The sequence below is a fragment of the Klebsiella sp. KE9456 genome, assembly GCF_043832615.1.
GTDB classification, from domain to species: domain Bacteria; phylum Pseudomonadota; class Gammaproteobacteria; order Enterobacterales; family Enterobacteriaceae; genus Klebsiella; species Klebsiella indica.
In genome coordinates this window covers 57672-115342 of sequence record NZ_JBDYQK010000005.1, presented here as the reverse complement: position 1 = coordinate 115342, position 57671 = coordinate 57672, and the positions used below count along the sequence as shown (strand labels likewise).

The window sequence follows — 57671 nt, the reverse complement described above, 5'->3', positions numbered from 1 at the left end:
AATGCCATCGATATGCGTTTCCATGATATTCCATTATGGGATAAGGCAACCTTAGGCGTTTATGGTCGGTATAATATGCCAAATAAAGATCACATATCTAAATCTGACAACTATTTTGACATGAAAGATGCATGGCTGATCACCGGGCTTGTGCGACAGAATTTTGACAATGGTGGGTTTAACGAATTTGTCATCCAGGCGGCTAACAACGCCATTGCCAGCGGATTTATGCATATTTCAGATTCAAACCCTGATTATGGATATAACGGATATTATTATGGCGATCATACAAACGGAACCGGCCTGCGTTTGATCTCGCAAGGAGAGACTTATCTTCGTCCGGATGTGATTATGGCGAATGCCTTAGTTTATGGCCGTGGCAATGATCTCTATAGCTATGAAACCGGCGCGCATACTGATTTTGAAACATTCAGGGCCGTGGTTCGTCCTGCGTATATCTGGAATGATTACAACCAGACTGGCGTTGAATTGGCCTATTTCAACCAAACCAACGAGGCAAACAATCAGAAATACCACGAATCAGGATATAAAACCACGTTGTATCATGCCTTTAAAGTTGGTACCAGCATGTTGAGGTCTCGTCCAGAAATACGTTTTTATGGTACCTATATTAAATCACTGGAAAACGACATCTCTGAAGTTTCTTTTGAAGATGACAAAAATGATCAATTTAGCGTGGGCGTACAGGCCGAAGTATGGTGGTAAAGTCGGGTACGACCACGGGTAACAGTTGAACCCACCGGTCGTCAGGTTACAGGGCAGGGAAAAGAAACTCAGTGTCCGCCAGCGGCAGGTTTCAGCGCGGTCTGGGGCGATCGGAACGCCCCATGTCTTTTACAGACCAGATATAACGACTATCTTCACATTTGCAGTGAGTAAGCCGGGCAGCTAAAAAAATGCACTATCTCGCCATAACGGGCTGACCATATCCCTGGTGAGTACCGTTTAATCGCATAGTATTAACGTTAAAGACGTTTTTCTGCTACCTGCGATAGATAGGATTCAAAAGTGACATGACCTCGGCCTCTTCCGCTAAATTCTCCACGACATTCCTGGCATAATCAGCTATCTTGTTTAGCATATAAAACAAATTTGACCGATTATGGTGTAGATACGCTTTATATCGGTTATTTCGTTAAGCCAGAAAAACGAGACAGCAAGATGAGCGTAATGTTTGACCCGGAAGCGGCAGTCTATCCGTTTCCACCAAAACCCGCCCCGCTAAACGTGGATGAAAAGCAATTCTACCGCGAGAAGATCAAACGTCTCCTGAAAGCGCGTGATGCTGTTATGGTGGCGCATTATTACACTGACCCGGAAATCCAGCACCTGGCTGAAGAAACGGGGGGATGCATAGCCGATTCCCTGGAAATGGCGCGCTTTGGCGCACGGCATGCCGCTTCAACATTGCTGGTTGCCGGGGTGCGTTTTATGGGCGAAACGGCAAAAATCCTCAGCCCGGAAAAAACGATTCTGATGCCCACGCTACACGCGGAATGTTCCCTTGACCTGGGCTGCCCGATAGACGAATTTGGCGCCTTCTGTGATGCGCATCCGGACCGCACCGTGGTGGTTTATGCCAATACGTCGGCGGCGGTGAAGGCTCGCGCTGACTGGGTAGTGACCTCCAGCATTGCGGTGGAACTGATTGAGCATCTTGATAGCATGGGCGAAAAAATCATCTGGGCGCCAGACCGCCATCTGGGCAACTATGTACAAAAACAGACTGCTGCCGATGTGTTGTGCTGGCAGGGAGCCTGTATTGTTCATGATGAATTCAAAACGCAAGCGCTGGTAAGAATGAAGGCGCTTTATCCGCATGCGGCTGTGCTCGTGCACCCGGAATCGCCGCAGGCGATTGTTGATATGGCCGATGCCGTGGGGTCAACCAGCCAGTTAATTAATGCGGCTAAAACCCTGCCGCAGCATCAGCTAATTGTTGCTACCGACCGCGGCATTTTCTACAAAATGCAGCAGGCGGTACCGGGAAAAGAGCTGCTGGAAGCGCCTACGGCTGGCGAAGGGGCAACCTGTCGGAGCTGCGCGCACTGCCCCTGGATGGCCATGAATGGCCTGCGGACGATTGCTGAAGGGCTGGAGCAGGGGGGCAGCGAACATGAAATTCATGTTGATGAGCAGTTGCGCGCTGCTGCGCTGGTGCCGCTGAACAGAATGCTCGATTTTGCGGCTACACTTCGGAGATAACGCATTATCGCGTCACTGTACGCTCTGGGGATAAGATGGATTTTTTTAGTACGCAGAACATATTAGTGCACATACCCATTGGTGCCGGTGGATATGACCTGTCGTGGATTGAAGCCATTGGCACCCTCGCTGGCCTGTTGTGCATCTGGCTGGCGAGTCTGGAGAAGATCGGTAACTATGCCTTTGGGCTGATCAACGTCACTCTGTTTGCCATTATCTTCTTCCAGATCCAGCTTTATGCCAGCCTTCTGTTACAGGTTTTTTTCTTCGCGGCCAACGTCTATGGCTGGTACGCCTGGTCGCGACAGACCCGCGATAATCAGGCTGAACTGCAAATCCGCTGGCTGCCGCTGACAAAGGCGCTGGGCTGGCTGGCGGCCTGCGTGGTGGCGATTGGTCTGATGACGGCGTTTATTAACCCGGTTTTTGCCTTCCTGACGCGCATTGCCGTTGTGCTGATGCAAACCCTGGGGTTGCAGGTAGCAATGCCGACACTGCAGCCGGATGCATTCCCGTTCTGGGACGCCTGCATGATGGTGCTGTCTATTGTGGCGATGATTCTGATGACGCGCAAATATGTCGAAAACTGGCTGCTATGGGTGATTATTAACATAATTAGCATGGTTATTTTTGCGCGTCAGGGGGTCTACGCGATGTCGCTGGAATACCTGCTTCTGACGTTTATCGCCCTTAACGGTAGCCGGATGTGGATTAACAGCGCGCGTGAGCGCGGGTCTCACGCTTTTGCCCGTTAATGATTGTGTCCATGTCCGGAGGGCGACATATTCAGATGGCATTCCGGGACACGACAGGGCTGATACTCCATCTGCACCGTAATGTCCGCAATCTGATACTTGTGCTGCAAGAAAAGGTGGATACGTTCCAGCAGGCCGTCGTGATCGTGCGGCGGCACCACCTGCACATGCAGCGTCATCACCGTTTTCTCTCCTACCAGCCAGGCATGAACATGGTGTACATCGCGCACTTCCGGCACTGAACGGCGCAAATCGCGCTTTAATGCGTCAACATCAAGGGAGCGCGGGGCGCCTTCCAGGAGTTCGTTGATACTCTCCTGCAACAAACGCCAGGCGCTACGCAGAACCAGGCACGAAACCAACACTGACAGAATGGGATCGATAGGCGTCCAGCCCGTGGCGAGGATAATGATGGCGGCTATTATCGCCCCGACCGAACCAAGTAGATCCCCCAGTACATGCAGAGCCGCAGCCCGTACATTGAGATTATGACCTTCATTGCCATGACGCAGGATCCAGAATGCCAGAATATTCGCCAGTAATCCCGCTATGGCGATGATGATCATGGTTTTACCGGCAACCGGTTGAGGATGATTAAAGCGTTGAATGGCTTCCCAGACGATCAGAATCGTAATGATGACCAGCGCAATGGCATTAAGGAACGCGGCCAGGGTGGTCAGACGTAACCAGCCAAAGGTATGACGGGTATTTGGTGGGCGGCGGGAGAAGCGAACCGCCAGCAAGGCGAACAGGAGCGCTGCTGTATCAGTGAGCATATGGCCCGCATCGGCCAGCAGCGCCAGAGAACCTGAAAGCAACCCGCCTGCGATTTCAACCAGCATAAATCCGGCAGTGACGCAAAACGCCAGCAGTAGTCGCCGGGCATTATGATCGTCCGTTTGCCGCACAGGAGTATGTGAATGTGAGTGCCCCATGATTTCTCTCTAACATTATTATTCTGATTATTACTTTATGACATGATTGGGCTTTCAGGTGAACAAAATGAAAAAGGAGTACCCCGCATAGTATGTGAGTACCGCTGCTGGCGGCCCAATAGCCCTGCGTGAAGGGGCTCTATCCTCTGCGTTATCAGGGTTGATGCCCAGTTGTGGACACAACGAGAACATTACTCCCCCTCTCCGGACTGCGCGTAATGTAAAATCATATTTACACTTTTTAGCTGAAGAGATAGATTGTGGAGATTGCATTTAACTGGATAAGTATGGCAACGCTGGAACTAAAATGAATTATCAGAACGACGACTTACGCATTAAAGAGATCAACGAATTACTGCCTCCCGTTGCCCTCCTTGAAAAATTCCCCGCTACCGAGAATGCCGCTAATACCGTTGCGCATGCACGTAAAGCGATCCATCAGATCCTCAAAGGCAATGACGATCGCTTGCTGGTGGTCATCGGCCCGTGTTCCATTCATGATCCTGTTGCGGCGAAAGAGTATGCCGATCGGCTGCTCAAGTTGCGCAAATCGCTAAAAGGTGAGCTGGAAATTGTGATGCGCGTCTATTTTGAGAAGCCGCGCACCACCGTGGGATGGAAAGGGCTGATCAACGATCCGCATATGGATAACAGCTTCCGCATCAATGATGGTCTGCGTATCGCGCGCAAGCTGTTGCTGGATATTAATGACAGCGGGCTGCCGGCGGCCGGAGAATTCCTCGATATGATCACGCCGCAGTATCTTGCCGATCTGATGAGCTGGGGAGCGATTGGCGCGCGAACCACCGAATCTCAGGTGCATCGCGAGCTCTCTTCCGGACTCTCTTGCCCGGTGGGTTTCAAAAACGGCACCGATGGGACCATAAAAGTCGCGATTGATGCTATCAACGCCGCGGGGGCACCGCACTGTTTCCTGTCGGTAACCAAATGGGGTCATTCAGCGATCGTCAACACCAGCGGCAACAGTGATTGTCATATCATCCTGCGCGGCGGTAAAGAGCCGAACTACAGTGCGAAGCACGTTGCCGACGTGAAGGTTGGCCTGGCGAAAGCGGGTCTGCCCGCGAAGATTATGATCGATTTTAGCCATGCTAATTCCAGCAAGCAGTTTAAAAAGCAGATGGATGTGGGCGCAGATGTTTGTCAGCAGGTTGCTGGCGGTGAGCAATCAATCATGGGCGTGATGATTGAAAGCCATCTGGTGGAAGGCAATCAGAGTCTTGAAAGCGGTGTGCCGCTGACCTACGGCAAGAGCATTACCGATGCCTGCATCGGCTGGGAAGATACCGATATGCTTTTGCATCAACTGGCGGATGCGGTAAAAGCGCGTCGCGGCTAGCTGAAGCGTTTTCCATGCTAAAAAATAAAAAAACCGGCTTTGTTAGCCGGTTTTTTATATTTAATTACTTCGCTTTACCCTGGTTCGCAACGGCAGCCGCTTTCGCGGCGATCTCGTCGGCGTTACCCAGATAGTAGTGTTTAACCGGCTTGAAGTTTTCATCGAACTCATACACCAGCGGTACGCCGGTCGGGATGTTCAGTTCGAGGATCTCGTCTTCACCCATATTGTCGAGGTATTTCACCAGCGCGCGCAGGGAGTTACCGTGAGCGGCGATAATCACGCGCTCACCGCTTTTCAGACGTGGCAGAATGGTGTCGTTCCAGTACGGTACAACGCGCTCAATGGTCAGCGCCAGGCTTTCGGTTACCGGCAGCTCTTTATCCGTCAGTTTCGCGTAGCGCGGATCGTGGCCCGGATAACGCTCGTCGTCTTTTGTCAGCTCCGGCGGAGTCACCGCGAAGCCACGACGCCACTGTTTAACCTGCTCATCACCATATTTCTCAGCGGTTTCCGCTTTGTTCAGACCCTGCAGCGCACCGTAATGGCGCTCATTCAGTTTCCAGGATTTCTCAACCGGCAGCCAGGCCTGATCCAGTTCGTCCAGCACGTTCCACAGAGTGTGGATGGCACGTTTCAGCACAGAGGTATAAGCAAAGTCGAAGCTGAAGCCTTCTTCTTTCAGCAGCTTGCCGGCTGCTTTTGCTTCACCCACGCCTTTCTCAGACAGGTCAACGTCATACCAACCGGTGAAACGGTTTTCGTTGTTCCATTGGCTTTCGCCGTGACGAACGAGTACCAGCTTAGTTACAGCCATACACTTACTCCTCAATACACGTCATCTTTCACGTCACCTCATCGCTGGCTACTTTCACTCACCCCGGTCGCATCGTTCACTATGTTCCTGGGATTCGCTCATTTGCCGCTTTGAGGCGACTCGAAATTGGTAGTGTATATATTTATTGATTGATAACTATTCTCATTATATTGCCACGATTTACCTCACGGCAATGCTTATCCCTAACCATAGCGAAAATAGTGGCCCAGTGTAAGATACTTGTAAAACAGAGGTTGTGTTTTTGTCTGTAAGTGACGAATTTTTCAGCGAAAGGGGAAAAAAGCCCTCCACCTGGCGTGGAGGGTGAGGCATTATCTGGCGATAAACTGATATTCCGTCAGGCTGACGTACTCTTCGCCGGGAAGCAGAACGCAATCCGGCTGCGGCCACTCCGGGTGGTTCGGCGAATCCGGCAGGAACTCGCTCTCCAGCGCCAGGCCTTGCCAGTCAGCGTAGGGTTGCGCGCTGCGCGACGGCGTGCCGCCCAGGTAGTTGCCGGAGTAGAATTGCAGGGCCGGAGCGGAGGTATACACCGTCATCTGCAGCTTTTCATCCTGGGACCAGACGTGAGCTGCCGGAACCTGGGCATCTCCCTGCGCCTGGAGCAGAAAGGCGTGGTCGTAACCTTTCACTTTCTGCTGGTCTTCATCACGCAGGAAATCGTCCGCCAGCATCTTCGGCGTACGAAAATCAAAGCCGGTCAGAGCAACGCTTTGCAGGTTTCCCCCCGGAATACCGTCGCTTTCTACGGGGAGGTAAGCCTCGGCAAAAATTTGCAGCTTATGGTTACGCACGTCGCTCTGTATGCCATCCAGGTTGAAATAGACGTGGTTAGTCAGGTTCACCGGGCAGGGCTGGTCAACGGTGGCGCGATACTCAATAGAGATCCGATTATCGTCAGTCAGGCGGTAGTGCGCGGTTGCCGTTAAATTGCCGGGGTATCCCTGATCGCCATCGGCGGATGAGAGTGAGAATAGCGCGTGATGATCATCGGCGCTGACAATTTGCCAGCGGCGCTTATCGAAACCGTCAGGCCCGCCGTGTAACTGATGTCCAGCCTCGTTGGAAGGCGTCAGATTGACGGTTCGACCATCAAGGAGGAAGCGGCTGTTGGCGATACGGTTGGCGTAACGGCCAACGGACGCGCCGAGAAAAGCGGCCTGATGCGTATAGTCGCTCGGCGTCGCGCAGCCGAGCAGCGCTTCGCGTACGCTGCCGTCAGCCAGGGCGACCTGCGCCGAAAGCAGCGTCGCGCCCCAATCCATTACGGTGACCGTCATCCCCGCGTCATTACGCAGGGTGAGGATATTCCACGGCAGGCCGTCCGGCGCCAGCCCGGTTGTTTGGTTTAGCATTGTCCGGCTCCCTGAGAGGGTTTGCACACATAGAACGTTTCTCTAATCCCGGTTTTCGCTTCATATGCCTGGGCAACGGCCTGCTGTACACCTTCGACCAGATCCTCCGGCATCAGCGCGACAATACAGCCGCCGAAACCGCCGCCGGTCATGCGGACGCCGCCTTTGTCGCCGATGGCCGCTTTGACGATATCCACTAGCGTATCAATCTGCGGTACGGTGATTTCAAAATCGTCGCGCATGGAGGCATGAGATTCCGCCATCAGTTCACCCATTCGTTGCAGGTCGCCTTTTTCCAGCGCCGTAGCGGCCTCTACGGTACGGGCGTTTTCGGTCAGTACGTGGCGAACGCGTCTGGCGACCACCGGGTCAAGCTCGTGGGCGACGGCGTTGAACTCGTCGAGGGTCACATCGCGCAGGGCGGGCTGCTGGAAGAAGCGGGCGCCGGTTTCGCACTGTTCACGACGGGTGTTGTATTCGCTGCCCACCAGAGTGCGTTTAAAATTACTGTTGATAATCACCACCGCGACGCCTTTCGGCATTGAAACCGCCTTAGTGCCTAATGATCGGCAGTCGATCAGCAGCGCGTGATCTTTTTTACCGAGCGCGGAGATTAACTGATCCATGATGCCGCAGTTGCAGCCGACGAACTGGTTTTCCGCTTCCTGGCCGTTGAGCGCGATTTGCGCGCCGTCGAGCGGCAGGTGATACAACTGCTGAAATACGGTGCCGACGGCGACTTCCAGTGAAGCTGAGGAGCTTAATCCCGCACCCTGTGGCACGTTACCGCTAATGACCAGGTCCGCTCCGCCGAAGTGGTTGTTGCGCTGCTGAAGATGCTTTACCACGCCGCGAACATAGTTCGACCACTGCTGGGTGTCGTGGCGGGTAATCTGCGAATCGAGGGAGAATTCATCGCTCTGACTGTCGTAATCGGCGGCAATCACCCGCACGGTACGATCGTTGCGCGGTGAGCAACTGATCACCGTCTGATAATCAATCGCGCAGGGCAGCACGAATCCATCGTTATAGTCGGTGTGTTCGCCAATCAGGTTAACCCGGCCAGGCGCCTGGATAACATGGCTGGCGGGATAGCCGAACTTTTCAGCAAACAGGGCTTGGGTTTTCTCTTTCAGACTCATGGTTATACTCCGGATTCGCGGAAATGGACGTCGCTCACAGCGCGCAGACGTTCAGCAGCTTGCTCGGCCGTCAGGTCACGCTGAGTTTCGGCCAGCATTTCATAGCCGACCATAAATTTGCGCACCGTGGCGGAACGCAGCAGCGGCGGATAAAAATGAGCGTGCAGCTGCCAGTGATCATTGTTTTCATCGTTAAACGGCGCGCCGTGCCAGCCCATAGAGTAGGGGAACGAGCACTGGAACAGGTTGTCGTAACGGCTGGTCAGCTTTTTCAGCGCCAGCGCAAGGTCGCTGCGCCGGTCGTCGGTTAAATCAGTCAGGCGCCGGACGTGTGTTTTCGGCAGCAGCAGCGTCTCGAATGGCCATGCCGCCCAGTAAGGGACAACGGCGAGCCAGTGTGCGGTCTCGACGACCGTGCGGCTACCGTCGGCGAATTCGCGCTGCGCGTAATCCACCAGCATCGGCGCGCCGTGCTCGGTGAAGTACGCTTTTTGCAGACGATCTTCACGTTCCGCTTCGTTAGGCAGGAAGCTGTTTGCCCACACCTGACCGTGAGGATGCGGGTTGGAGCAGCCCATCGCTGCGCCTTTGTTTTCAAAAACCTGGACCCAGGGATAGCTTTTCCCGAGGTCCGCGGTCTGTTCCTGCCACGTTTTAACCACGCCTTCCAGCGCCTCCACGCTCAACTCCGGCAGCGTTTTGCTGTGGTCTGGCGAAAAGCAGATGACCCGGCTGGTGCCACGGGCACTCTGACAACGCATCAGCGGGTCGTCGCTTTCCGGAGCGTCAGGGGTATCGCTCATCAACGCCGCAAAGTCATTGGTAAAAACAAAGGTGCCGGTGTAGTTCGGGTTTTTGTCACCGGTCACGCGGGTATTACCCGGGCACAGGAAACAGTCCGGGTCGTGCGCGGGCAACGTCTGTTTTGCTGGTGTCTCCTGCGCACCCTGCCAGGGGCGCTTTGCGCGATGCGGAGAAACCAGAATCCACTGCCCGGTTAACGGGTTATAACGACGATGCGGATGGTCGACGGGGTTAAATACGCTCATGAAGGTTCCTTAGTCTGGATAACCTTGCGGATGACGGGACTGCCAGTGCCAGGTGTCCTGCGCCATTTCGTCAAGGTTGCGGGTCACTCGCCAGTTCAGATCGCGATCGGCCTTTTCAGCGTCCGCCCAGTAGGCCGGGAGGTCGCCATCGCGGCGTGGCGCGAAGTGGTAGTTAATCGGTTTGCCACAGGCTTTGCTGAAGGCATTGACGACGTCGAGCACGCTGTTGCCGATGCCGGCGCCAAGGTTGTAGATATGCACGCCAGCTTTACCGGCCAGTTTTTCCATCGCCACGACGTGACCATCGGCCAGATCCATCACGTGAATATAGTCACGCACGCCGGTGCCATCTTTGGTCGGATAGTCGTTACCAAACACCGCCAGCGATTCGCGACGGCCAACGGCGACTTGTGCGATGTACGGCATCAGGTTGTTGGGGATACCCTGAGGGTCTTCACCCATGTCGCCCGACGGATGCGCGCCGACCGGGTTGAAATAACGCAGCAGGGCGATGCTCCACTCCGGCTGAGCTTTTTGCAGATCGGTGAGGATCTGTTCGACCATCAGTTTGCTTTTGCCGTAAGGGCTTTGCGGCGTACCGGTCGGGAAACTTTCGACATAAGGGATTTTGGGCTGGTCGCCGTAGACGGTGGCGGAGGAGCTGAAAATAAAGTTTTTCACGCCCGCGGCGCGCATGGCGGAAACTAATTTCAGTGTACCGGTTACGTTATTGTCATAATATTCCAGCGGCTTAGCGACGGACTCCCCGACGGCCTTCAGGCCGGCGAAATGGATCACGGCTTCAATCGCATGATCGTGGAGGATTTCCGTCATCAGCGCTTCATTACGAATGTCGCCTTCAACAAAGGTGGCGCTTTTCCCGCCGAGACGCTCAATCACCGGCAATACGCTGCGCTTACTGTTGCAGAGATTGTCGAGAATAATCACCTCGTGTCCCTGCTGTAGCAGTTGAACGCAGGTATGACTTCCAATGTAACCGCTACCACCTGTAACCAGTACTTTCATGATTCGCTCCAATAGGCTTATCGTGTGAGATGAAGATAGCATATCAAAGAAGTGAAAAGTGTGACACAGGGCAAATTGGTGGAATCGTTTACACTCAAAGGCGGCGTTGCGAAATTCTCTTTTTTGTCTTTTAAAAACAAATTGATACTCTATTGTGTGGATATTATTCCGAAAAAACCAGGGATCTGCAGACCCCTGTACAGGCTTAATTTTCCAGTGGACCGACCTGGTAAGTGTAACCGTCTCCACTGCTGATAAACGCCAGACGGTGAGTAATACAATCCGGGGCGTCTTCGGCGTGGTGGGATACAAACAGCAGTTGCGTCGCCCCTTCGCTAATTAACACATCGACAAAGCGGCGCACCAGTTGGCGGTTGAGCGGATCCAGCCCCTGTAGCGGCTCATCGAGAATCAGCAGGGTAGGGTGCTTGACCAGCGCGCGGACGATCAGCGCCAGCCGCTGCTGCCCCCATGAGAGACTGTGGAACGGGGCATCGGCGGTGCGTTTGTCGATACCCAGAATATCCAGCCATTTTTGCGCCAGCTTATGCTGCTTGTCGGAAACGGCCTGGTAGATGCCAATGGAGTCGAAGTAACCGGAGAGAATAACGTTGCGCACGTTGGTGCTGACGCGATACTCCAGGTGCAGGCTGCTGCTGACGTAACCAATATGCTTTTTGATATCCCAGATAGTTTCTCCGCTGCCGCGACGGCGGCCAAACAGCGTCAGGTCGTTACTGTATCCCTGTGGATGATCGCCGGTGACCAGGCTGAGCAGCGTTGATTTCCCGGCGCCGTTGGGGCCGACTATCTGCCAGTGTTCGCCAGGATTTACCGTCCAGTTCAGGTGGTTAATGATCGGACGATCGTTATAAGAGACCCTACCCTCTTTGAGTACGATGAGCGGCGCGCTGGCGTCCAGCGTATGCCGCGCGGCCGGGGCATCCGGTTCAGGTAACGCCATGCCGTCAAGCTTCTCGCTATGCGCCAGTTGAGCAATCAGCGCCTGTTGCAGCAGGGCCTGCTTTTCACCGGTTTCGCTAAGGACACAATCCGCCAGCACGCCAGCATACTGTACGAACGTCGGGATCTCGTCGAAACGATTGAGAACCAGTACAAGGGTGATACCTTCGTTGTTCAGGGTTGCCAGCAGCGCCGCCAGTTGCTGGCGGGAGGCGACATCAAGGCCGTCGAACGGCTCATCAAGGATCAGCAGATCAGGGTTGCCCATCAGCGCCTGGCACAGCAGGGTTTTGCGCGTTTCACCGGTGGAGAGATATTTAAAGCGGCGCGGTAACAGGCCGGTGATGCCAAACTGTTCCGCGAGCCGGGCGCAGCGGGAAGCGTCCTTAACCTCATCCTGGATGATTTCCGCTGTTGTTCGCCCGGTATCATCTTCGCCGGGGCTCAGCATATCGGTGTTGTTACGTTGCCACTCATCGCTGACCAGTTTCTGCAACTGCTCAAAGGAGAGGCGGGTGATGCGGGAAAAGTTACACTGCCGCTGCCCGCCAGGCAGCGTCAGTTCGCCGGACAGCGCCCGGGCGAGGGCCGATTTCCCACTGCCGTTGCTGCCGACGAAAGCCCAGCTTTCGCCCGCATGCACGCTGAGGTGCTCAATATTTAACGTTTTTGTGTCGCTCAGGCGAAACGTGCCTTGCGAAATTTGCAACAATGACATTTTATATCCCACTTTTTGCAGCGATGAGCTTCAGGGATACGTCTTCACAAGCACAATGTCAATGCCGTTAGCACAAGGTGGCGAGAATGATACGATCGGCGTTGAAATAGGCGATTGCTTCTACACCTTCCGCCAGCTCGCGCGTTTGTTCCACCGGAAGGGTAGCACAAAGATTCTGACCATCCGGGAGCGCCATCAGCACTTCGCACTGTTCTGGCCCATGTTCAATATGGCTGATACGCCCGGTTAGTTGATTATCCGCCTGTTGAGCTCGCGCAGGATCCCGGGTCATGCCAACCCACGGCGCTTTCAGCAGCACTAAGACTTCCTGGCCTTCATTAAGGCCCAGACGATCGGCGCTTTGTGCGGTAATGGCGACTTTAAAACGGGTTTGCCCGTCGGCCAGCAGCACTTCAACATGCTGCTGCACCTGCTGGTGGTCGCGACCGGTAATGGTACCAAACCACTGATTGCGGGCGCTGGTTTGCAGAGAAAAACGCGAAATAGCCGCCAGCAGACTATCGAGAGGCAGGGCATCATCATCGCTCAGCACATCGAACGCTTTCTGCTGAATCTGTGCCAGCAGGTCGTAAAGCTGAATCAGTCGTCGCCCGTAGCGGGTGAGAACCGCGCCACCGCCGCCTTTACCGCCAGTGGCGCGATCGACCAGAGTCTGTTCGCTCAGTTGATTCATTTCATTAATTGCATCCCAGGCGCTTTTATAGCTGATACCCGCGTTTTTTGCCCCCTGGCTAATGGAACCGGTCTGGTCAATCTGTTTCAGCAGGGCGATACGGCGAGGATCGGCGAACAGGCGCTGCTGTAACTTGAGGGTAAGAAGAATTTCAGCCTGCATAATCATATCCTGATGAAAAAGGGTATTGTGACCGATAGCGGCTATCTTGCAAGATGCATCTGTCGCGCTACTCAGTGAGGCGCCGCACAAATGGGGCGTGTTTTTCCTGCCGAATTGGTTACAATGCGCTATTCCTACTTTCTGGAGCCAACCATGTTAGAGCTATTGAAAAGTCTGGTTTTTGCTGTCGTCATGGTGCCGGTGGTGATGGCCGTCATCCTGGGGTTAATTTACGGGCTGGGTGAAGTCTTTAACTTCCTTTCCGGCGCGGGCCGCAAAGACAGCAGGCCGCAAAACCACTGATTTCTCCCCCGCGCCCGCTTTTGTCGGGCGTTTTTATTTCTCTCAACAATTGATCTGTTTCTGGTTATCCCTAATTTTACTCTGGGAAAATCCTGTACTTGTCGTTATATTATCTCCTACATAACGAGCCCACAGGAGTTTCAGATGACAGGTCAATGGTTACGTTTTTTTGCCGGAGCGGCGTTAACGCTCTCTGTTGCTGGTCACGCGCTGGCGGACGAAGGTAAAATCACGGTGTTTGCCGCGGCATCGCTCACTAACGCGATGCAGGATATTGCGAAAGAGTATAAGAAAGAGAAAAACGTAGACGTGGTCTCTTCCTTTGCCTCTTCATCTACACTGGCGCGACAAATTGAAGCGGGAGCGCCTGCGGATTTGTTCATCTCCGCGGACCAAAAATGGATGGATTACGCGGTCGGGAAAAAAACGATCGATACCGCTTCACGCACCACGTTACTGGGCAATAGCCTGGTTGTCGTTGCGCCGAAAGCCAGCCCCCAGGAAGCTTTCACCATTAATGATAAAACCGACTGGACCCATTTGTTGAAAGGTGGCCGTCTGGCTGTCGGCGACCCGGAGCACGTGCCTGCTGGCATTTACGCTAAAGAAGCGTTACAAAAACTGGGGGCCTGGGAAACCTTGTCGCCTAAACTGGCGCCGGCGGAAGACGTTCGCGGCGCGCTGGCGCTGGTTGAGCGTAACGAAGCCCCGCTGGGCATTGTTTATGGCTCTGATGCCGTTGCCAGCAAAGGCGTAAAAGTTGTCGGAACCTTCCCTGAAGATTCTCATAAGAAAGTAGAATATCCGCTGGCTATAGTCGACGGGCATAAAAATGCGACGGTAAGCGCCTTTTATGATTATCTGAAAGGGCCACAAGCTTCTGCAATCTTTAAACGTTACGGGTTTACTACTCACTAATGTTCTTAAGCGATCCCGAATGGCAGGCGGTACTGCTGAGCCTGAAAGTCTCATCCCTGGCGGTGGTGTTTAGCTTACCTTTTGGGATCTTCTTTTCCTGGCTGCTGGTGCGACGGAATTTCCCGGGTAAGGCGCTGCTCGATAGCGTTATCCATTTGCCGCTGGTGTTACCGCCGGTGGTCGTGGGTTATCTGTTGCTGGTTGCGATGGGGCGACGCGGGTTTATCGGTAGCTGGCTTTATGACTGGTTTGGTCTGAGTTTCGCGTTTAGCTGGCGCGGCGCGGTACTGGCGGCGTCGGTGATGTCTTTTCCCCTGATGGTACGGGCCATTCGTCTGGCGCTGGAAGGGGTCGATGTCAGGCTTGAACAGGCGGCACGCACCCTGGGGGCAGGCCGCTGGCGCGTATTTTTCACCATTACATTACCGTTGACGCTGCCCGGTATTATCGTCGGCACCGTACTCGCTTTCGCCCGCTCGCTGGGCGAATTTGGCGCAACCATCACTTTTGTTTCCAATATTCCCGGCGAAACACGGACGATCCCTTCGGCGATGTATACCCTGATTCAGACCCCCGGCGGTGAAGGGGCGGCGGCGCGGTTATGTTTGATTTCGATTGTTCTGGCGCTGATATCGCTGATGATTTCTGAATGGCTGGCCCGTCTCAGCCGTAAGCGGACGGGGAAATAAGCATGCTCGAACTCGATTTTACCCAGACGCTGGGCACCCACTGTCTGCAGATCCGCGAGACACTTCCCGCCAGCGGTATTACCGCGATTTTTGGCGTGTCTGGTGCGGGAAAAACATCACTGATTAACGCCATTAGCGGCCTGACGCGTCCTCAGCAGGGGCGTATTGTGCTTAACGGTAGAGTGCTTAATGATGTTGAAAACCGCATCTGTCTGGCTCCTGAAAAACGCCGCATTGGCTACGTCTTTCAGGATGCCCGCCTGTTTCCGCACTACAAGGTACGGGGCAATCTGAAATACGGCATGGCGAAGAATATGACCGATCAGTTCGATAAGCTGGTGGAGCTGCTCGGTATTGCTCCGCTGCTGGACCGCTTGCCGGGCGATCTCTCCGGTGGCGAAAAGCAGCGAGTCGCCATTGGCCGGGCATTGCTCACTGCACCGGAATTGCTGCTGCTGGATGAACCGCTGGCATCGCTGGATATTCCGCGTAAGCGCGAGCTGTTGCCCTATCTGCAACGTCTGGCGCGCGAAATTCATATCCCGATGCTGTACGTCAGCCACTCGCTGGATGAAATCCAGCATCTGGCGGATAAAGTACTGGTACTGGAAGAGGGGAAAGTAAAAGCGTTGGGCGATCTGGAAGAGGTGTGGAGCAGCAGCGTGATGCATCCCTGGTTACCGCAGGAGCAACAAAGCACCATCCTGAATGTCACCGTTGTCGAGCAGCATCAGCAATATGCGATGACCGCGCTGGCGCTCGGCGACCAACGGCTTTGGGTCAATCAGCTTGACCGGCCGCAAGGAGAAACGGTACGCATCCGTATTCAGGCCTCCGATGTCTCTCTGGTACTGCAACCCGGGCAACAAACCAGTATCCGCAATATTTTGCCCGCACGGGTGGTGCAGTGCATTGAAAGCAGTGGGCAGGTCGAGGTCAGGCTGGAAATTAGCGGCCGTACGTTGTGGGCGCGTATCAGCCCCTGGGCCCGCGATGACCTGCAAATTACCCCCGGGCAGCCGCTGTATGCGCAAATTAAAAGCGTGTCGATAGCCGCCTGATTACAACAAATAGCGGTTGATGTAGTCGGCGATACTGGGGGTTTCGTTTTCACCAATCACCACGTTGGCCCGGGCTTTGACTTCATCCACCGCGTTGCCCATCGCTACGCCGGTACCGGCCGCTTCCAGCATGCTGAGGTCGTTGTAGTTGTCGCCGAAGGCCACCACGTCCTGCATTGACAGCCCCTGCGCCGCGATCCACCTGGCCAGGCGTTGGCCTTTACTGTTTCCCGCGCGGGCGATATCAACCTGATCGTGCCACGACCATTCGCATTCCAGCCCCAGCGTCTGAGCGACGTGCCGGGCGAAATGCTGCAGTTTCGCGGTATCTTCGTCGGTGAGGGCGAATTTCCATACGGCATTAACCTGGCGCGCGGCCTGCGCCAGCGAGTCGACCTGAGTAAATACCGGACGCTGCCCGACGGGGAGAGACTGCGCCCAGTTGGTGGTACGGATAACGTGGCCGGTGAGCTGCTCGTATAGCATGGCATCATCGACGTACATCAGGCCGTGGATATCATGCTCGTTGAGCATTTCCGTCAGGCTCAGGGCCTTGTCTACCGGCATCGGATCGGACTCAATAACCTTTTTTGCATGATAATCATACAAATAAGTGCCATTACAGCAAATTGCAGGTGTATCCAGAGCCAGTGCCTGATAAAAAGGGTGGATAGCGACGTGATGTCGACCGGTGACGATGATCACCTGGTACCCGGCGTTTTTAGCGCGATCCAGTGCATCGAGCGACGCGGGGAGGATAGTTTTTTTGCTGGTCAATAGCGTGCCGTCTAAATCCAGGGCAATCACGCGTGAGGTCATGTGTTGTTTCCGGTTGATGATGAAAAGTTTTCTTGCCCTGATGGTACACCGCTGTGCTGTTCGGGGAAACTTTTCAGTATCTACCGCCAAAAGAGCCGATACACGTTAACCTTTGAGCTACCGCGAGGTATCTTGAATGAGAGTGTGTTTGCATAGTGTATTTTTCAGGCAGCTATAGCCGTGAAAGATAAATTTTCCATGCGCAGTGAGGAAAGGAGCATTCATGAAACAAACCGTTTATACCGCCAGCCCGGAAAGCCAACAGATTCATGTCTGGGATCTGGATCCTGAGGGAAAGCTGACCCTGGTGCAGGTTGTTGATGCATTTGGTCAGGTGCAGCCGATGGTGGTGAGCCCGAACAAAGCGTATCTCTACGTTGGCGTGCGTCCGGAGTTTCGCGTACTGGCTTACCGCATTGCGCCTGATAATGGCGCCCTGACCTTTGCTGGTGAGGCGGCATTGCCGGGCAGCCCGACGCATATTTCCACCGATCGTCAGGGGCGCTTTTTATTTAGTGCCTCTTATAATGCGGGCTGCGTCAGCGTCACGCCGCTGGTGGAGGGGCTGCCAGGGGAAACGGTGACCGTGGTTGAAGGGCTGGAGGGCTGCCATTCAGCAAACATCTCCCCGGATAATCGTACGCTGTGGGTGCCAGCGTTGAAGCAGGATCGTATTTGCCTGTTTACCCTGAGCGAGGATGGTTTCCTGAGCGCGCAGGAACCCGCGGAAGTGACCACTGTTGAAGGTGCTGGTCCGCGTCATATGGTGTTCCACCCGAACCAGCAATACGGTTATTGCGTAAATGAGCTGAATAGCTCCGTTGATGTCTGGGCGCTGAAAGATCTGCATGGCAAAATTGAGTGTGTGCAGACTCTGGATATGATGCCGCCTGATTTCAGCGATGTACGCTGGGCTGCGGATATTCACCTGACCCCGGATGGTCGTCATCTCTACGCCTGCGATCGTACCGCCAGCATTATTACCATCTTCAGCGTCTCCGAAGATGGTAGCGTGCTGTCTGTTGAAGGCTATCAGAATACCGAAGCCCAGCCACGTGGCTTCAACCTCGATCACAGCGGAAAATACCTGATTGCCGCCGGTCAGAAATCGCATCATATCGCGGTGTATGAGATTCATGGCGAGCAGGGGCTATTGCAGGAGAAAGGGCGCTATGCCGTCGGCCAGGGCCCGATGTGGGTGGTTGTGAACGCCTACTAAGTGACGAGATGATAAACCTCATTGCAGTACCGGATGCCTCCGGGAATGGGGAAGTGAAAGAGGCAGGAACAATGTTTTGTGATTGACTCACTGTACGCCCTTTCTATGCAATCGTCTCTGTACGTTAGATCATGCGAGTTGCGGGACAAGACGGTTAACCGTTTTGCACAGCGTATGTGCTGGCACCGAAGGCATGAGGCAGAGGCCGGATCATACGGCAAGAGAGTCAATTCCCCGGAGCATAGATAGTGATGTGACAGGGGGGAATGACAGATCTGTCAGGAACGGATTTGAACGTCGTAAAGCGACGGCCCGTAAGGGCAAGTCTCATGGATGAGACGAGTCATTCAGAAGCCACCACGCATGCAACCTGAAGTATGGCGAGTATATAGTTGTTCATCTCTGTAAATCAGCATGTCATCCGCGATGCGGTATCGACCTTCGTTTCACTCAACCCCGCCAAATAATGCCTGACCGGCGCCTTCTTTGAACCAGATCATCGCGTATCCTTTCACCGACGAGTGATGCCAGTGTTGCCGTAAAAGAACCCTGACTTATCGTTTTCGCGCCGATTTATGGATCGCCTTAGCGTCGGACGGCTGTACTTTATACGCTGTTAATACACGGGAGCATTGATGGGAACAGTACTTTCGTCAATTGGGCGATTTACGGGGGGGCATACGGCAAGCGCAATATCTGATGGGCGTCTGTGCATGCGCTCAGGCAGAAAAAGCGGGAAAACAGATGGCGTCTTTCACCATTTACGTTCACTTTCCCAGGATTTTTCTACTATAGATAAATGTCCAGATACTGAATCTACCTGATAAACAGGGTCTTTATGGGATTTTATAATGTGAATGTTGTTTGATGATACGTTTTATAGTCATTCTGGCTGAAATTTATCTGTTTATAAGAAAATAAATCTAACTGATGAAAAATGCAACAAGCAAGTAGCGCCGAATAATTTATCAACGATTAAGAAGAATTAAGATTTTTCTTTCTTAGTGGAGTGTTGTGAATTATAAATTTTTATTTCTATGTATTTTAAAGTATTTTTACTCTTGTGAATAATGTCCCACTTACGATATTTCTACTATTTCTGATGGAAAGGAGAATAAACAGTAAACAAGTACATTAAATGTACTAAAAATGAATTCTTATTGATTATAAAATGTACAAAAACACTTCTAAATTGTTAGGATTTTGTTAATAAATACCCGTATATTTGATCTGGATCAAATAATAAAAATTATAGTGATTTATTTTTTTTTGTAAAAAATGGCAGAGTAAAAAACTATTAAAGTGTGTTTTTTGTATATTACGTATAAATAAATAAGATACCTGGGTTTATCCTAAATAAATTATCAGGATATAAATGTGGTTGAATTTTCCTATTATTGCGTATCAATAAATTGCTGTATATTATTGTTATGAAAATTAGATGATATTGATACTTTCTTATTTCTGAGGAATTAAGGAAGTGCTGTTAGTTATTTCAATATCATTTTTGTGTTGTTGTACATCTTAACCCAAATAGGGAACTATATATGCGTAATTATAAATATGCTATTTCAGCACTGGCTCTGGCATTGTCTTCTGTCGTGGCAACTTCCGCTTCTGCTGTGGATGGAACCATTACTATCAATGGGCAGGTTACCGATACCACATGCACTATCTCTGTAGATGGCGGTGCCGCTGATGCAACGGTAACGTTACCGACAGTTTCAGTTTCCGCTCTGCCTTCACCAGGAGCGACTGCGGGTGCAACACCGTTCAATATTTCACTTTCCGGTTGTACTGGGACGGCTTTAAATACTGCAAGCACCTATTTTGAGCCGGGCACTTATGTTGATAGCGAGACTGGACGTCTGAATATTGATACTACCGCTGGCGATGCTGCGGGCAATGTACAGGTCCAACTGTTGAATGCCAATAGTGAAGCTATTGTTGCTGGTGCGTCAGTAGCGACTGGTCAGAATGATATTCCGGTTGATATCAGCTCTGGCAGCGGTGTTCTGAATTATTATGCGCAATATTATGCAACAGCAGCAGCAACCGCCGGCGCTGTAACCACGCAGGTTGATTACACCATGGTTTACGAGTAATAGATTCACAGGAGTAAAAGCGAATGCTTTTACTCCTGTCAATGATGAGGTTCTTTGATGTTAAAAAAAATTCCCCACTGTTTAATTTTGATTGTATCGTTTTTCATCTCTGCTGAAACGGTGGCCGACGTTGCGATTAACGGAACGCGCATCATTTTCAATGCGAAAGATAAAGAATCGGTTGTACAATTAAAAAATAATGGTAAGAACCCTTATCTATTACAATTATGGATTGATGATGGCAATCCTAAATCCAGACCCGGTGAGGTAACCGTCCCCTTTATTATCACCCCTCCTGTTGTGCGCATCGATCCGAATAAAGGACAGGCAGCGAGGATCATGTTCACTGATGCCTCCCTCCCTCAGGACAGAGAGTCATTGTACTGGTTTAATATGCTGGAGGTGCCGCCAAAACCGACAAAAATGATCGAAGCTGGCACGAATCTTTTGCAACTGGCATTTCGCACGCGAATAAAACTATTCTATCGCCCGGCTGGCCTTGAATACAGCGCGCTGGAATCCTATAAAAAACTCAAATTTAACCGAAAAGGTAACACGTTAAATATTAAAAATGACTCCCCTTATTTTATTACATTAAGCAGTGTTGATGTTCGGAGAACAAAGGAGTCTGCGATAGTTGCTTCCGTTGAGAATTTTCCTCAACGAATGATTGCACCTAAGGGAGAGACGAATCTCCAGTTAGTTACTAAAAAATCAGAAAGACTGGATGGTCTCACTCTGTTTTACAGTGTGATTAATGATTATGGAGGAGAAACAAAAAATGAGCAGGTATTGCAAAGTAAATAAAAAAAATCCCTCTTCGATTGGTTTAACGCTGATAGCACAGTTTGTCATTGTATCAATTTTTGTTTCTCAGGCAGCAGCCGCACCACAAAGTGATGAGGTTATTTTCAATAGTGAGTTTTTACGCTCAGCTATTGATGTCAGTGCTTATTCCCGGGGGAATCCCGTTGCCAGCGGAAATTATACCGTCGATCTTTATGTTAATGATAAATGGAAGGGGCGTGTTGATGTTAAATTCGATAAAGATGATCGTCAAACAACGATAGCAAGACCGTGTTTTAATCTGAAACTGGTTTCACTGTCAGGAATTGATCTGGATAAAATCAAACCAGAGATTATCCAAAGATTAAAAGCCGATAATGCTTGTGTACGTGCTGAAGAGATATATCCGGACCTGGTAGCGAACTTTGATGTAGCGACGCAACGTATTAATATGCAGTCGCCACAGATCTACTTATTACGCCATGCCCGGGGTTATGTTAGCCCTGAACTCTGGGATAACGGGATCCCGGCAGCGACGTTGCAATATGATTATAACACTTACCACTCCAGAATGTCAGGTGCTGACTCTCTTTCCACTCAATATCTTGGACTGAGAGGCGGAATTAACTGGGATGTCTGGCGTCTGCGTTATCGCGGTTCATTTAGCTGGAGCGAAGGGAGAGGTTGGGATTATAACAATGCCAATACCTATCTCGAACGCGCGATTGTCCCATTACGTAGCAAGTTGGTTGTCGGGGAATCGTCTACCGATGGACAAGTTTTCGATAGTATTGGCTTCCGCGGCGTGATGATGTCGTCAGACGATCGTATGTACATGGATTCTCAACGCGGTTACGCGCCGATAATTACCGGAATTGCCAACACCAACGCGCTGGTTCGTGTCAGCCAGAGAGGTATGCGGATCTATGAAACAACCGTACCTCCTGGGGCGTTTGTCATTGATGATCTGTATCCCACCGGTACGGGGGGCGATTTACTGGTAACCATAAAAGAGGCCGATGGCAGCGAGCATAGCTTCACCGTGACCTATGCATCTATTGCCGAACTTTTACGTCCAGGCACCACACGTTACACCCTAATGGGGGGACGTTATCGTAATACGGTAGTTGATGAAGACCCGGATATTATCATGGGAACCCTACGTCATGGCTTTACTAACCTGATTACAGGCTATAGCGGTATATTGGCAGGTGAAAATTACCAGTCAGTCGCCGGTGGTATAGCTTTAAATACCGCAATTGGGGCGATTTCAACGGATATTACTCATGCGCGCAGTACGCTTCGCGATGATATTAAACGTGAAGGGCAAAGTATTCGTTTTTCTTTTGCTAAAATATTGCCGGTTGTCAATACCAACGTCACTCTGGCCAGCTATCGCTATTCCAGTTCAGGTTATTACAGCATTGATGATGCAATGATGTTACGTGATGGTCAACAGCGCAGCAGTAGTTGGTTTAATGATACGGTGAACCGTAAAAATCGCTTACAGATTAGTGCGACGCAAACGATTAATGATACCTGGGGAAGCTTTAATATCAGCGCCAGTACTCAGAATTACTGGAACCGAAGTGGTCAGGATACCGAATATCAGTTTGGGTATACCAATGCCTTTAAGTATTTCAATTTGAATATCAATGCCAGCCGAACTCGCGATTTGGTGAAGGATAAATGGGATAATAAGATTGCCATCGGTATCTCTTTACCGCTTGGGGAAAGCGGTCGTTCGGCTTACCTCAACTCTACCTATATTCAAGAGCGCGATCACCGGGGAATTCAAAACTCCATTGCCGGAACAGCCGGCAATAATCGTCAGTATAACTATAGTGCTTTTGGCAGTGTTGATCGCTACAAGCAATCGGGTACGAAAACGACCGGAGGGGTCAGTGGCAACTGGACATCCCCCTGGAGCAATATCGGGGCCAGCATTTCAGCAGGAAGCGGTTATCAACAATACGGTATGAATTTATCTGGCGGTGTTGTCGCCTGGCAAAGTGGTATCGTACTCACGCCTGTGATGGGGGATACGATAGCGATTATCGAAGCGGATAATGCCGCCGGAGCAAGAATAACCAATAACAGTAGCCTGAGTTTAAATCGCTATGGTAAAGCCGCAGTGCCTTATTTAACGCCGTATCGTCAGAATACTATAGAGCTCGATCCGAAAGGATTATCGAATGATGTTTCGCTGGATGTGACCAGTCAGAATATTGTGCCAACGGCCGGGGCAGTTGTATTGATGAAATATAAGACGGATATTGGTCATTCTCTACTTCTGACGTTAAGCCATCCCTCGGAAGAATTACCGTTCGGTTCTGAGATTATGGATGAAAATAACCACTCTGTCGGTTATGTCACACAAGGTGGACAGGCGTTTGTTAGAGTTAAGAATGAAACAGGGAAACTCCATGTGAAATGGGGAAACCACGGTAGCCAGACATGTTCATTCACTTACGCACTTCCTGCTAAAGCGGCAGGAACAGGTACCGGTTTGCCACAAGCCAATGCGGTTTGCCAATAACAGGAGAAGGGCATAATGATAAAAATAGTACGGAGTTTAGTTTTGTACTTATTTGTCTTCGCTGGAGCGAGTGGTTTTGCCAGGGCTGATGGTACATGGGTCGACTGCCTGAGAACCAATGGTTACTATCAACTTTTTGATTCGACTACAGTGCAGGTGGGTAAAGATGCGGCGGTAGGGGATCTACTGGGCACCTGGTTGACGTCATCAGATCCTACGGCATGGACCTGTAACCACAGGACCGCGTATCAGGATCAAGCGATACCAATGGCGGTTCAGGGCTATCCTCCATACACGATTTGGGGAACGATGTCGATTGATGGCCAAACGTATACTGTTTATAACACGACGGTTAAAACGGGCTTAGGTTATGTCGCACGATGGCGCTATACCGTTAAAGGTCAGGTCAGTGACTGGTACCCGCTGACTATTAATAATGGCGTTTATCAAACGCCCTCACAATTATTTAATGCGAGCTACGATGGCCCTAATTCATGGTATATTGGTGTTGATGTACAGGTCCGCTTTGTGAAAACAGCGACAACATTAACCGCAGGTTCTACCCCTATTTTCGACCCGATGTATATGCGCCATTATCAAACTTATGGCGGCACAGTCTTTGTCGGTGGTGGTACGTATATGATTGCGCAGTATCGTGCCGGGGGATTGGTTATTTCGACGACTGGCGGCACCTGCACAACCTCTGATGTTAATGTGGAACTTCCACCAGCCAATCGTGCAAGTTTCACGGGCGTGGGCTACACTACATCAAGGACCGATTTTTCACTGGTATTTACCAAGTGTCCGTCAGGTTTAGCCAGTATCGGTTATCAATTTACACCAACAACGTCGATAATCGATAACTCTCAGGGAGTATTTGCCAGCAGTGCGACATCGACGGCCAGCGGGGTCAGTCTTCAGTTATTGAATGATCAGGATGTACCGATATCATTTAATACATCCTATTTGTTAACTGATTATGATCCCTCTCTCGAGAATGCAACCTATACAGTGCCATTACGGGCAGGGCTATATCAAACTGAAGAGAGTGTGTCTTCCGGAAATGTTAATGGAGCGGTCACGTTTACGTTAATTTATAAATAAAAGTTGTGATCAGGAACCGCATTATGATTTTTTTTACAAAGCTTTTTTCTGTCGCGTTGTTGCTATTCTTTTGTTCATCGACATTCTCAGCAACATATATTAATTTTACGCGGCTGATTCTGAATGAAAATGAGCATGACGTATCATTTAAAATTGAGAATGAAGGTGATAATGCGGTTCTGATGCAACTATGGACTGACCGGGGTGATATTATGGACAAACCGGAGGCAATTAAGATGCCGTTCATGATTTTACCCCCCATATTCCGACTGAATGGTCATAATTCTCGCGTCGTGCGGCTCCAGTTGATTAATAATCAAAATACGTTACCAGATAATAAAGAGTCGTTGTTTTGGCTGAATGCATTAGAGATCCCGCAGAAAACGAATGCTCAAGAGGGCAAGGCCATGTTGCAAATGGCCTTTCGCACGCGTATTAAAATATTTTACCGCCCGCAGGCCCTGGCGCAATATGATGTTGAGCATGAGATTGAAAAAATTAAAACATTGAAAGTACACTGTGGTAATGAAATGTGTATTCGTATAGAGAATAAATCACCATTTCATTATACCTTATCGAAAATTACATTACAAAGCGGTAAAGAGATAAAGAATTTACCTTCCGATGGCATTATCTCTCCATTTTCTTCGCTGGATATATCTCTTGGGAAATTAGTTGCGGTGAATGAAAATATAAAGTCTTTTATTTGGATTGATGATTACGGCGTGGAGCGTGTTAATTTACAATAATGAGAGATATTACTATGCTGGGCTTTAACTCATCATTGCTACGCTATAAGTTTATTTATCTGACAAAAAATGTATATGATGGTATTGCGGTACATTCGGTTTTTGAAGAATTACTCTTGTCATCTGAACTAAAACGTGAGTTACAAGAGGATATTCCATTTCATCTCATTGATAAATATGTAAATTTCATCCCCTTCTCATTAAGATTTGTTGATACCAGTAAAACACGTAGCAAGCCTTTTGAAAATGATATTATTTTTTCTGCTAAATGGCTGGATGATAAAAGAGTTGTATTCAGTAACGTTTTATTTTTTGTCGATATGTACAGTCCTGATAAAACGTCAATGTTACATCTGGGAGGACGTAACGAGCTTTCAGTTATTAAAGGGCGAATGGAGTTGTTTTTGATACATTGTCATTCTATTATCACGGGAAACAAAAAAAGGTATCACAATTATTTCTTGTTTACTCTGAGAGAACAACAAATTGTTTTCCATTTACTGGAAGGTTTGTCAATTAAAGAGATCTCTCGGGAATTGGGGGTGAGTGATAAACTGATTTATAGAGAACGGAACTCCTTAGTGCGCAAACTGATTATGCAACAAGATCCATCATTATACAGACGGTTGAGAACCATGGCGCTGTTGCGTGCAAAACAGAATGCCGCGATACATGGCTGTTCGTCTGTCTGATAGTCCAGGGAGACACGGTATCCTGAGGTTTTCCGCCAATATCGCGTGTGGAACTGAACGGTATCGGGAACACAGGCTAAAGCGCGTACCCATATTTGGGAATTGGCCCCAATTCCTGCGCAACATTATATCTCCAGTCGTGGCGTTAAATCCGTCATATTTCAAATTACCGTGCTGTTGGCGACAGGAGATTGTTTATTTCAGACGCTTATTTGCGAGGCACGACTGTGAGCCGTGCGCGAATCTGTGCCAGGTTGATTTATCGCGGAGGGATTAAGGGGGAGTCACACTCCCCCAGATTCGCGATATTACTGCTTCGGTTCTGCGACAACAACGCTTCCCACGCCGCGGTTATTGTATTCCCACATGCGGTTGAAGTTTGTGTCATTCAGGTTACGTTGCAGGTTACCTTTGTCATCCACCGTTCCGGTATTCCCACGAAACGGGCGATTTGAACCGACGGCATCAGCCCAGGGCTTGGCTACATTAAAACCCCCGTTAATCACGCTGTCGCGAATCACAACCTGGCCATTGGTGTTGCCGTCAACGTCCAGAGAGCGCCCCAGTTGGGCAACGTTATCACCGGAAGCGGTAAAGCGACTATTTATCGCCAGGAAACCGTAGGTCACGCTCTTGAGCGTGGCCGGCGCGAACACATAGGCTTCTTTCTGGGTGCGGGAGTTCACAACGCGGAAATCGGTATTATCAAACACCACGGCTCCGCGGCCCGCAACAATATCGACGTCGCCTTCAATGTAGCTATTACTCACCAGCGTACGGGTCTGACGATTATCCTGCAGGCGGTTTTGTACGCCGCTGTTGGTCACAAAAAAAGTGTTCTGTCGGCCAAGGATATTCACATTGTTAATTTGTACCTGATCGCCATCGCTACGTAATGCCACGGCCTGATGGGTTCCCGCGTCAACACTGTCGCCGAGGTTGTTGGCAATGGTCAGGTTTTGCAGTTGTAGCCCATTGTTCTGCGACCATAATACCGCAGAACACATCACGCCAACGGTGGCGGTACGCTTATTCTGGCAACTGTCGAACATATACCAGGCGGGTTTACCCGGCATATATTTTCCGCCCGGATTAATCTGGCGACGCCAGGAAACGGGATCCATTTCTGAATCGATTGCTTCGCTGATCTTCACATCAATGGGCTTTTCGCCAGTACCATAAAGCGTCAGGGAGCCAGGAGCGGCCGGAATGTACACTGTGCCGGCATAGTCACCCGGCATGATGGCAATAAACTGACGACGGCTGGAATGGCGAGTAATTGCGGCATCCACCGCCGCCTGAATGCTGGTATTGGTCACGCCCGGCGTTCCCGCGGGCCCGACGATAAAGTCAGGTTTTGCCGGGAGGCTGATTGCAGACGGACGCCAGACCGCTGCGTTAGGATCCAGTGACTGGAAATAGCTCGCCGGTAAAAAGTTTTTTGCTTCATCGGCGGTTAAAATGGGACGAGAAGCCGTGCCCGGCGCTGTCTGCGTTGAGGGCTGTTGATCGGCGGGCGTTGAGCTACAGGCGGACAACGTCGCGCCAAAGGCCAGGGCCAGCGCCAGGCGGGAAACGGATAGTGTGTTCATGTTGCTCCAGGCAAAATCAGTCAAATAGATATACCCTGACCCATTCAAGTTTCAGGACAAAAACGCTTCAGGCGTCTTTGCACGGCGCGCAGGCCTGCGTTGAGAGACATCTGCTCTCTCATTCTGCATGCTGTACGCAGATAACGCGACCACCAGGCGGAACCGGTGCGGCCAGGCTTACAGGCAACTCGAACGATGACGGGTATAACTCCTTTAAAGCCTGCTGTTTTATACCAAGTTAAGCGAAACGGGAAGATGTTGCGTAAAAAAGTTGCGCTCTTTACACAGTGGCAAGCCCCCGGCGCGCCGATTGATCACAAAGAAATAACATATGTGCTCTAAATCGTACTGCGGATGCGATGCGTTCCTGCCGCCATCGCTACCGATGTGCATTGCAGCAGCGGCAAGATCCGAGCCCGGCATTCTTTCCCACATTCTCCGTTTGTCAAGCTGTCACGCTGCAGTGGCGCTATGTACGTCTGCTTTTACGTCTTGATCTCTATGACGATCAGTAAAATGTGATTGCTGACGCAATATAACAAAAATGCATCATCTCTGTTAAATCCTGGCTTGCATGCTATTGTATATACAAGTATGTGTATCTATATGCCTAACGTAAATTGTCAGGAGGTTTCCCCGATGTCGCAAAATCAATACTGTCCGTGTTCTGCACCACGCTCTGGCAACAGGCATCGCGCGCCATGCCGAAGCGGGATACGTTGTCGCTATCAAGTGCGGAGTAAAATAAGGTTTGCCTCTTCCGAGGTCGGCGGCAATCCAGGAGCATGCTAAATGAACGCGTTAACATTGATTCCGGGCCAGCTTAGCCTGTCGCAACTGCGCGATGTCTACAGTCAGCCACTGAAGCTCCTCCTCGACGAACGCGCTATTGCGGCTATTGATGATAGCGTTGCTTGTGTGAATGCGATTCTGGCGGAAGGCCGAACCGCGTATGGTATAAACACCGGTTTTGGCCTGCTGGCGCAAACGCGCATTTCTACTGAAGATCTGGAAAATCTCCAGCGTTCGCTGGTGCTATCCCACGCGGCGGGAATTGGCGAACCGCTGGATGATGACCTGGTGCGCCTGATTATGGTGCTGAAAATTAACAGCCTGTCGCGCGGCTTCTCCGGGATTCGCCTGAGCGTCATTCAGGCGTTGATTGATCTGGTTAACGCGGGCGTGACGCCATGGATCCCGGCGAAAGGTTCGGTCGGGGCCTCCGGCGATCTCGCGCCGCTGGCGCATATGTCTTTAGCCCTGCTTGGCGAAGGTAAAGCCCGCGTGCGGGGCGGTGAATGGCTTCCCGCGATGGACGCGTTACGCCTGGCCGGGCTTGTGCCAATCAGTCTTGCGGCGAAGGAGGGGCTGGCGCTGCTTAACGGCACCCAGGTTTCGACGGCGTTTGCGCTGCGCGGTCTGTTTGAAGCCGAAGATCTGTTTGCTTCCGCGGTGGTTTGCGGGGCATTAACCACTGAAGCGGCGCTTGGCTCGCGTCGCCCGTTTGACCCGCGCATTCATGAAGCACGCGGTCAGCGCGGGCAAATTGACGCCGCAGCGCTCTATCGCCATCTGCTGGCCGACGACAGCGCCATTTCACAATCGCACCATAACTGCAGCAAGGTGCAGGATCCGTACTCCTTGCGCTGTCAGCCGCAGGTGATGGGGGCCTGCCTGACCCAGATTCGCCAGGCGGCGGAGGTACTGCTGATTGAAGCCAATGCGGTATCCGACAATCCGCTGGTTTTTGCCAGCGAAAACGATGTGATCTCCGGCGGTAACTTCCACGCCGAGCCGGTGGCGATGGCGGCGGATAATATCGCGCTGGCCATTGCCGAAATAGGGTCATTGTCGGAGCGGCGAATCGCCCTGATGATGGACAGCCATATGTCGCAACTGCCGCCGTTTCTGGTGAAAAATGGCGGCGTTAACTCCGGCTTTATGATCGCTCAGGTAACGGCGGCGGCGCTGGCCAGCGAAAACAAAGCGCTGGCGCACCCGCACAGCGTGGATAGCCTGCCGACCTCCGCCAACCAGGAGGACCACGTTTCCATGGCCCCGGCCGCTGGTCGTCGTCTGTGGGCGATGGCGGAGAATACCCGCGGAGTGCTGGCGGTTGAGTGGCTGGCCGCCGTACAGGGGCTGGATATGCGTGAAGGACTGACCAGCAGTCCGCTGCTGGAAACAGCGCGTCGCCTGCTGCGCGAAAAGGTCGCCCATTATACCGAAGACCGTTTCTTCGCTCCGGATATTGAAACCGCTATTGAACTTCTGGCGACGCGTCATCTGGCGCGGCTGCTGCCCGCCGTGCTTTCCGATTCCCCCTGAACTTTCCCTGTTTTTTGCATCCGTGCCGGGAGGTCGTTTTCCTCCCGGTTACCCTGCATACCTATTTGGCACCGGATAAAACTATCAGGATACATGTATATGCCCGGTCTACAACCCCGCAAACTGCATGGGCCGCAGCCCGCGGTGAGCCACGCCGCTTTCAGGATCGTTAGCTAAACAACGCGCTAATTGATGCGCTGCCGAGACGGTGAAAATGGACGTTAAAGCCCACCATCGCGCCGCTTGCGCCTTCGTCGACATCAATTTTATCCACGTCCAGCGCATGAACGGTAAAGATATAGCGGTGGGTTTCACCTTTCGGCGGCGCTGCGCCGCCGTATCCGGTCTGACCAAAATCGGTACGGGTCTGAATCGCCCCGCTGGGCAACTCTGCCTGACCGGAACCTGCACCCTGCGGTAAAACGCGGGTATCAGCAGGCAGATTCGCCACAATCCAGTGCCACCAGCCGGAGCCGGTTGGCGCATCGGGATCGTAGCAGGTGACTACGAAGCTTTTCGTTCCTGCCGGGACATCATCCCACGCCAGATGTGGTGAAATATTGTCGCCATCGTAGCCCATGCCGTTGAAAACATGACGGCTGGGCAGCTTCTCGCCGTCCTGTAAATCATGACTGATGAGTTTCATTGCCTCTCCTCAAATTCATCTACTGAGTAGCAAAAAAGTGTAGCGCGTGAGCTGCGGCATTACCGTCTCTTATTCGCAAAAAAACGTTTCTTCCTGCACTGCGGCGTTAACCGCCTGCGTCAGACGGGTCAGCTGCTCTGGCGTGATGATATACGGTGGCATCAGGTAGATTAGGCGACCGAAGGGGCGGATCCACACGCCTTGCCCGACGAAAAAGCGCTGCAGGGCGGCCATATTTACCGGCCGGTGGGTTTCGACCACGCCTATTGCCCCGAGCACGCGAACATCGGCAACCTGCGCGGATCCTCGCGTCGGAGCCAGTTCGGCTTTAAGCTGCGCCTCAATTGCCGCCACCTGCTGCCGCCATTCGCCGCTTGCCAGCAGGCGCAGGCTTTCCGTGGCCACCGCGCAGGCCAGCGGGTTGCCCATAAATGTCGGACCGTGCATAAAACAACCGGCTTCACCGTTGCTGATGGTGTCCGCTACCTGGCGGGTGGTCAGCGTGGCGGAAAGGGTCATGGTGCCGCCGGTCAGCGCTTTACCGAGACACAGAATGTCGGCGGCGATATCCGCGTGCTCACAGGCGAACAGCTTACCGGTCCGGCCAAAACCGGTGGCAATCTCATCGGCGATCAGCAAAATGCCTTCATGGTCGCACATTTTGCGAATTCGTCTGAGCCACTCCGGATGATACATCCGCATTCCGCCAGCCCCCTGGACAATCGGCTCCAGAATGACTGCCGCGATGTCATGGCGATGGGCGGCCATCAGACGGGCGAACGGCGCCATATCCCGCTCATCCCATTCGCCATCGAAGCGGCTTTGCGGCGCCGGGGCAAACAGATTATCCGGCAGGTAGCCCTGCCACAGGCTGTGCATTGAATTATCGGGGTCGCAGACCGACATCGCACCAAAAGTGTCGCCGTGATAGCCGTTGCGGAAGGTGAGAAAACGCTGGCGCGGTTCGCCCTTTGCCTGCCAGTACTGGAGCGCCATTTTCATCGCCACTTCGACGGCAATGGAACCGGAGTCGGCGAGGAAGACGCACTCAAGGCCGGTTGGCGTCATCGCCACCAGCTGGCGGCACAACGCGACGGCGGAAGGATGGGTGATCCCGCCGAACATCACGTGCGACATCTGGTCAATCTGCGTTTTCATTGCCGCGTTAAGCCGTGGGTGATTGTAGCCGTGAATGGCTGCCCACCACGACGACATGCCGTCGATCAGGTGTTCGCCGCTGGCGAGAGTAAGCTCGCAGCCGCTGGCGGCCACCACCGGATAGACCGGCAGAGGGGAAGTCATTGAAGTGTAAGGGTGCCAGATGTGGCGCCGATCGAAGGCCAGATCGTCCGTTGTCATAATCGACTTGTAAACCATTTTAAAAACATTTAGGTTTACAAGTATAAAATGAACGGACAATTAACGAAACCCCCTGGAGAGGCTAATGGCTCACCATCCACGCTGGACAATGTCGCAAGTTACTGAGTTATTTAATAAACCTTTTCTGGATCTGCTGTTTGAAGCCCAGCAGATCCACCGCCAGCACTTTGATCCGCGCCAGGTTCAGGTCAGTACGCTGCTGTCGATTAAGACCGGCGCCTGCCCGGAAGACTGTAAATATTGCCCGCAAAGCGCGCGCTATAAGACCGGCCTCGAATCTGAACGCCTGATGGAGGTCGAACAGGTGCTGGAGTCGGCGCGCCAGGCGAAAAAAGCCGGTTCAACCCGTTTCTGCATGGGCGCGGCATGGAAAAACCCTAATGACCGGGACATGCCTTACCTTGAGCAGATGGTGAAAGGGGTGAAGGCGATGGGGCTCGAAGCCTGCATGACCCTCGGCACCCTGAATGACAGTCAGGCGCAACGCCTTGCTAACGCCGGACTGGATTACTACAACCACAATCTTGATACCTCGCCGGAGTTCTACGGCAATATTATTACCACACGCACTTATCAGGAGCGCCTTGATACCCTCGACAAAGTGCGCGATGCCGGGATTAAAGTGTGCTCCGGCGGTATCGTCGGCTTAGGCGAAACGGTGAAAGACCGCGCCGGACTGCTGCTGCAACTGGCTAACCTGTCAACACCGCCGGAAAGCGTGCCGATCAACATGCTGGTGAAGGTTAAAGGCACGCCGCTGGCGGATAACGACGATGTTGATGCTTTTGATTTCATTCGCACGATCGCCATCGCACGTATCATGATGCCACGTTCGTATGTGCGCCTCTCCGCCGGTCGCGAGCAGATGAATGAACAGACCCAGGCGATGTGTTTTATGGCCGGAGCCAACTCCATCTTCTACGGCTGCAAGCTGCTGACGACGCCGAACCCGGAAGAGGACAAAGATCTGCAGCTGTTCCGCAAACTGGGCATTAACCCGCAGCAAACAGCGGTGCAGGAAGGCGATAATGCCCAGCAGCAACGTCTGGAGCAGGCGTTGATGACCCCTGATACTGAGGAATATTACAACGCGGCGGCGCTATGAGCTGGCAGCAACGTATCGCGCTGGCGCTGGAAGAGCGGCGGAGGGCGGACGCCCTGCGTCATCGTCAGCCAGTAACACAAGGCGCAGGGCGCTGGCTCATTCGCGAAGGGCGACGCTGGCTCAATTTCTCCAGTAACGATTATCTTGGCCTCAGCCAGCATCCGGCAATTGTCAAAGCCTGGCAGCAGGGAGCGGAACGTTATGGCGTCGGTAGCGGCGGCTCCGGTCACGTTAGCGGTTATAGCGAAGCGCATCGCGCCCTGGAGGAGCAACTGGCCGACTGGCTGGGTTATCCACGCGCGCTGCTGTTTATCTCCGGCTTCGCCGCAAATCAGGCAGCGATCGCCGCCCTGGCGGGTAAAGAAGACCGCATTGTTGCCGATCGGCTCAGCCATGCTTCGCTTCTGGAGGCCGCCAGCCTCAGTCCGGCGCAACTGCGTCGTTTTCAGCATAATGACCACCGGCATCTCAACCAATTGCTGGAAAAATCGCTATCCGGCCAACAACTGGCGGTGACCGAAGGCATCTTCAGCATGGATGGTGATAGCGCGCCGCTGGCAGATATCCAGCGGGAGACTCAGGCCGCCGGGGCGCTTCTGCTGGTTGACGATGCGCACGGCATCGGCGTGGTCGGCGAAGAGGGCCGCGGCAGTTGTCACGCACAGCAGGTGCGCCCGGAGCTGCTTATCGTCACCTTCGGTAAAGCCTTTGGCGTCAGCGGGGCGGCGATATTGTGCAGTGACGCGCTGGCGGATTATCTGTTGCAGTTTGCCCGCCATCTGATTTACAGCACCGCTATGCCTCCGGCGCAGGCGGTAGCGCTCAGCGCCGCGCTGGGCGTAATACGCAGCAGCGACGGCCAGCAGCGGCGGGAAAAACTGGCCCGCCATATTGCCGATTTTCGCCGTGAAATAGCCACGTATCCCGGCGAACTGACGCCATCCGCCAGCGCGATTCAGCCGCTGATCGTTGGCGATAACGCCCGGGCGTTGCGGCTGGCGGCGCGCCTGCGCGAGCAGGGCTGCTGGGCCACGGCAATCCGCCCGCCGACGGTTCCCGCCGGTAGCGCGCGCCTGCGCCTGACCCTGACGGCGGCGCATGAGTCCGCCGATATTGTCCGCCTGCTGGAGGTGCTGCATGGCGGCGGTGAATAAGCGCGCGGTGGCGGCGGCATTTGGCCGCGCGGCCGGCCATTACACGCAACATGACGAGCTACAGCGTCTCAGCGCCTCCCTGCTGCGCGATCAACTCCCTATAAACGGCTTTCCTGACGTGCTCGATGCGGGCTGCGGTCCCGGTACAATGAGCCGCGCCTGGCGGGAGGCGGGGAGTCGGGTAACCGCGCTGGATCTTTCCGTCGATATGCTGGCGGAAGCCCGACGCGGGGACAGCGCCCATTGCTACGTCGCAGGGGATATTGAATCGATGCCGCTGGCGGACTGCTGCGTTGACCTGGCGTGGAGCAACCTCGCCGTTCAGTGGTGCGATAATCTCGCTACCGCTATCAACGAATTGTGTCGGGTAGTGCGTCCCGGCGGCCGGGTTGCGTTCAGTACACTGCTGGCAGGCTCTTTGCCGGAACTGAATCAGGCCTGGCGAGCCATTGACGACCTGCCGCATTCCAACCGTTTTCTCAGCGAACGGGCGGTGAGTCAGGCGCTGGCGGGTCGCCGCGTCACCAGCCGCGTCCACGTTATCACTCTGTCGTTTACCGATGCGCTCAGCGCGATGCGGTCGCTGAAAGGTATTGGCGCAACCCATTTGCATCGGGGGCGCACTCCCGCGCCGCTCAGTCGCGGCAAACTGCGCCAGCTTCAGATCGCCTGGCCGCAGCAGCAGGGGCAGTGTCCGCTGACGTATTATCTGTTTACAGGAGTTATCGAACGTGATTAAACGCTTTTTCGTCACCGGGACCGATACCGAAGTCGGCAAAACCGTGACCTGTTGCGCCCTGCTACAGGCGGCTAACCGCGCAGGCTTCAGGAGTGTTGGCTATAAGCCTGTTGCTTCCGGCAGCGCATATACGGCTGAAGGGCTACGCAATGACGATGCGCTGGCTTTGCAGCGCAACAGCCGGGTCGCGCTACGCTATGAGCAGGTGAATCCCTACACGTTTGCCGAGCCGACGTCGCCGCACATTGTCAGTGCTGACGAAGGCAGGCCGATTGACGCTTTGGCGCTCTCTGCTGGCTTGCGCGCCCTGGAGGGGCTGGCGGACTGGCTGTTGGTTGAAGGGGCGGGCGGCTGGTTTACGCCGCTTTCAGAAACCTTCACGTTCGCTGATTGGGTACAAAAGGAGCAACTGCCGGTGATACTCGTGGTGGGGGTCAAACTGGGGTGTATCAACCATGCGATGCTTACCGCGCAGGCGGTGCGCCAGGCCGGACTGCCGCTGGTGGGATGGATAGCCAACGATATCCAGCCGCCAGGCAAGCGCCACGCTGAGTATCTGGTGACGTTACAACGGATGCTGAAGGCACCGTTTCTCGGCGAGATACCGTGGCTGGGGGATGCCGTACCGCACGAAGGCCTCGGACAGTACCTCGACCTTAACGCGCTGGATCGGGGGTCATCCATTTCTCCAGCAGCGGTTCATCCAGCTGAATAACGTCCCCCTGGGCGACGCTGCGCCCGCAGTGCAGCAGGCAAAAACGATCCGCTACCCGGCGAATAAACGGCAGGTGCTGCTCGGCGATCAGCACCGTCAGGCCAATATCGCGATTCAGACGCACCAATAAATCGCCCAACTTATGCAGGAAGCGCTGGCCGCTGCCGCGCGAAGGTTCGTCGAGGATTAGCAGGCGCGGACGGGTTATCAGCGCCCGCGCCAGGGCTAACTGGTACTGATCGTCAGCGGTTAGCGTAATGCCCTTGCTTTGTCGCAGGGAGTAGAGCTCCGGAAACAGATCGTAAATTTCGCCTGCTACCGCTAAATCAGGCTCTCTGCTGGCCGCGAGGGCGATATGCAGATTTTCTTCTACGCTCAGCTGCGAAAAGATACGCTTATCCTGCGGGACATAGCCAATACCGATAGCGCTACGCGACTGGGCGGAGAGGGGCATCAGATCGTAGGGCGCCGCTCCCACGTCCTGCCAGGTCATGCTGCCGCTGGCAACGGGCAGATAGCCGGTAATACAGTTGACGAGCGTGGTTTTCCCCATCCCCTGGCGCCCCATTACGCAAGTGCACTTACCGGGCATAAGCTCAAGATCAACATTCCACAGCGAGTGCTGGTTTCCGTAATAGTGGTTCACGGCTCGTAGATTCAACATAGACGTTTTCTCCTTTCCTGGGCGAGCGGGCGACGAGAAGATTCTGCAAATCTCTTGCCAGGAAAAAGAACTTTCGGTATTTGCTGGTGAATACAGATGTAGCCAGGTAAAAAGGGGGGGAGTCAGGCGAGATATTGCACTTTCCCGGTGCCAGTACGCTGAAATGTGGTGCAAAAAGTCATAAAAAATCCGCCTGTTTTTAGCCAGTAAGCAGCAAAAAAAATTCAATAATTTTTTTTCATCGCGGGTTTCCTCGCGGCGAGCAATGTTCTCCGGGTGGCACAGGTCATGGGCTGGAGACAGTTATCCACTATTCCTGTGGATAACCTTGTGTATTAGAGTTAGAAAACTTGCGGTAAGCTAGAGAATATGCGGCCTGCGGCTGAATTGATGTGAAAGCCATCTTTTATTTAATCTCTTTAAATATCAATTGATTATATAAAATCAATGCCTGTCAGAAAAGTGTCATCGATGGCCATAAAACATTCATCTGCTTGCTTGACAAATGTTAAATGTCAAAAATTTCTGGGGATAACCCCACTGTCTGGTGGATTATCCCGTATGAGCGTGGTGATTCGCCGTTAATGACGATAAAAAAATCCAGTTTGCCAGAATACGATAATATGGCACTGTTTTTATATCCAGTGTTTTTTATTGGCAAAAATTGTACTGAAAGGTAGAATTAAACACCTGCCGTTCAACCCTTCTTCAGGTCCTGATTGATGAGTAAACCGTTCAAGCTGCATTCTGCTTTCCGTCCTTCCGGTGACCAGCCGGAAGCGATCCGTCGTCTGGAAGAGGGGCTGGAGGATGGTCTGGCGCATCAGACGCTGCTCGGCGTGACCGGCTCCGGTAAAACGTTCACTATTGCCAACGTCATTGCCGATCTGCAGCGTCCGACGATGGTGCTGGCGCCGAACAAAACCCTGGCGGCGCAACTGTATGGCGAGATGAAAGAGTTTTTCCCCGAAAACGCAGTGGAGTATTTCGTCTCCTATTACGATTACTACCAACCAGAAGCCTACGTGCCAAGCTCCGACACCTTTATTGAGAAAGATGCGTCCGTTAACGAACATATTGAACAGATGCGTCTGTCTGCAACCAAAGCGTTGCTGGAGCGGCGTGATGTGGTGGTGGTGGCGTCGGTCTCCGCTATCTACGGCCTGGGCGACCCGGACCTGTACCTGAAGATGATGCTGCATCTGACGGTCGGTATGTTGATTGACCAGCGCGCCATTTTGCGTCGCCTGGCTGAACTGCAATATACCCGTAACGATCAGGCTTTCCAGCGCGGCACCTTTCGCGTGCGCGGAGAGGTCATTGATATCTTTCCGGCGGAATCCGACGATATCGCCCTGCGCGTTGAGCTGTTTGATGACGAGGTTGAGCGCCTGTCGCTGTTCGATCCTCTGACCGGCCACGTTGAGTCGACGATCCCGCGCTTTACCGTTTACCCGAAAACCCACTACGTCACGCCGCGCGAGCGCATCGTGCAGGCGATGGAAGAGATTAAAGTTGAGCTGGCTGCACGGCGCAAGGTGCTGCTGGAGAACAACAAGCTGCTGGAAGAGCAGCGGCTGAGCCAGCGTACGCAGTTCGATCTCGAAATGATGAACGAACTGGGCTATTGCTCGGGGATTGAAAACTACTCGCGCTACCTGTCAGGGCGCGGGCCGGGCGAGCCGCCGCCGACCCTGTTCGATTACCTGCCGGCTGATGGCCTGTTGGTGATCGATGAATCCCACGTGACTATCCCGCAAATCGGCGGCATGTACCGTGGGGACCGGGCGCGCAAAGAGACGCTGGTGGAATATGGCTTCCGGCTGCCGTCGGCGCTGGACAACCGCCCGCTGCGGTTTGAAGAGTTTGAGGCGCTGGCGCCGCAGACGATCTATGTCTCAGCAACGCCGGGCGCCTATGAGCTGGATAAATCCGGCGACGAAGTGATCGATCAGGTAGTGCGCCCGACAGGGCTGCTTGACCCGGTTATTGAAGTGCGCCCGGTGGCTACCCAGGTGGATGATCTGCTCTCGGAAATTCGCATTCGCACCGCGATCAACGAACGCGTGCTGGTCACCACCCTGACCAAACGTATGGCGGAAGACTTAACGGAGTATCTGGAAGAGCACGGCGAGCGGGTGCGCTATCTGCACTCGGATATCGACACCGTGGAGCGCATGGAAATCATTCGCGACCTGCGCCTGGGCGAGTTTGACGTTCTGGTGGGCATCAACCTGCTGCGTGAAGGGCTGGATATGCCGGAAGTCTCGCTGGTGGCAATCCTCGATGCTGACAAAGAAGGCTTCCTGCGGTCCGAACGCTCGCTGATTCAGACTATTGGTCGCGCGGCGCGTAATATCAGCGGCAAGGCGATTCTTTACGGTGATAAGATCACCCCGTCGATGGCGAAAGCGATCGGTGAAACCGAACGCCGTCGTGAGAAGCAGCAGGCGTACAACGAAGAACACGGCATCGTGCCACAGGGCCTCAATAAGAAAGTGGTGGATATTCTGGCCCTGGGGCAGAATATCGCGAAAACCAAAGTTAAGGGGCGCGGTAAGTCTCGTTCACCGGTTGAGGCGGATACCGTCGCGCTGACGCCTAAAGCGATGCAGCAGAAAATTCATCAACTGGAAGCGCAGATGATGCAGCATGCGCAAAATCTGGAGTTCGAAGAGGCGGCGCAAATTCGCGACCAGCTTCATCAACTGCGTGAACTGTTTATTGCGGCTTCGTAACCGGTGGAAAAATCCCCTGTCCACGCTTCGTTCATGTGGTCCGGGGGGGAGGCTGCGTGGATTTTGCTGGCGGATAAGCGTCGCGGCTTCTGGCAGAGTGGGGCACAGTTTGCTGCGTGGTTTTGTCGCCGTAAAAAAATTATTGCTTCGTCGGGCTGTTTTTCGCCGCCTCTTAATACTGGCTTAATATTGTTTGGCGAAACTCTCCTCAATTTAATGAGGATAGCGTCATGCAAAAATTAACTTTCTGCGAATATCTGGCCGTCTCCTGCGCCTTTGTTATCGTCGTCGCCTTCTTTCATCAATGGCTGCTGACATTCTGACGGGAAGCCTTCGGGAAGAGTATCCAGGCGCGAACGCCAGGCCCTGGCCGACGGTTGTGCAAAAAGAATCTGGCGTCGTGCAACTGGGCGATACGAGTGACGATACTTAACCCCAGGCCAATACCGCCGTAGCGGCTGTCCATGCGAACGAACGCTTTGCTCAATTCACCGCTTTTCGCCTCATCAATTCCGGGGCCTTCGTCTTCTACTGCCAGAACGGGCGACGGGCCTGGCGTTATTGACAGGGTAATTGTCGATCCTGTCGGGCTGTAGCGATGCGCATTTTCCACCAGATTGCGTAGAATAACCCGCATCAGCGTGACGTCGCCTGAAACAACGACCTTGCCCTCCTTGTCGTGCAGCGCCAGCTTCTGTTGCCGCTGCTCCAGCATGGCCTCAAGCTCCTCCTGGAGCGGTTCGATAACATCCTCTTTCAGCGCAACTTGCTGATAGTTTCCGGCGGAGAACGACTGACCAATGCGCGCCAGTTGAAGTAGCTGGGTAATACTGCTGGTCATTTGATCGAGGCGCAGAATCAGCGGCACTACGCCAACGCCATGCACTTTTTCCAGCAGTTCCAGGTGCAGACGCAGCCCGGCCAGCGGCGTACGCAGTTCATGGGCGACATCGGCGGTGAAAAGGCGCTCGCGATCGAGCGTGGAATTCAGGCGTGATACCAGTTGATTAATCGCGGTGGTCACCGCGGTGACTTCCGGTACCGACTCATTCAGAGCGATAGGCTGCAGATTGTCCGGCGTGCGATTCTCCAGTTCAAGCTGCAGGCTGGAAAGCGGTTTGGTGATTTTCTTCACCGCCAGCAGGCAGATATACAGCGCCAGGCCGATGATCAGCAAGCTTGGGATTAACAGACTGGCCACCGCTTCGTGGACTTCTTGCGTCACATGTTTTTGGTTATTGTGCCCTTCAATGGCGCTGGCCACCAGCAACTGAATCTGCTCTTTGCTTTCGTGCCACAGCCAGAACACGCTAATCAATTGGCACACGACCAGAATCGCGCCAATGGTCAGCAGCAGCCGATGGCGCATGGTCCAGGTTTCACTGACAAACAGAGCCATAGCGTTATTCTGTTTCAACGGTGTTGATCAGCATGTAGCCAAATCCACGAACCGTGCGGATGCGTGATTTGCCGACTTTATCGCGTAGATTATGGATATGTACCTCCAGCGCGTTGGTAGCGGGTTCGTTATCCCAGTTGTAAATATCATTATAGAGAATCTCGCGATGCACCGGGCTACCCGCTTTCATCATCAGACGAGAAAGCAGAGCATACTCCTTAGGGGTCAAATCCAGGGATTGCTCGTCAAGCCAGACCAGCCGCCGTGTGAGGTTCAGCCGCAGATTACCGATAGTCAGTTCGTTGTCGCCGTGATTGTTATGACGCCGCAGCAGGGCGCGAATACGCGCGTTCAGCTCTCCCAGGGCAAAGGGTTTAACCAGATAGTCATCTGCGCCGGTATCCAGGCCGCTGATGCGGTCATCAACGGTATCGCGGGCGGTGAGAATCAGCACGGGCTGACTGAATTTCTCCCGCCGTATACGCGCCAGGAAATGCAGACCGTCCTCATCAGGCAGACCCAGATCGAGAACGAGGAGACTGTAGTGATTACCGGCCAGAGAGAGCGCGGCTTCGTGAGCGGTTGATACACCGTCGCAAACATAGCCCTCGCTTTGAATCGCCAGAATTAATCCTTGTAACAGGAGCGCATCATCTTCAATGACTAACACTTTCATCGGCTGGCCTCTCTACATGGCGTTAAAATATCGTCTGTTGCCCGATACTCGTGGGAATAGCGGTTAAGAGAAAAGTTCGCTCCCTTGAGTGTCCGCTATGCTGCCGATTCTATTTTAAGACAACCTTAAGATTCTCAGCCTGATGGCAATACGTTCTCTGAAAAGTGAGTCCGGGATTAACCTAATTCCTGAATCGCTTTTTCCAGCGCACGACGTAATAGCTGGCGATCGTGGCGGTAGGGTACATCGCTGGCATCCAGCGGCGTCTGAATGACCACCCGGTTGTCAATCCCCGCGAGATCGGCTTTCGGGCCGATAACCAGGGCATCAATCACCCGTTTGCCAATATATTGCTCCATAATCGCCACTCTGTCCGCCAGCGTCAGGCTGGCCGCCGGGCTGTGTTCTTTGCCGAGATTATCGATAAACACCATTGGCGCCGGCGTGCGGCGCAGCGCCTGCGCCATCTCTTCAAGCAGCAGAATAGGTATCAGGCTGGTGTAAAAACTGCCCGGGCCGATCAGGATCAAATCGGCTTCGGCGACGGCTTCTATCGCTTCGCGAGTGGCGGGAACCGGCGAGGTGAGCATCAATTTCTGTGGGACGCTGGCGAGCAGATCGATATTGACCTCGCCGTAAACTTCCTGTCCTTCGTGGTCAATGGCCATCAGATCGACCGGTTGTTCCGACATCGGGATCAAAAATGCGTCGATTTTGAGAAAGTTTCTGATTAAGTTGATCGCTTCCAGAGGCCTTACGCTAAGATGATCCAGCGCCTTTAACATCAGATTTCCAAGGTTATGGCCAGAAAGTTCGCCATTACCGCTAAAACGATACTCAAACATCGCGGAGGCTACGCTGGGCCCGGCACTTAATTGATTAATACAGTTGCGCATATCGCCCCAGGCGATACCGCCTTCCGCACGGCGAATTCGCCCTGTGGAGCCGCCGTTATCGGTTGTTGTCACGATACCGGTGAGGCGCGAGCCCAGAGAAGAGAGGGAGGACATTACCCGACCCAGTCCGTGCCCGCCGCCGAGTGCCACAACGCGATCAAGATCGGCGAAAGTACGATTGCGCATAAAAATTCCTTATCTCAATTAAACGGGCACACAGTAACCGATCTACCCCTAAAAGACGATGGCCGGATCCTGACAAACTGACCGATATCAATGCAAAAGCGTAGTTTTTCGCTATTCTGTAGCGAAAATGCATGATCGTGGCGATATATACATAATTATATAGCGAAATCGGAAATGGCGAAACTGTCATTAACGCGCTACTATCGGCATAATCCGTTAACACTCTAGCCTCTGTGCCTGTGTCGCAAGATATGGTGCTTTGGCCGTGACAACTTCGGTTGCCACCAGGGCGTGGAAAGAAATGACCGCGTCTCCCGTATTTGGAAAGGTGTATATGGCTTCACAGCTTACCGATGCATTCGCGCGTAAGTTTTATTACTTGCGCCTGTCAATTACCGACGTCTGCAACTTTCGTTGTACCTATTGTCTGCCCAACGGGTATCAACCCGGCGCCGTCACCAACAAAGGCTTTCTCAGCGTGGACGAGGTGCGTCATGTCACGCGCGCATTTGCGGCCCTGGGCACGGAGAAGGTGCGTCTGACCGGCGGCGAGCCCTCGCTGCGTCGGGATTTCACCGATATTATCGCCGCCGTGCGGGAAAACGCTGCTATTCGTCAGATTGCGGTGACCACCAACGGCTATCGGCTGGCGCGCGATGTGGAACGCTGGCGCGACGCCGGGCTGACGGCGATTAACGTCAGCGTGGATAGCCTCGACGCTCGCCAGTTTTACGCCATTACCGGTCAGGATAAGTTTCACCAGGTAATGGACGGTATTGACGCCGCCTTTGCCGCTGGTTTCGAAAAAGTTAAGGTCAACACGGTGCTGATGCGCGATGTCAATCACCACCAGCTCGACACCTTTCTGGCATGGATCCAGCCGCGCCGCATTCAACTGCGTTTTATTGAACTGATGGAAACTGGCGAAGGCGGCGGGCTGTTTCGCCGCCATCATATCTCTGGCATGGTGCTGCGCGACGCGCTGCTGCGCCGCGGCTGGATCCACCAGATCCGCCAGCGTAGCGATGGCCCGGCGCAGGTGTTTTGTCATCCGGATTATGTTGGCGAAATTGGTCTCATTATGCCGTATGAGAAAGATTTCTGCGTCACCTGCAACCGTCTGCGCGTCTCTTCCGTCGGCAAATTGCATCTGTGTCTGTTTGGTGAGGGCGGAGTCGATTTGCGCGATCTGCTCACCGATGAACAGCAGCAGCCGGAGCTGGAAGCGCGCATTGCCGAGGCGTTAACGCATAAAAAGCAGACCCATTTCCTGCACCAGGGCAACACCGGTATTACACAGAACCTGTCCTATATTGGCGGATAATGCATTTTAAGGAGCGATCAAATGAGCCAGGTCAGCGCTGAGTTTATTCCGACCCGTATTGCTATTCTCACTGTTTCCAGCCGCCGTGGCGAAGAGGACGACACCTCCGGTCACTGGCTGCGCGATACGGCGCAGGAAGCGGGGCATATGGTCGTCGATAAGGCGATTGTCAAAGAAAACCGCTATGCCATTCGCGCCCAGGTGTCGGCGTGGATTGCCAGCGAAGAGGTTCAGGTGGTGTTGATCACCGGCGGGACCGGTTTTACCGATGGCGATCAAACACCGGAGGCGCTGCTGCCGCTGTTTGACCGCGAAGTGGAAGGTTTTGGCGAGGTGTTCCGTATGCTCTCTTTTGAAGAGATCGGCACCTCGACCCTGCAATCCCGGGCCGTTGCCGGGATGGCGAACCGCACGCTAATTTTTGCGATGCCCGGCTCAACCAAAGCCTGTCGTACCGCATGGGACAATATTATTGCGCCGCAGCTCGATGCGCGCATCCGTCCGTGCAATTTTATCTCTCATATTAAGAAGTAAGTTATGTCGCAACTGACCCACATTAACGCCGCGGGCGAAGCGCACATGGTCGATGTTTCCGCGAAAGCGGAAACGGTTCGCGAAGCGCGTGCCGAGGCTTATGTCGACATGCAGCCAACGACTCTTGCGATGATCATCGACGGCAGCCATCACAAAGGCGATGTCTTCGCCACCGCGCGTATTGCCGGGATTCAGGCGGCAAAGCGTACCTGGGAGCTGATCCCGCTGTGCCATCCGCTGATGCTGAGCAAAGTCGAAGTCAATCTGCAGGCGCAGCCCGAACACAACCGGGTGCGCATTGAATCGCTCTGTCGTCTGACCGGCAAAACCGGCGTGGAGATGGAAGCCCTGACCGCCGCGTCCGTCGCCGCGCTGACGATTTACGATATGTGCAAAGCGGTGCAGAAGGATATGGTGATTGGCCCGGTGCGCCTGCTGGCGAAAAGCGGCGGCAAATCCGGCGATTTCAGAGTGGAAGAATAACCATGATTAACGTACTTTTTTTTGCTCAGGTGCGCGAACTGCTCGGCACCGATTCCCTGACTCTTGATCCAAATGGGCTCCCCACGGTTGAGGCCGTTCGCCAGCAGCTGATCGCCCGTGGCGGTCGCTGGGCGCTGGCGCTGGAAGAGGGCAAACTGCTGGCGGCAGTGAATCAGACGCTGACCACTTTCGATCATCCGCTGGCGGCGGGTGATGAAGTGGCGTTCTTTCCACCGGTTACCGGGGGATAAGATGACGCAAACCCGCATTATCGTCAGTCATGACCGCTTTAAGGTCGGCGACGAGTATGCCTGGCTTGCCGGGCGTGATGAAGACGGCGCGGTGGTGACATTTACCGGTAAGGTGCGTAACCATAATCTTGGCGACAGCGTGAAGGCGTTAACGCTGGAACACTATCCGGGGATGACGGAAAAATCGCTGACGGAGATCGTTGATCTCGCCCGTCAGCGCTGGCCGCTGGGCCGGATAACGGTGATTCACCGTATCGGCGAGATGTGGCCGGGGGAAGAGATTGTTTTTGTCGGCGTCACCAGTGCCCATCGCAGCAGCGCGTTTGCCGCCGGGGAGTTTATTATGGATTATCTGAAAACCCGCGCGCCGTTCTGGAAGCGTGAGGCGACGCCGGAAGGCGAGCGCTGGGTGGATGCGCGAGATAGCGATCGGCAGGCGGCAGAACGTTGGTAGTGTGATACGCTTAGAAGATAAATTCCGTTCATCAGGAGATAGTTATGGACAGATTCCCTCGTTCCGGCACCCTCGTACAGGGCCGTAGCGGACTACAAACCTATATGGCGCAGGTTTATGGCTGGATGACAGTCGGGCTGCTGCTCACCGCGTTTATTGCGTGGTATGCCGCCAATACTCCGGCCGTTATGATGTTTGTTTTTTCCAGTAAAATAACCTTTTTCGGGCTGATCATTGCCCAACTGGGGTTGGTATTCGTGCTTTCGGGTATGGTACAGCGACTGAGCGCCGGGATGGCGACAACGCTGTTTATGCTCTATTCGGCGCTAACCGGGCTAACCTTATCCAGTATTTTCATCGTCTATACCTACTCGTCAATCGCCAGTACTTTCGTGGTTTCCGGCGGGATGTTTGGCGTGATGAGCCTTTACGGCTATACCACTAAGCGGGATCTGAGCGGCTTCGGTAATATGCTGTTTATGGCGCTGATCGGTATCCTGCTGGCGTCGCTGGTTAACTTCTGGCTGAAGAGTGAGGCGCTGATGTGGGCGGTAACCTATATCGGGGTGCTGGTGTTTGTCGGCCTGACCGCTTATGACACCCAGAAGCTGAAAAATATCGGCGAGCAGATAGACGTTCGCGATACTTCTACTCTGCGCAAATACTCAATTCTTGGCGCTCTGACGCTGTATCTGGACTTTATTAACCTGTTCCTGATGTTGCTGCGTATCTTCGGCAACCGTCGCTGAGTATTGTAATGTCCCCGGTCATATAATTCGTGACCGGGGGATTTTCACTTCTCTCCCGCCAGCCTGCGCTGATTTTTTTCCCGCAAATGTTTTGCCTGACTCTCCAGAATCAGATAACCGATGGTTGCGAACAGCAGGGGCAGGAAGTAATACAATGTGCGATACGCGAGCAAGGCGGCAATAATGGCGCCACGGGAAATCTCCTCTCCGGACAGCATAGCGATAAACACCCCTTCGAGAACGCCAATACCGGCAGGAATATGCACGATGACGCCAGCGATACTGCTGACCAGCAGCACGCCAAGCACCAGGAAATAGTCGACCTGCGGCCCCAACAATAACCAGATAATCGCTCCCATCGCCATCCAGTTGAGGCTGGAAACCGTCATCTGCAGCAGCGCGAATCGCCAGGAAGGCAGTACCAGCCGCTGGCCTTTGATCGTCAGGTGACGTTTTTTAGCGAAGGCGCAGGCCCATAAATAGCACGTGGAAACCAGCAGTAAAACGGTGCCCAGAATCTGTAGCGACTGCTGGCTGATATACCAGCGTTCCGGGACCTGCACCATCCCGGCGCTAAAGATGATGCCGCCGAGCAGGATATACCCCAGCCAGTTGGTGGTAATGCTCAGGGAGAAGATCCGGGTAATGGTGCCTCCGCTAAGCCCCAGACGCGAGTAAAGCCGATAGCGCATGCCGATACCGCCAACCCAGGTGCTGAGCGTCAGGTTAAAGGCATAGCAGATAAATGACACCAGCATCACCTGCCGCTTTGCCAGCCTGTGGCCGCAATATGCGCGCCCAAGCAGATCGTAGCAGCCGTAAATCAGGTAGCTGGCGATAGCCAGGCCGATTGCGCTAAGCAGCGCCGCGCGATTATAGTCGCGAATAACTTTCCAGACTTCCTGCCAGTCAATTTTTTGCGCGTAGATCACCAGCAGCACGACCACGGCGATAAAAAAGAGCGCCGTAAGGATTTTTTTCACCCTGCGCCAGCGTGGGTGCGATTTTGCCATCAGGGTTTTACCTCCTGGTTTTCGGGTTCTGCCCGGTCCTGAGTTTCTATTTCTGGCTGTACCGGCGGCGGGACGCGCGACAGTCGCGGCGTATGCGCCGGTAGCCAGCCGACCCAGGCCGGGAAATGGCGCAGGAAGTGAAATGCCAGGACGCTGACGCCGAGCCGCCATCCGGTGCGTCTGGAAAGAATGCGCTTATCAACCTGGCGGCAGTCGTTGGCGATCAATCCGTTTAGATTGTCGCGCAGCGTCTGATTAAACTCGCGGTCGTGGATAACCAGGTTGGCTTCCAGATTCAGCGACAGGCTGAGCGGATCGAGGTTGCTGGATCCGACAGTCGCCCAGTGGTCGTCCGCCAGCGCGACTTTGCCATGTAGCGGGCGGCGGCGATATTCAAAAATCTGTACCCCGCCTTTGACCAGGTAATGGTAGAGCAAGCGTGCGCCGAATTTGACAATCGGGATATCCGGCTCACCCTGAACGATTAACTTGACGCGCACGCCGCGGCGGGCGGCGTTGCACATGGCGTGCAGCAGCCGGTAACCGGGAAAGAAGTAGGCGTTGGCGATAATCACTTCCCGGCGTGCGCTGGTCAGCATCTTCAGATAGTGACGTTCAATATCGTCGCGATGTTCCTGATTGTCACGCCAGATAAACAGCGCCTGAGCCTCGCCGGGATGAAGGTTAACTTCGGGCTTATGTCGCCGCCGCCGCCACCAGCGGCGTGTGGCTTCGCTGTTGGGCAGATTGTCGAGTTCAAATTGCAGGATATCAAGCACCACCGGCCCTTCGACCTGAACGGCATAATCCTGCTTGGCCTCGGGGCCGTAGTCGGTCATATGCTCGGCGGAGTAGTTAATGCCGCCGACAAAGGCGGTCACATCGTCAATTACCACAATTTTTCGATGCATGCGACGAAACAAATTGGTACGCATGCCGAACAGGCGCGGGCGAGGGTCGTAGTAGCGAAAAATTACCCCTGCCGCGGTGAGCTCGCTGACAAAACGGTCGCTTAAATCCGGCGAGCCGTAGCCGTCGAGCAGAACTTCCACGCGAACGCCGCGCCGGGCAGCCCGTAGCAGCACCGCATGGAGTTGCCAGCCAACGTCATCTTCAAACCAGATAAAGGATTCGAGGATCACCCGCTGTCGCGCGCGACCAATAGCGGCAAATACCGCCGGATAATAGTTATCGCCGTTTTCTAAGAGCTGAATGCGGTTTCCTTCCTGCCAGCGACATTTCACAGATAAATCTCCACGCTAAGCGGTGCATGATCGGACAGATGACGCCACTGTTTTAAGGCCAGCATTTGAGGTCGGCTGGCATGTGCATTTTTGACATAAATGCGATCGAGGCGCAGCAGCGGGAAACGGACCGGAAAAGTCCGCGCCGGGCGTCCCCTGGCGCGGGTAAAAATTTCGTCCAGACCGGCCTGCGTTTTGAGCTGCCGGTTAGCCTGTTGCCGCCAGTCGTTAAAATCCCCCGCTACCACAACCGGCTCCCCCGTGGGGAGGCTGTTCACCCACGACGCCAGCATTGCGAGCTGGGCCTGACGCTGATGCGCGCGCAGCCCCAGATGCACGCAGATCAAATGGAGCGTTGTTTCGCTTTCGGGCGGCACGATGCGGCAGTAGAGCAGGCCGCGTTTTTCGCTATTACCGACCGAAACGTCAAGGTTTTGATAATGTTCGATAGGAAAGCGCGACAGCACCGCATTGCCGTGATGCCCTTCCGGATAAACGGCATTGCGCCCATAGGCATAATTGTTCCACATCGTGTCGGCGAGAAATTCATAGTGGGGCGTCTCCGGCCAGTTTTCGAACCGCAACGGATAAATTTCGTGCGCGCCCATCACTTCCTGCAGGCAAACAATGTCGGCTCTGACGCTGCGTACCGCTTCGCGTAATTCGGGCAAAATGAAGCGTCGGTTAAACGCGGTAAAGCCTTTATGGGTGTTAATTGTCAGCACGTTTAACGAAAATCGCCGCGTTTGCTCGGTCATATTTCTCCAGTCAATGTCGCTTTCCTGAATAAAATAGTGTAGTCGAGGTCACAAAAAGATGCGGCGATACGGAATTTTCCGTAAAGTGCGGTACTCTGAGTAGCAGAGAAAAATCCTTCAGGAGAGAAGCCATGAAGTGGCAACAACGTGTACGCGTCGCAACGGGTCTTAGTTGCTGGCAGATTATGTTGCATCTACTGGTCGTGGCGGTACTGGTGGCAGGCTGGATGAGCGGCGCGCTGGTACGTGTCGGGTTAGGTTTGTGTGTGCTGTATGGCGTCACGCTACTGGCGATGCTGTTTTTGCAGCGTCACCACGATGAGCGCTGGCGCGATGTGGGTGATTTCCTTGAGGAACTCACCACCACCTGGTACTTCGGCGCGGCGATTATCGTGCTGTGGCTGCTGTCGCGCGTGCTGCACAATAATCTGCTGTTGGCCCTTGCCGGGCTGGCAATACTGGCCGGTCCGGCGATTGTGTCGCTGCTGGCGAAAGATAAAAACCGCTACCCTAAAGCTTTCGGGCTACAGCAAGGCGACAGCGCCGTGAATCCCCAGAAGCATCGGTAGCTATGCAACAGGACAGCCTGTCCGTTGTGGTTTGAACGATGGCGGGAATCAGGCAATCTTTCTGCGAAACATCGCATACGCAACTGAGCCAGTGGTGGCCGCTATGACTAATAGCGGCCACAAACTTCCCCATACAATTTCCAGACTCGCATCCTTCAGATAGATCTGCTTGGTGATATCGGTAAAGTGACGGATAGGATTTATCCACGTGACGTCCTGTAACCATTGCGGCATATTCTCCACTGGCGAAACGTAGCCCGAGAGCAGAATCGCCGGCATCATAAAGACGAATACGCCGATAAACGCCTGCTGCTGCGTGGAGCACAGCGATGAAATCAGCAGCCCGAATCCTACCAGCGATAAGCCATAAATAATCATCGTGAAGTAAAATAGCAGCAGCGAACCGGCAAAGGGAATCTGATAGCCCCAGATCCCCACGACCAGTACGATGGTTGCCTGCAGAGTGGCGACAATCAGTGCCGGTACCGCTTTGCCGATAAAAATCTGCCAGGTCGCCAGCGGCGAGACCAGCAACTGATCGAGCGTGCCCTGTTCGCGTTCGCGGGCAACGGAAAGGGAGGTGACGATCAGCACGCCGATAGTGGTGATCATCGCGATCAGCGACGGTACTACGAACCATTTGTAATCGAGATTCGGGTTATACCAGTTACGCACGACCAGCTCACTGTTGTTCAGGGTTGTTTTTCCCGCCATCAGTTCCTGCTGATAGTTTTTAACAATCTGCTGGAGATAGTTAGCGGCGATTTGCGCGCTATTCGAATTCCGTCCATCCAGCAGTAGCTGGAGCGGCGCGGCCTGCCAGCTATCCAGATTGCGCGAGAAATCCGGCGGAAAGCGCACGACCAGTAGCGCTTTTTGTTCATTGATGGTTGGCCCTATCTCCTGCGGGCTTTTCAGCAACAGGACGTGGGGGAAGGCTTTGGCGCGAGCGAAGCGCTGAGTCAGTTCCACCGCGTGCTGGCCGTTGTCTTCGCTATAGACAGCGATGGTGGCATTGGTGACTTCCAGCGTCGCGGCGAAAGGAAACAACAGCACCTGAATCAGCACTGGCATAATCAAAATCGCCCGCGTTTGCGGTTCGCGCAACAGCGACTGCAACTCTTTGCGGATCAGTGTCCATAAGCGATGAAACATAGTACCGTCCTCATGTCGGGTGGCGCTGCGCTTACCGGGTCTGCATGGCCCGCAGGTCCGGTACCCATGGCGACGCCGGGCAAAATACGCGGGCCAGGATTAATCCAGTCGACGTCGGGTTTTCAGCCACGTCAGGCCGATAAACATCACCGCTGAAGCGATCAGGAACATGACGTTTACCAGCAGCACCACCGGAATATTGCCCGCCAGAAACAGGCTTTGCAGGGTGCTGACAAAATAGCGCGCCGGGATCACGTAGGTCACCGCGCGGATTATCGCTGGCATACTGTCTATCTGAAAAATAAATCCGGACAACATAATTGACGGCAAAAATGCGGCATTTAGCGCGACCTGGGCGGCGTTGAACTGGTTGCGGGTAATAGTGGAAATCAGTAGCCCCATTCCCAGCGTACTCAGTAAAAATAGACTGGCGATAAAAAACAGGATCATCAGCGAACCGCGAAACGGCACGTCGAGAATAAATACCGCCACCAGCATGCAAAGCAGCATCGCCAGCATGCCGAGGAAGTAGTAGGGGATCAGCTTACACAGCAGCAGTTCGGCGCGGGTAATTTCGGTCGACAGCAGTGCCTCCATGGTGCCGCGCTCCCACTCGCGGGCCACCACCAGCGAAGTCAGAATCGCGCCGACTACCGTCATAATGATGGTGATTGCACCAGGGATAATAAAGTGCTGACTGATGGTCGCCGGATTAAACCAGTAGCGGGCCCTGACATCAATCAGCGGCTCGAAGGTTTCACCACGATCTTCCGCTTGCTGTTGCTGCCAGATTTGCCAGATACCCTCGACGTAGTTCTGGGCAAAATTCGCGGTGTTCGGTTCGCTGCCATCGGTGATAAGCTGGATTGGCGCGCTATCCCCTGGGCGAGCCATCTTCTGCGCGAAATCTACCGGCACCACCACCAGCGCGCGGATTTGCCCGGCCTGCATCATTTGCATTAACTGCTGGCGGTTGTCGCTAATGGTAGCGTCAATGTAGGGTGAACCGGTCATGGCGTGGACGAAATCCAGCGCGTCTTCACTCTGCTGTTCCAGCAATACGCCGACCCGCAGCTTACTGGAGTCAAGATTAATACCATAGCCAAAAATAAACAGCAGTAGCAGCGGGATCACCACCGCAATCAACCAACTGCTGGGGTCGCGGACTATCTGCCGGGTCTCTTTGACGCACAAGGCGCGCACGCGCCGCCACGATAGTATTTTAGCGCTCACCAGCGTTCTCCTTATCCCAGTCGTGGATGAGGGTAATAAAGGCTTGTTCCATCGTCGGGTCTGGCTGTTGATCATCCGCCGCCTGGGCTTTCAGGTCGTCCGGTGTACCGCTGGCGATCAGTTTGCCGTGGTAGACCAGGCCGATGCGATCGCAATATTCCGCTTCATCCATAAAGTGGGTGGTCACCATTACCGTCACGCCTTTATCCACCATGCTGTTGATATGCAGCCAGAACTCGCGGCGGGTGAGAGGATCGACCCCGGAAGTGGGTTCATCAAGAAACAGGATATCCGGCTCATGCATCAGTGAACAGGCCAGCGCCAGACGCTGCTTATAACCGAGCGGCAGGTCATCGGCCGCCTGCCGGGCAATACTTTTCAGGCCGAAAGCCTCGCTCATGCTGGCGATCTTTGCGTTCTGCAGGCGCCCGCGCAGGCCGTAAACGCCGGAGAAGAAGCGCAGATTTTGCTCGACGGTAAGATTGCCATAGAGTGAGAATTTCTGCGCCATATAGCCGAGATGCTGGCGCGCCTTGCCGGAGCTGACTTTGAGATCCATGCCCAGAACCAGCGCTTTACCGGAGGTGGGCACCAGCAGTCCGCACATCATTTTGAAGGTGGTGGACTTGCCTGCGCCGTTAGGGCCGAGGAGGCCGAAGATTTCGCCGCGCTTAACCTGGAAATCGACATGGTCGGTGGCGGCGAAATCAGCGAATTTCTTCGTCAGCGCCTGCGCTTCAATCACCGTCTCGTCATGAGCGCCTTCAACAGTATGGATGATTTTCCCCAGCGGCGATTCAGCGGTATTGGCACCGCCGAGCAGGTCAATAAAGGCGTCTTCAAAGCGCGGAGCGGTTTCGGTCACATCCAGCGTTGGCATATCGGCGGCGTTCTGTACGTCGCGGATGTTGGCATTTTTTTTGAGGATCAGGCGCACCGATTTCCCCTGAATCACGCCATCGCTCACCTGCGGCAATTTCAGCGTCCGCTGGAGCAGACGGCGGTTATTTTCCTCAGCGCTGGAGATTAAAAAACTGCGTCCCATCATCGTCTGAGTCAGCTCTTTTGGCGGGCCCTGGTAAAGAAGCTGGCCTTCGTTCATCAACAGCACGTCACGGCACTGTTCGGCCTCATCAAGATAGGAGGTACTCCAGAGGATCAGCATCCCGTCGCCCGCCAGTTCGTGGACCATTTGCCACAATTCACGACGCGAGATGGGATCGACGCCGACGCCGGGTTCGTCCAGCAGCAACACCTGAGGTTCGCCGACAAGGGTACAGGCCAGACCGAGTTTTTGCTTCATACCGCCGGAAAGCTTGCCCGCCAGTCGGCTGGTAAAGGGACCAAGTGAGGTAAACTCCAGCAGTCGGGCAAAGGTCTTCTCCCGTGCTGCGCCGGTGACGCTGCGCAGGTCGGCGTAGAGGATCAGGTTTTCCATGACCGTCAGATCTTCATACAGGCCAAATTTCTGCGGCATATAGCCAAGCACCGCGTGCAGGGCGCTATCGTCGGCAACAGGATCGAAACCGATTACTTTTGCGCGACCTTCGTCGGCCTTCAGCAGCCCGGCAAGCATGCGCATCAGCGTTGTTTTCCCGGCGCCGTCGGGGCCGACCAGGCCGGTTACATAGCCGGAACGAAGGGTACAATCCAGCGGCGCAACGGCCGGACGATTCATTCCCGGAAAACGTCGGGTCAATCCGCTCAGCGTGATGACATCCTCATTCATTGTCCGCTTCCGTTACTGAAGGTGATGGTGACCGGCATTCCCTGACGTAGCGCATCATCAGCATCAGTCACCACGATCCGCAGGCGATAAACCAGATCGGTGCGCAGATCGGGCGTCTCCACCGTTTTTGGCGTAAATTCCGCGCTGGGAGAGACGAAGCCGATTTTCCCACGGTAAGGTTTATTTGGCCGGCTGTCGGTATAGAGCAGGACCTCGCGCCCCGGTCGGGCCTGACCGAGGTTTTTTTCATCAATGTAAGCGCGTACCCAAACAGGATGGGTTAACGATAACGTCAGCACTGTGCCGCCTGCGCTGAGCATGCTGCCCGGTTCGACGGCGCGGGTCATCAGCGTTCCATCGGAAGGGGAGGTCAGGATGGTATCGTGCAGGTCGAGTTTCGCCTGCGCCAGCGCGGCCAGAGTCTGCTCAAGACTGGCTTTGGCCTGAGCGATTTCTTGCGGGCGGTTACCGGCCCGGTACTGGCGCAGTTTATCCTGGGCTGATTTCAGCGTGGCCAGGGCCTGATCGCGTGAGGAACGGGCATTTTCCAGATCGTTAGCGGAGATGGCGCTGCTTTTACGCAGCCCGGACTGGCGCTGGTAAAAGTTCTGTGCGTAATCATACGCCGCCTGCGCCTGATTGACCGCGGCGGCAGCCTGAGCAATCTCTTCTGAACGGTATCCCGCCATCATCAGATCATACTGCGCCTGCGCAGTAGAAACATTGGCCTGCGCCTGTTGCAGCGCGTTTTCATAAGGGGCGCGATCCAGCTCGCCCAGCGTTTGTCCGGCCTTTATCGTATCGCCTTCATCAACGTTCAGCGACGCCAGCCGACCGCCCACGCGGAAGCTCAGATTGACGGTACGAATATCAACGTTGCCATATAGCGTGAGCTCTTTTGGCTGACGGCTCTGATACCACCAGCTACCGCCAATCACAGCGGCCAGAAGGAGCAGCAGCAGAACGATGATGAGGGGTTTTTTCATGACTTCAGACTCCTTTGCGCTAATCCCTGTAGAACGAAATCAATGTGGCAAGCGATAACCTCAAAAATTTGCTCAGTTTTTTCTCGATCGAACTCCACCCAACCGGTGCGACGCAGAACCGTTTCCCGACCAAGACGAAAGGCGAGAACCTCCCCCAGTAGCGCGTGGGTGTGAAGAATCAGTTGCGTGCTGTTAGCGTCAAGGCCGGTGAACGCGGCGATTAAACGGGTCAGATAGCAGTGTAGCGGGGCGATTACCTGATCGTGGATAAGCTGGTAGGCCGGGGTCGGCGACAACTGTTCGCGGGAGATAAATTTGCTTAAATTCACCGTATTATCCTGGGTCAGCAGCAAGATCATATTTTGGCAGGCGTGCAGAATCAGGGTGCGAATGGCGGCTTTATCCGGCGAAGGTTGCGCGAGAAGTTCCTCTGCCGACTGGCGATGAGGGCGGAAATTTCGCTCAATAAAATCGGCAATCCACTGGGCGCAGGCGAGGTAGAGATCGTCCTTGGAACCAAAATAGTAGGTGATCGCGGCGATATTTTGCCCGGCCAGGGCGGCGATATCGCGGGTTGTGGCATGCAGGCCGTATTCGCCGAACTGGGCAAGCGCGGCTGCGATAAGCTGGCTCTTCGCCTGTTCGCCTTTACTGGTTATGGTGGTCGAAGTCATTGTGCTGAAAAAAAATTAATCAATCGATTGATTAAGAATATGACCAATCCGTAACCTTGTCCAGCCTCTGCCCGACTGAATTCGTCGCAGAACAGACGAGCATTATTTTGCAGATAAAAGCCAGTGGGATATTTTATGCGGTCCGTCACAAATTCTGCTAGAATGCGCCCCTTCATGGCATTGTGGTTTTTGCCATCTCTTTCGCAATAATCTCCCTGAAAACTACGCCTGTGACGGGCCGGGGCGGTTCGGAGTTGTTATGTCTTTTGATTCCCTTGGCCTGAATCCTGAAATCCTGCGCGCAGTCGCTGAACAGGGCTACGTTGAGCCAACCCCCATTCAGCAGCAGGCGATTCCTGCGGTATTACAGGGGCGCGATCTGATGGCCAGCGCCCAGACCGGCACCGGTAAAACGGCGGGCTTTACGCTGCCGCTGCTTCAGCATCTGATCCAGAAAGAACCGCATGCTAAAGGCCGCCGCCCGGTGCGCGCCCTGATTCTGACCCCAACACGTGAACTGGCGGCCCAGATTGGTGAGAACGTGCGGGATTACAGCAAATATCTCAACGTGCGTTCTCTGGTGGTTTTCGGCGGCGTCAGCATTAACCCGCAAATGATGAAGCTGCGCGGCGGCGTTGATATTCTGGTGGCGACGCCGGGTCGTCTGCTGGATCTTGAGCATCAAAATGCCGTCAATCTGGATAAGGTTGAAGTGCTGGTGCTGGATGAGGCTGACCGAATGCTGGATATGGGCTTTATCCACGATATTCGTCGCGTACTGGCGAAACTGCCGGCGAAACGCCAGAATCTGCTGTTCTCGGCAACTTTCTCCGACGACATTAAATCGCTGGCGGAGAAACTGCTGCATAACCCGCTGGAAATTGAAGTGGCTCGCCGCAACACCGCGTCCGAGCAGGTTAGTCAACGGGTGCATTTCGTCGATAAAAAGCGCAAGCGCGAGCTGCTGTCGCAGATGATAGGTGAAGGCAACTGGCAGCAGGTGCTGGTCTTTACCCGTACCAAGCACGGCGCGAACCATCTGGCGGAACAGCTTAATAAAGACGGTATTCGCAGCGCCGCTATTCACGGTAACAAGAGCCAGGGCGCGCGAACCCGCGCCCTGGCTGACTTTAAATCCGGCGGCATTCGCGTGCTGGTGGCGACCGATATCGCCGCGCGTGGCCTGGATATTGAAGAACTCCCGCACGTCGTGAACTACGAGCTGCCAAACGTTCCGGAAGATTATGTACACCGTATCGGGCGTACCGGTCGCGCTGCGGCAACCGGCGAAGCGCTGTCGCTGGTCTGCGTAGATGAACATAAACTGCTGCGGGATATCGAACGTTTGCTGAAAAAAGAGATCCCGCGCATCGCCCTTGCTGGCTATGAGCCGGACCCGTCGATCAAGGCTGAGCCGATTCAGAACGGTCGCCAGCAGCGCGGCGGCGGTCGCGGAGGTCAAGGGCGTGGTGGTCAGGGGCGCCTTCAGCAGTCCGCGCCGCGCCGGAACGATGGCGAAGCGCCGAAAGCGCGAACCCAGGATGGTAAACCGCCGCGCCGCCGCCGCCCGCGCAAACCTGGCGCTGCTGAGTAGCGATATTAGCGCATTCCTGTGGCTATCGCGGCGGTTCCGCGGTCAGCGTTACAGGTTTGATTATCCGGGCAAGGGATCTTGCCCGGAACGTTCTGTTCTTCTCGCATGTCTACGCTCGATCGTAATTCCAGTTTCCTCAGAAAGACATTCCTTCCGTTAGCGAAAAAATGGCACAATAGTGGCTGTTTATACAGTATTCGGGTTTTCTCATGGCTTTGACCACTGCGCTAAAAGCGCAAATTGCCGCCTGGTATAAGGCGCTTCAGGAACAGATTCCGGACTTTATCCCCCGTCCGCCGCAGCGGCAGATGATCGCCGATGTGGCGAAGACGCTTGCCGGGGAAGAGGGGCGGCACCTGGCGATTGAAGCGCCGACCGGCGTCGGCAAAACCTTGTCATACCTGATTCCCGGCATCGCCATTGCCCGTGAAGATCAAAAAACGCTGGTGGTCAGCACCGCCAACGTTGCGCTACAGGATCAAATCTACAGTAAAGA

General features: G+C 53.8%; 54 protein-coding genes and 1 riboswitch (2 of these 55 cut by a window edge). Of the genes, 30 read left to right on the top strand and 24 right to left on the bottom strand.

The genetic code is table 11. The features are described 5' to 3' along the window. From ABK821_RS06855 to pnuC, 3 genes are all read left to right on the top strand, one after another. A protein-coding gene (locus ABK821_RS06855) for a carbohydrate porin (protein WP_343177892.1) crosses the window boundary here: on the top strand, window positions 1-726 show its final stretch. Its footprint begins 900 nt before the window's first position; the window shows 726 of its 1626 coding nt (coding positions 901-1626); the start codon falls outside the window, past its left edge; it ends in the stop codon at window positions 724-726. A gap of 456 nt (window positions 727-1182) precedes the next feature. Further along, window positions 1183-2226: a quinolinate synthase NadA gene (gene nadA, locus ABK821_RS06850; protein ID WP_138360636.1), complete on the top strand. Its 1044-nt coding sequence runs from the start codon at window positions 1183-1185 to the stop codon at window positions 2224-2226. A 35-nt stretch (window positions 2227-2261) separates the two neighbouring features. After that, on the top strand, window positions 2262-2981 hold the full coding sequence (gene pnuC, locus ABK821_RS06845) for a nicotinamide riboside transporter PnuC (RefSeq protein WP_138360635.1): 720 nt from the start codon (window positions 2262-2264) through the stop codon (window positions 2979-2981). Here the strand turns inward: pnuC and zitB are convergent. Then, window positions 2978-3916 carry a CDF family zinc transporter ZitB gene (gene zitB / locus ABK821_RS06840; protein WP_138360634.1) on the bottom strand — a complete coding sequence of 313 codons (939 nt, stop codon included), beginning with the start codon at window positions 3914-3916 and terminating at the stop codon, window positions 2978-2980. The two genes, pnuC and zitB, sit on opposite strands and share 4 nt — an antisense overlap. A 307-nt stretch (window positions 3917-4223) precedes the next feature. Between zitB and aroG the strand changes: the two genes are divergently transcribed. Next, window positions 4224-5276, top strand: coding sequence for a 3-deoxy-7-phosphoheptulonate synthase AroG (aroG, locus tag ABK821_RS06835; protein ID WP_343177891.1), 1053 nt, complete (start codon window positions 4224-4226; stop codon window positions 5274-5276). A gap of 64 nt (window positions 5277-5340) precedes the next feature. On the opposite strand, the gene gpmA is transcribed toward aroG, so the two are convergent. The 7 genes from gpmA to modE all read right to left on the bottom strand — a co-directional run bounded on the left by gpmA (window position 5341) and on the right by modE (window position 13223). Further along, entirely contained in the window at window positions 5341-6093 is a 753-nt protein-coding gene (gpmA, locus tag ABK821_RS06830; RefSeq protein ID WP_138360632.1) for a 2,3-diphosphoglycerate-dependent phosphoglycerate mutase, read from the bottom strand. Between the two features lie 332 nt (window positions 6094-6425). Beyond that, window positions 6426-7469 (bottom strand): galactose-1-epimerase, encoded by a 1044-nt coding sequence (gene galM / locus ABK821_RS06825; RefSeq protein ID WP_138360631.1) that lies wholly within the window; start codon window positions 7467-7469, stop codon window positions 6426-6428. Then, window positions 7463-8611, bottom strand: coding sequence for a galactokinase (galK, locus tag ABK821_RS06820; protein WP_142501642.1), 1149 nt, complete (start codon window positions 8609-8611; stop codon window positions 7463-7465). The genes galM and galK overlap by 7 nt, the downstream gene beginning before the upstream one ends. A 2-nt stretch (window positions 8612-8613) precedes the next feature. Beyond that, the gene (galT, locus tag ABK821_RS06815; RefSeq protein WP_138360629.1) at window positions 8614-9660 is read right to left on the bottom strand and encodes a galactose-1-phosphate uridylyltransferase; all 1047 of its coding nucleotides are present in this window, start codon (window positions 9658-9660) and stop codon (window positions 8614-8616) included. A 9-nt stretch (window positions 9661-9669) separates the two neighbouring features. Further along, entirely contained in the window at window positions 9670-10686 is a 1017-nt protein-coding gene (gene galE / locus ABK821_RS06810) for a UDP-glucose 4-epimerase GalE (RefSeq protein WP_138360628.1), read from the bottom strand. A gap of 205 nt (window positions 10687-10891) precedes the next feature. After that, window positions 10892-12367 carry a molybdate ABC transporter ATP-binding protein ModF gene (modF, locus tag ABK821_RS06805; RefSeq protein WP_138360627.1) on the bottom strand — a complete coding sequence of 492 codons (1476 nt, stop codon included), beginning with the start codon at window positions 12365-12367 and terminating at the stop codon, window positions 10892-10894. Window positions 12368-12434: 67 nt separating this feature from the next. Then, on the bottom strand, window positions 12435-13223 hold the full coding sequence (gene modE / locus ABK821_RS06800; protein WP_138360626.1) for a molybdenum-dependent transcriptional regulator: 789 nt from the start codon (window positions 13221-13223) through the stop codon (window positions 12435-12437). A 153-nt stretch (window positions 13224-13376) separates the two neighbouring features. Here modE and ABK821_RS06795 point away from each other — a divergent pair, with 153 nt between their 5' ends. The 4 genes from ABK821_RS06795 (at window position 13377) to modC (ending at window position 16194) form a co-directional block, all read left to right on the top strand. Next, entirely contained in the window at window positions 13377-13526 is a 150-nt protein-coding gene (locus ABK821_RS06795) for an AcrZ family multidrug efflux pump-associated protein (RefSeq protein WP_138360625.1), read from the top strand. Window positions 13527-13670: 144 nt separating this feature from the next. Then, a complete protein-coding gene (modA, locus tag ABK821_RS06790; RefSeq protein ID WP_138360624.1) occupies window positions 13671-14444 on the top strand; it encodes a molybdate ABC transporter substrate-binding protein in 774 nt (257 codons plus the stop codon). Beyond that, on the top strand, window positions 14444-15133 hold the full coding sequence (gene modB / locus ABK821_RS06785) for a molybdate ABC transporter permease subunit (protein ID WP_138360623.1): 690 nt from the start codon (window positions 14444-14446) through the stop codon (window positions 15131-15133). Before modA ends, modB begins: the two co-directional genes overlap by 1 nt. A 2-nt stretch (window positions 15134-15135) precedes the next feature. Next, the gene (gene modC, locus ABK821_RS06780) at window positions 15136-16194 is read left to right on the top strand and encodes a molybdenum ABC transporter ATP-binding protein ModC (RefSeq protein ID WP_138360622.1); all 1059 of its coding nucleotides are present in this window, start codon (window positions 15136-15138) and stop codon (window positions 16192-16194) included. Here modC and ABK821_RS06775 read toward each other — a convergent pair whose 3' ends face one another. After that, window positions 16195-17013 (bottom strand): pyridoxal phosphatase, encoded by an 819-nt coding sequence (locus ABK821_RS06775; RefSeq protein WP_138360621.1) that lies wholly within the window; start codon window positions 17011-17013, stop codon window positions 16195-16197. Window positions 17014-17236: 223 nt separating this feature from the next. Between ABK821_RS06775 and pgl the strand changes: the two genes are divergently transcribed. From pgl to ABK821_RS06740, 7 genes are all read left to right on the top strand, one after another. Beyond that, complete coding sequence (gene pgl, locus ABK821_RS06770) at window positions 17237-18232, top strand: 6-phosphogluconolactonase (protein ID WP_138360620.1); 996 nt, start codon at window positions 17237-17239, stop codon at window positions 18230-18232. A gap of 1547 nt (window positions 18233-19779) precedes the next feature. Then, a complete protein-coding gene (locus ABK821_RS06765) occupies window positions 19780-20337 on the top strand; it encodes a fimbrial protein (RefSeq protein ID WP_138360619.1) in 558 nt (185 codons plus the stop codon). A gap of 57 nt (window positions 20338-20394) precedes the next feature. Further along, entirely contained in the window at window positions 20395-21144 is a 750-nt protein-coding gene (locus ABK821_RS06760; protein ID WP_138360618.1) for a molecular chaperone, read from the top strand. After that, the gene (locus ABK821_RS06755; protein ID WP_138360617.1) at window positions 21119-23662 is read left to right on the top strand and encodes a fimbria/pilus outer membrane usher protein; all 2544 of its coding nucleotides are present in this window, start codon (window positions 21119-21121) and stop codon (window positions 23660-23662) included. The genes ABK821_RS06760 and ABK821_RS06755 overlap by 26 nt, the downstream gene beginning before the upstream one ends. A gap of 15 nt (window positions 23663-23677) precedes the next feature. Next, entirely contained in the window at window positions 23678-24766 is a 1089-nt protein-coding gene (locus tag ABK821_RS06750) for a fimbrial protein (RefSeq protein ID WP_343177889.1), read from the top strand. 23 nt (window positions 24767-24789) lie between these two features. Next, complete coding sequence (locus ABK821_RS06745) at window positions 24790-25515, top strand: molecular chaperone (RefSeq protein ID WP_343177887.1); 726 nt, start codon at window positions 24790-24792, stop codon at window positions 25513-25515. A 14-nt stretch (window positions 25516-25529) separates the two neighbouring features. Then, on the top strand, window positions 25530-26207 hold the full coding sequence (locus ABK821_RS06740; RefSeq protein WP_343177886.1) for a hypothetical protein: 678 nt from the start codon (window positions 25530-25532) through the stop codon (window positions 26205-26207). Between the two features lie 308 nt (window positions 26208-26515). Here ABK821_RS06740 and ABK821_RS06735 read toward each other — a convergent pair whose 3' ends face one another. After that, window positions 26516-27799, bottom strand: a complete 1284-nt coding sequence (locus ABK821_RS06735) for a putative acyl-CoA thioester hydrolase (protein WP_138360613.1) — start codon at window positions 27797-27799, stop codon at window positions 26516-26518. A gap of 792 nt (window positions 27800-28591) precedes the next feature. On the opposite strand from ABK821_RS06735, the gene hutH reads away from it, so the two are divergent. Continuing rightward, window positions 28592-30127, top strand: a complete 1536-nt coding sequence (gene hutH, locus ABK821_RS06730) for a histidine ammonia-lyase (protein WP_142501637.1) — start codon at window positions 28592-28594, stop codon at window positions 30125-30127. Window positions 30128-30296: 169 nt separating this feature from the next. Here the strand turns inward: hutH and ABK821_RS06725 are convergent, their stop codons facing one another. Continuing rightward, a complete protein-coding gene (locus ABK821_RS06725; RefSeq protein WP_138360608.1) occupies window positions 30297-30773 on the bottom strand; it encodes a kinase inhibitor in 477 nt (158 codons plus the stop codon). 69 nt (window positions 30774-30842) lie between these two features. After that, a complete protein-coding gene (gene bioA / locus ABK821_RS06720; RefSeq protein ID WP_343177917.1) occupies window positions 30843-32132 on the bottom strand; it encodes an adenosylmethionine--8-amino-7-oxononanoate transaminase in 1290 nt (429 codons plus the stop codon). 85 nt (window positions 32133-32217) lie between these two features. Here bioA and bioB point away from each other — a divergent pair, with 85 nt between their 5' ends. The 4 genes from bioB to bioD are packed head-to-tail and all read left to right on the top strand — an operon-like array spanning window position 32218 to window position 35866. Further along, window positions 32218-33258 carry a biotin synthase BioB gene (bioB, locus tag ABK821_RS06715; RefSeq protein WP_138360607.1) on the top strand — a complete coding sequence of 347 codons (1041 nt, stop codon included), beginning with the start codon at window positions 32218-32220 and terminating at the stop codon, window positions 33256-33258. Then, the gene (gene bioF / locus ABK821_RS06710) at window positions 33255-34412 is read left to right on the top strand and encodes an 8-amino-7-oxononanoate synthase (protein ID WP_142501635.1); all 1158 of its coding nucleotides are present in this window, start codon (window positions 33255-33257) and stop codon (window positions 34410-34412) included. The genes bioB and bioF overlap by 4 nt, the downstream gene beginning before the upstream one ends. Beyond that, on the top strand, window positions 34396-35151 hold the full coding sequence (gene bioC, locus ABK821_RS06705) for a malonyl-ACP O-methyltransferase BioC (protein ID WP_343177885.1): 756 nt from the start codon (window positions 34396-34398) through the stop codon (window positions 35149-35151). The genes bioF and bioC overlap by 17 nt, the downstream gene beginning before the upstream one ends. Next, window positions 35144-35866: a dethiobiotin synthase gene (bioD, locus tag ABK821_RS06700; RefSeq protein ID WP_343177883.1), complete on the top strand. Its 723-nt coding sequence runs from the start codon at window positions 35144-35146 to the stop codon at window positions 35864-35866. The genes bioC and bioD overlap by 8 nt, the downstream gene beginning before the upstream one ends. On the opposite strand, the gene ABK821_RS06695 is transcribed toward bioD, so the two are convergent. Beyond that, window positions 35808-36530, bottom strand: coding sequence for an ABC transporter ATP-binding protein (locus ABK821_RS06695; protein ID WP_138360603.1), 723 nt, complete (start codon window positions 36528-36530; stop codon window positions 35808-35810). The two genes, bioD and ABK821_RS06695, sit on opposite strands and share 59 nt — an antisense overlap. A gap of 722 nt (window positions 36531-37252) precedes the next feature. On the opposite strand from ABK821_RS06695, the gene uvrB reads away from it, so the two are divergent. Beyond that, entirely contained in the window at window positions 37253-39268 is a 2016-nt protein-coding gene (gene uvrB, locus ABK821_RS06690; RefSeq protein WP_142501633.1) for an excinuclease ABC subunit UvrB, read from the top strand. Window positions 39269-39569: 301 nt separating this feature from the next. On the opposite strand, the gene pmrB is transcribed toward uvrB, so the two are convergent. From pmrB to yvcK, 3 genes are all read right to left on the bottom strand, one after another. Continuing rightward, entirely contained in the window at window positions 39570-40667 is a 1098-nt protein-coding gene (gene pmrB, locus ABK821_RS06685; RefSeq protein ID WP_138360600.1) for a two-component system sensor histidine kinase PmrB, read from the bottom strand. 4 nt (window positions 40668-40671) lie between these two features. Beyond that, entirely contained in the window at window positions 40672-41343 is a 672-nt protein-coding gene (gene pmrA, locus ABK821_RS06680) for a two-component system response regulator PmrA (RefSeq protein WP_138360599.1), read from the bottom strand. A gap of 176 nt (window positions 41344-41519) precedes the next feature. Further along, window positions 41520-42425, bottom strand: coding sequence for a uridine diphosphate-N-acetylglucosamine-binding protein YvcK (gene yvcK / locus ABK821_RS06675; RefSeq protein ID WP_138360598.1), 906 nt, complete (start codon window positions 42423-42425; stop codon window positions 41520-41522). A 208-nt stretch (window positions 42426-42633) separates the two neighbouring features. Next, a riboswitch (molybdenum cofactor riboswitch) is annotated at window positions 42634-42772 on the top strand. On the opposite strand from yvcK, the gene moaA reads away from it, so the two are divergent. From moaA to ABK821_RS06645, 6 genes are all read left to right on the top strand, one after another. Next, window positions 42760-43749 carry a GTP 3',8-cyclase MoaA gene (moaA, locus tag ABK821_RS06670; RefSeq protein ID WP_138360596.1) on the top strand — a complete coding sequence of 330 codons (990 nt, stop codon included), beginning with the start codon at window positions 42760-42762 and terminating at the stop codon, window positions 43747-43749. Its footprint overlaps the riboswitch before it by 13 nt. 21 nt (window positions 43750-43770) lie before the next feature. Continuing rightward, entirely contained in the window at window positions 43771-44283 is a 513-nt protein-coding gene (gene moaB, locus ABK821_RS06665; protein WP_138360595.1) for a molybdenum cofactor biosynthesis protein B, read from the top strand. A gap of 3 nt (window positions 44284-44286) precedes the next feature. Continuing rightward, complete coding sequence (moaC, locus tag ABK821_RS06660; RefSeq protein ID WP_138360594.1) at window positions 44287-44766, top strand: cyclic pyranopterin monophosphate synthase MoaC; 480 nt, start codon at window positions 44287-44289, stop codon at window positions 44764-44766. A gap of 2 nt (window positions 44767-44768) precedes the next feature. Further along, a complete protein-coding gene (moaD, locus tag ABK821_RS06655) occupies window positions 44769-45017 on the top strand; it encodes a molybdopterin synthase sulfur carrier subunit (protein WP_138360593.1) in 249 nt (82 codons plus the stop codon). 1 nt (window position 45018) lies between these two features. Beyond that, entirely contained in the window at window positions 45019-45471 is a 453-nt protein-coding gene (gene moaE / locus ABK821_RS06650) for a molybdopterin synthase catalytic subunit MoaE (RefSeq protein ID WP_138360592.1), read from the top strand. Between the two features lie 44 nt (window positions 45472-45515). Next, complete coding sequence (locus tag ABK821_RS06645; protein ID WP_395033892.1) at window positions 45516-46220, top strand: Bax inhibitor-1 family protein; 705 nt, start codon at window positions 45516-45518, stop codon at window positions 46218-46220. A 44-nt stretch (window positions 46221-46264) separates the two neighbouring features. Here the strand turns inward: ABK821_RS06645 and ABK821_RS06640 are convergent, their stop codons facing one another. From ABK821_RS06640 to ABK821_RS06630, 3 genes are read right to left on the bottom strand one after another with little or no spacing between them, the layout of a single operon-like run. Then, the gene (locus tag ABK821_RS06640) at window positions 46265-47233 is read right to left on the bottom strand and encodes a YbhN family protein (protein WP_142501629.1); all 969 of its coding nucleotides are present in this window, start codon (window positions 47231-47233) and stop codon (window positions 46265-46267) included. Beyond that, on the bottom strand, window positions 47233-48477 hold the full coding sequence (gene clsB, locus ABK821_RS06635) for a cardiolipin synthase ClsB (RefSeq protein WP_343177879.1): 1245 nt from the start codon (window positions 48475-48477) through the stop codon (window positions 47233-47235). The genes ABK821_RS06640 and clsB overlap by 1 nt, the downstream gene beginning before the upstream one ends. Next, window positions 48474-49235: an endonuclease/exonuclease/phosphatase family protein gene (locus tag ABK821_RS06630; RefSeq protein ID WP_138360588.1), complete on the bottom strand. Its 762-nt coding sequence runs from the start codon at window positions 49233-49235 to the stop codon at window positions 48474-48476. The genes clsB and ABK821_RS06630 overlap by 4 nt, the downstream gene beginning before the upstream one ends. Window positions 49236-49366: 131 nt before the next feature. On the opposite strand from ABK821_RS06630, the gene ABK821_RS06625 reads away from it, so the two are divergent. Beyond that, window positions 49367-49804 carry a YbhQ family protein gene (locus ABK821_RS06625; protein ID WP_142501626.1) on the top strand — a complete coding sequence of 146 codons (438 nt, stop codon included), beginning with the start codon at window positions 49367-49369 and terminating at the stop codon, window positions 49802-49804. Between the two features lie 48 nt (window positions 49805-49852). Here ABK821_RS06625 and ABK821_RS06620 read toward each other — a convergent pair whose 3' ends face one another. The 5 genes from ABK821_RS06620 to cecR all read right to left on the bottom strand — a co-directional run bounded on the left by ABK821_RS06620 (window position 49853) and on the right by cecR (window position 55581). Further along, complete coding sequence (locus ABK821_RS06620; protein WP_142501625.1) at window positions 49853-50959, bottom strand: ABC transporter permease; 1107 nt, start codon at window positions 50957-50959, stop codon at window positions 49853-49855. A gap of 99 nt (window positions 50960-51058) precedes the next feature. Beyond that, complete coding sequence (locus ABK821_RS06615) at window positions 51059-52192, bottom strand: ABC transporter permease (RefSeq protein ID WP_138360585.1); 1134 nt, start codon at window positions 52190-52192, stop codon at window positions 51059-51061. Then, window positions 52182-53921 (bottom strand): ATP-binding cassette domain-containing protein, encoded by a 1740-nt coding sequence (locus ABK821_RS06610; protein ID WP_343177876.1) that lies wholly within the window; start codon window positions 53919-53921, stop codon window positions 52182-52184. Before ABK821_RS06610 ends, ABK821_RS06615 begins: the two co-directional genes overlap by 11 nt. Continuing rightward, on the bottom strand, window positions 53918-54907 hold the full coding sequence (hlyD, locus tag ABK821_RS06605; RefSeq protein WP_142501623.1) for a secretion protein HlyD: 990 nt from the start codon (window positions 54905-54907) through the stop codon (window positions 53918-53920). The genes ABK821_RS06610 and hlyD overlap by 4 nt, the downstream gene beginning before the upstream one ends. After that, window positions 54904-55581 (bottom strand): transcriptional regulator CecR, encoded by a 678-nt coding sequence (gene cecR, locus ABK821_RS06600; RefSeq protein WP_138360582.1) that lies wholly within the window; start codon window positions 55579-55581, stop codon window positions 54904-54906. The genes hlyD and cecR overlap by 4 nt, the downstream gene beginning before the upstream one ends. A gap of 259 nt (window positions 55582-55840) precedes the next feature. On the opposite strand from cecR, the gene rhlE reads away from it, so the two are divergent. Beyond that, complete coding sequence (rhlE, locus tag ABK821_RS06595) at window positions 55841-57175, top strand: ATP-dependent RNA helicase RhlE (protein ID WP_343177874.1); 1335 nt, start codon at window positions 55841-55843, stop codon at window positions 57173-57175. A 209-nt stretch (window positions 57176-57384) separates the two neighbouring features. Beyond that, window positions 57385-57671, top strand: the beginning of a protein-coding gene (gene dinG / locus ABK821_RS06590) for an ATP-dependent DNA helicase DinG (RefSeq protein WP_142501621.1). It continues 1858 nt past the right edge of the window; only the first 287 of its 2145 coding nucleotides appear in the window; its start codon is at window positions 57385-57387; its stop codon lies off the right edge, out of view.

Coding starts and splice junctions, on each gene's coding strand:
- nadA (WP_138360636.1), top strand. CDS start 1,183: ATGAGCGTAATGTTTGACCCGGAAGCGGCAGTCTATCCGTTTCCACCA.
- pnuC (WP_138360635.1), top strand. CDS start 2,262: ATGGATTTTTTTAGTACGCAGAACATATTAGTGCACATACCCATTGGT.
- zitB (WP_138360634.1), bottom strand. CDS start 3,916: ATGGGGCACTCACATTCACATACTCCTGTGCGGCAAACGGACGATCAT.
- aroG (WP_343177891.1), top strand. CDS start 4,224: ATGAATTATCAGAACGACGACTTACGCATTAAAGAGATCAACGAATTA.
- gpmA (WP_138360632.1), bottom strand. CDS start 6,093: ATGGCTGTAACTAAGCTGGTACTCGTTCGTCACGGCGAAAGCCAATGG.
- galM (WP_138360631.1), bottom strand. CDS start 7,469: ATGCTAAACCAAACAACCGGGCTGGCGCCGGACGGCCTGCCGTGGAAT.
- galK (WP_142501642.1), bottom strand. CDS start 8,611: ATGAGTCTGAAAGAGAAAACCCAAGCCCTGTTTGCTGAAAAGTTCGGC.
- galT (WP_138360629.1), bottom strand. CDS start 9,660: ATGAGCGTATTTAACCCCGTCGACCATCCGCATCGTCGTTATAACCCG.
- galE (WP_138360628.1), bottom strand. CDS start 10,686: ATGAAAGTACTGGTTACAGGTGGTAGCGGTTACATTGGAAGTCATACC.
- modF (WP_138360627.1), bottom strand. CDS start 12,367: ATGTCATTGTTGCAAATTTCGCAAGGCACGTTTCGCCTGAGCGACACA.
- modE (WP_138360626.1), bottom strand. CDS start 13,223: ATGCAGGCTGAAATTCTTCTTACCCTCAAGTTACAGCAGCGCCTGTTC.
- ABK821_RS06795 (WP_138360625.1), top strand. CDS start 13,377: ATGTTAGAGCTATTGAAAAGTCTGGTTTTTGCTGTCGTCATGGTGCCG.
- modA (WP_138360624.1), top strand. CDS start 13,671: ATGACAGGTCAATGGTTACGTTTTTTTGCCGGAGCGGCGTTAACGCTC.
- modB (WP_138360623.1), top strand. CDS start 14,444: ATGTTCTTAAGCGATCCCGAATGGCAGGCGGTACTGCTGAGCCTGAAA.
- modC (WP_138360622.1), top strand. CDS start 15,136: ATGCTCGAACTCGATTTTACCCAGACGCTGGGCACCCACTGTCTGCAG.
- ABK821_RS06775 (WP_138360621.1), bottom strand. CDS start 17,013: ATGACCTCACGCGTGATTGCCCTGGATTTAGACGGCACGCTATTGACC.
- pgl (WP_138360620.1), top strand. CDS start 17,237: ATGAAACAAACCGTTTATACCGCCAGCCCGGAAAGCCAACAGATTCAT.
- ABK821_RS06765 (WP_138360619.1), top strand. CDS start 19,780: ATGCGTAATTATAAATATGCTATTTCAGCACTGGCTCTGGCATTGTCT.
- ABK821_RS06760 (WP_138360618.1), top strand. CDS start 20,395: ATGTTAAAAAAAATTCCCCACTGTTTAATTTTGATTGTATCGTTTTTC.
- ABK821_RS06755 (WP_138360617.1), top strand. CDS start 21,119: ATGAGCAGGTATTGCAAAGTAAATAAAAAAAATCCCTCTTCGATTGGT.
- ABK821_RS06750 (WP_343177889.1), top strand. CDS start 23,678: ATGATAAAAATAGTACGGAGTTTAGTTTTGTACTTATTTGTCTTCGCT.
- ABK821_RS06745 (WP_343177887.1), top strand. CDS start 24,790: ATGATTTTTTTTACAAAGCTTTTTTCTGTCGCGTTGTTGCTATTCTTT.
- ABK821_RS06740 (WP_343177886.1), top strand. CDS start 25,530: ATGCTGGGCTTTAACTCATCATTGCTACGCTATAAGTTTATTTATCTG.
- ABK821_RS06735 (WP_138360613.1), bottom strand. CDS start 27,799: ATGAACACACTATCCGTTTCCCGCCTGGCGCTGGCCCTGGCCTTTGGC.
- hutH (WP_142501637.1), top strand. CDS start 28,592: ATGAACGCGTTAACATTGATTCCGGGCCAGCTTAGCCTGTCGCAACTG.
- ABK821_RS06725 (WP_138360608.1), bottom strand. CDS start 30,773: ATGAAACTCATCAGTCATGATTTACAGGACGGCGAGAAGCTGCCCAGC.
- bioA (WP_343177917.1), bottom strand. CDS start 32,132: ATGACAACGGACGATCTGGCCTTCGATCGGCGCCACATCTGGCACCCT.
- bioB (WP_138360607.1), top strand. CDS start 32,218: ATGGCTCACCATCCACGCTGGACAATGTCGCAAGTTACTGAGTTATTT.
- bioF (WP_142501635.1), top strand. CDS start 33,255: ATGAGCTGGCAGCAACGTATCGCGCTGGCGCTGGAAGAGCGGCGGAGG.
- bioC (WP_343177885.1), top strand. CDS start 34,396: ATGGCGGCGGTGAATAAGCGCGCGGTGGCGGCGGCATTTGGCCGCGCG.
- ABK821_RS06695 (WP_138360603.1), bottom strand. CDS start 36,530: ATGTTGAATCTACGAGCCGTGAACCACTATTACGGAAACCAGCACTCG.
- uvrB (WP_142501633.1), top strand. CDS start 37,253: ATGAGTAAACCGTTCAAGCTGCATTCTGCTTTCCGTCCTTCCGGTGAC.
- pmrB (WP_138360600.1), bottom strand. CDS start 40,667: ATGGCTCTGTTTGTCAGTGAAACCTGGACCATGCGCCATCGGCTGCTG.
- pmrA (WP_138360599.1), bottom strand. CDS start 41,343: ATGAAAGTGTTAGTCATTGAAGATGATGCGCTCCTGTTACAAGGATTA.
- yvcK (WP_138360598.1), bottom strand. CDS start 42,425: ATGCGCAATCGTACTTTCGCCGATCTTGATCGCGTTGTGGCACTCGGC.
- moaA (WP_138360596.1), top strand. CDS start 42,760: ATGGCTTCACAGCTTACCGATGCATTCGCGCGTAAGTTTTATTACTTG.
- moaB (WP_138360595.1), top strand. CDS start 43,771: ATGAGCCAGGTCAGCGCTGAGTTTATTCCGACCCGTATTGCTATTCTC.
- moaC (WP_138360594.1), top strand. CDS start 44,287: ATGTCGCAACTGACCCACATTAACGCCGCGGGCGAAGCGCACATGGTC.
- moaD (WP_138360593.1), top strand. CDS start 44,769: ATGATTAACGTACTTTTTTTTGCTCAGGTGCGCGAACTGCTCGGCACC.
- moaE (WP_138360592.1), top strand. CDS start 45,019: ATGACGCAAACCCGCATTATCGTCAGTCATGACCGCTTTAAGGTCGGC.
- ABK821_RS06645 (WP_395033892.1), top strand. CDS start 45,516: ATGGACAGATTCCCTCGTTCCGGCACCCTCGTACAGGGCCGTAGCGGA.
- ABK821_RS06640 (WP_142501629.1), bottom strand. CDS start 47,233: ATGGCAAAATCGCACCCACGCTGGCGCAGGGTGAAAAAAATCCTTACG.
- ABK821_RS06630 (WP_138360588.1), bottom strand. CDS start 49,235: ATGACCGAGCAAACGCGGCGATTTTCGTTAAACGTGCTGACAATTAAC.
- ABK821_RS06625 (WP_142501626.1), top strand. CDS start 49,367: ATGAAGTGGCAACAACGTGTACGCGTCGCAACGGGTCTTAGTTGCTGG.
- ABK821_RS06620 (WP_142501625.1), bottom strand. CDS start 50,959: ATGTTTCATCGCTTATGGACACTGATCCGCAAAGAGTTGCAGTCGCTG.
- ABK821_RS06610 (WP_343177876.1), bottom strand. CDS start 53,921: ATGAATGAGGATGTCATCACGCTGAGCGGATTGACCCGACGTTTTCCG.
- hlyD (WP_142501623.1), bottom strand. CDS start 54,907: ATGAAAAAACCCCTCATCATCGTTCTGCTGCTGCTCCTTCTGGCCGCT.
- cecR (WP_138360582.1), bottom strand. CDS start 55,581: ATGACTTCGACCACCATAACCAGTAAAGGCGAACAGGCGAAGAGCCAG.
- rhlE (WP_343177874.1), top strand. CDS start 55,841: ATGTCTTTTGATTCCCTTGGCCTGAATCCTGAAATCCTGCGCGCAGTC.